This window comes from Pseudomonas guariconensis, assembly GCF_040822035.1.
Taxonomy (GTDB): domain Bacteria; phylum Pseudomonadota; class Gammaproteobacteria; order Pseudomonadales; family Pseudomonadaceae; genus Aquipseudomonas; species Aquipseudomonas guariconensis.
Genome location: NZ_CP162012.1, coordinates 5,096,518 through 5,151,980, shown reverse-complemented (window position 1 = coordinate 5,151,980; position 55,463 = coordinate 5,096,518). Strand labels below are relative to the sequence as shown.

The following is a 55,463-nucleotide window of genomic DNA, read 5'->3' as shown; positions in this document are numbered from 1 at the left end:
CTGGTGCGCCGCCAGCTCCGTGCTGCCCAGCACCCCCATGCACAGGGCGGCGAAGGCGAACAGGCCGACCTCTACCATGTAGGTGCCACCGATCGGCAGGCCCAGGCGCCACAGCTCACGCAAGGCGGGCAGGGATGGGCGCGACAGGCCCTTGCGCAGCGGGTAGGCGGCGTAGGCCTTGTGCCAGCGAATGTACAGGGCAAGCGCAATGGCCATGCCCATCGACACCACCGCCGTGACCAGGCCGATGCCCATCAGGCCCAGCTTGGGCAGGCCGAACATGCCTTCGATCAGCGCATGGTTGAACACATAGTTGAGCACCGTGCCCACCAGGCTGATGACCATCACCGGCGTCGAACGGCCCAGGGCGCTGGTGAAGCCACGCAGGGCCATGAAGGTCAGGTAGCCGGGCAGGGCCAGCGGCAGCAGCGTGAGGAATTCCATCGCCGAGGCGACGTTCTCCGGCTGTTGGCCAAACAGCAGCAGGGCCGGCTCCAGGTTCCACAGCACCAGCGCGGCCACCAGGGCCAGGCCCCAGGCCAGCCATAGGCCGTTCTGCGCCAGACGGGTCGCGCCGGGAACGTCCCCGGCGCCCTGGCGGATGGCGACCAAGGTGCCGACCGCAGCAATCACGCCCAAGCAGAAGATCGACACGAACGAATAACTGGCGGCCCCCAGTCCACCCCCGGCCAGGGCCTGTGGGCTGATGCGGGCCATCATCAGGGTGTCGGTCAGTACCATCAGCATGTGCGCCAACTGCGAGGCGATCAGCGGGCCGGCCAGGCGCAGCAGAGCCTTGAGTTCGGTGGTGGGCGCGACGTGCATTGGGATGTCCTTTTTCCTGAATCTGTTGAGCGAGCCGTTGATTCTGAGGCTTCGGTCAACTTTGCACAAAAGGATAAATGCGATCGTTGGCATGAGTCGGACTCATGCATATATGATCCTGTGCATTCCATTCTCGCCCCGCTGGGCAGGTGCCAGATGTCTCGTCAGCTTCCCCCGCTCTATGCGCTACGCGCATTCGAAGCCGCCGCTCGGCTGAGCTCGTTCACCCGCGCCGGTGAGGAACTGTCCATCACCCAGAGCGCGGTCAGCCGGCATATCCGCACCCTGGAGGATCACTTCGCCTGCCGCTTGTTCGTGCGCAACGGTCGCAGCCTGCAACTGACCGAGGCGGCGCGGGTGCTGTTGCCCGGCGTGCGTGAGGGCTTCAGTGCGCTGGAGCGGGCCTGCGACACCTTGCGCGGCGAAGACGACATCTTGCGCATGAAGGCCCCGTCGACCTTGACCATGCGCTGGCTGTTGTCGCGCCTGAGCCAGTTCCGTCACCTGCAGCCAGGCAACGAGGTGCAACTGACCAGCGCCTGGATGGACGTGGACCATGTGGACTTCAATCAGGAGCCGTTCGACTGTGCGGTGTTGCTCAGCGATGGGTTATTTCCCGCGGACTGGGAGGTGCGTCGGCTGTTCTCCGAGCTGCTGATCCCGGTGGGCGCGCCGGGCCTGCTCGATGATGGCCCATGGGACGAGCGACGCCTGGCCGGCATTGAGCTGTTGCACCCGACGCCGGACAAACGCGATTGGCGCGCCTGGCTGGAGCGCATGGGGCTCACCGACAAGGTCTCGCTCAAGGGCGGGCAGGTGTTCGATACCCTGGAGCTGGGCATGATCGCAGCTGCCCGTGGCTATGGCATCTCCATGGGCGATCTGCTGATGGTGGCCGAGGACGTGGCCCAGGGACGCCTGAGTCTGCCGTGGCCGACAGCGGTGCCCAGTGGCATGGATTACTACCTGGTGTGGCCACGAACGAGGCCTGGGGGAGAGCGTTTGCGCAGGTTGAGCGCCTTCTTGCAGGAAGAGGCGGCGGCGATGAACCTACCGGATGTGAGCATCCTTGAGACCCAATCGCGGGATCGCTCGAATTCCGATTGATCTGGCTGTTCGCGGGTAAACCCGCTCCTGGAGGGGCCTGGGAGCGGGTTTACCGGCTAATGGCTTACAGCGACTTGAGGTTCAGCGCCTGGGCACAAGCCTCGAGTGAGCGCTGCTCGCTCTGGGCATACAGCGCCAGTTCATCCTGTACCTTCATCTGCAGTGCCGCTTCGAATGCCTCGCGGTTGGCGTTGCTGCCGTACTCGGCCTGGGCATCGTCGCCCAGGTTGGACTGGAAGATCCCGGCGGCGCTGACCGGCAGGAAGTCTTCGTACACCAGCGCCTCGAAATGCACGTGGCCGGCATCGATCAGGCCTTGCAGGGTGGTCGGACGACCTTGCTGGTCGCGAGCGGCCAAGCCTTTTTCGGTGGCAAAGTAGCGGAAGTACGCCAGCCCCTGTTCGCGCATCTGCACCAGGTCGTCCGGGAATTCGGCGAACTGCGCCTTGAGCAGCGCCATGTAGCGTTCGGCGTTGGCTTCGGCCGGTGCGCCGCCCAGGGCCTCGCGGGTGGCGTCGAGCAAGCGGTCATAGAGCTGGCGACCCTTGGGGGTCAGCGCCGCACCGCGTTGTTCGATCTCGCCGAAACGCGCGGTGTGGCTGCCTTGTGCATCGCTGAACGCGACCTTTTCCTGCAGCGCCTTGAAGCTGGTCTGGCGCAGCAAGATCGGGTGTCGGCGGGTGGGCGGGCCTTCGACCACAGCCTTGGGCGGAATGCCTTTGGCTGGCATGCCCAGCTGGACGGCGTCGATGTCCAGGGTACGTGGGGTCAGGTGGTTGATGTGCGGGCCCTTGAAGGCCACGACATCGGCGATCAGGCGATGCTGGTCGTGCAATTGCTGGTACTGCTCGGCCGTGACAGTGGCGTCCTGGTGCCAGCGGAAGGTGTGCAGCGCTTCCTGCACGAACGTATCGGCATCGCTGGCGCTCAGGCCGCCGTCGCGCTCGCACTGGGCGATCAGCTCCAGCACCCGCGGGGTGAAGATCTTGCGCTTGGCCAGGATGCCCTGGGCCAGTTCGCGCAGCTGCGGGTTGTCGATCAGTTCCAGGCGCAGCAGCGAGGTGAACACGCGGAACGGGCTGATGTGCAGGGACTGCTCGTGTACTGCGCGAAACGCGGTGGAATGCACAGGCACGCCGGCGCTGCTCAGGTCGTAGTAGCCGACCGGCTCCATGCCCATGACCGCGAACAGGCGGGCGATGGTCGCGAGCTCCTCGGCGGTACCGACGCGGATGGCGCCGTGGCGCTCTTGATCGAGGCGCTCGATTTCACCGGTCCAGCGCAGGGCTTCGGCGATCTTGGGCTGCTGGGTCATGACCTGCTGGTTGATTTCGCTCACCAGCTCCAGCAGCGTGCCGTACAGAGGCACTTCCTGTTTGTACATGAGGGACATTGCGGCAGAGAACTGCGCGCGGATGCTGTCGGGGCTGACGAAATCGTGGGCGGGCATCGCTAGCTTCCTGGGGGTGAGTGAGTACCCTTACATGAAAGCTGGGAATGCACTTTCCCCACAAGCGAAAAAAAGTGCAGGTGTCATTCCTTTTTGGATCGACCTTCTGGTCCCACCTATCAGCCTTGCAGCTGGTCTTTGATCCACTCCACCAACGCCCGCACCTTCGGCACCTCCGCGGCATGTTCGGCGAACGCCAGGTAATGCGCGCCGTTGCTCTTCATCGCATGGTTCCAGGCCATCACCAGGCTGCCCTCGGCCAGTTCCTTGGCCACCAGGTAGCGGGGCACCAGCGCCACGCCGCAACCGGCTTGTGCCGCGCTCAGCGCCATATAGAAGGTGTCGAAGCGTGGCCCGTGGTAGCTGTTGTCGGTATGCAGCCCTTGCTCCAGGAACCACTCGTGCCAGGCCTCCGGGCGCGAGGTGCTTTGCAACAACACAAGCTGCGCCACCGCACTGGCGTCCTTGAGCTCACGGCCTTGCAACAGCTCCGGCGCGCACACCGGCACCACCTCTTCGCCGAACAGCTCCACGCAGGTGGCGCCTGGCCAGGTGCCCTGGCCATAGAAGAACACTGCATCCGCCGAGCCCTGAAGCAGGGCGAAAGGCTCCATTTCGTTGCGGATGTCCAAATGAATGTTCGGGTAGCGCTTGCCGAAGCCCTTGAGGTGCGGAATCAACCAGCGCACGCCAAAGCTTGGTTGTGTGGCTACCTTCAATACTTCGGTCTGCTCGCCATAGGTCAGGACGTAGCGGCTGGACATGTCCACCTGGGTGAGAATCTTGTTGACTTCGGCCAGGTACAGCGAGCCGGCTGGTGTGAGTTGCAAACGTCGGCGGATACGCAGGAACAGATGATGCCGGAGCATCTCTTCGAGCTGCGCGACCTGCTTGCTGACCGCGCTCTGGGTCAGGTGCAGCTCTTCGGCCGCGCGGGTGAAGCTCAAGTGGCGAGCAGCAGCCTCGAAGCACTGCAAGGCGGTCATCGAGGGTACCAGGCGTTTGGACATAGCGGTCTCTACGGCAGGAGGATCATTACCTGACGGAATGATATGCGGAATAAAGGTCGTTTGTTGCGCTAGTGTCATCGGATTAATACTGATCCACATCAGGTTTTCAACCCTTCACCCCCTGTAGGAGAAGCACATGGTCGCTGGATTGCTCGAGCGCCTTGGCGTTGCCGCCGAGGCTTACACCCAGGGTGACTACCCTGTTCACACCCCGATCGACGGTAGCCAGATCGCCTCGGTGAAACTGCTCGGCAAAGCCGAGACCACTGCCCGCATCGACCAGGCCCACAAAGCTTTCGAAGCCTGGCGCAGCGTGCCGGCCCCGCGCCGTGGCGAGCTGGTGCGTCTGTTCGGTGAAGTGCTGCGTGCACACAAGGCCGAGCTGGGCGAACTGGTGTCCATCGAGGCCGGCAAGATCACCCAGGAAGGCCTGGGTGAAGTGCAGGAAATGATCGATATCTGCGACTTCGCCGTTGGCCTGTCGCGTCAGCTGTACGGCCTGACTATCGCTTCCGAGCGTCCAGGCCACCACATGCGCGAGACCTGGCACCCGCTGGGCGTGGTCGGCGTCATCAGCGCCTTCAACTTCCCCGTAGCGGTCTGGGCCTGGAACACCGCGCTGGCGCTGGTCTGCGGCAACGCCGTGGTGTGGAAACCGTCCGAGAAGACCCCGCTGACCGCCCTGGCCTGCCAGGCACTGTTCGAGAAGGCCCTGAAAGCCTTTGGCGATGCACCGGAAGGCCTGAGCCAGCTGGTGATCGGTGGTCGCGAAGCCGGCGAAGCCTTGGTGGATGATCCACGCGTACCGCTGGTCAGCGCCACCGGCAGCACCCGCATGGGCCGCGAAGTGGGCCCGCGTGTAGCCGCCCGATTTGGCCGCAGCATCCTCGAGCTGGGTGGCAACAACGCCATGATCCTGGCCCCGAGCGCCGATCTCGACCTGGCCGTGCGCGGCATCCTGTTCGCCGCGGTCGGTACTGCGGGCCAGCGCTGCACCACCCTGCGTCGCCTGATCGTGCACCGCTCCATCAAGGACGAAGTGGTTGCCCGCGTCAAAGCCGCCTACGGCAAGGTGCGCATCGGTGACCCACGCAAGGACAACCTGGTCGGCCCGCTGATCGACAAGCCATCCTTCGACGCCATGCAAGGCGCGCTGGCCAAGGCCCGCGACGAAGGTGGCCAGGTGTTCGGCGGCGAGCGCCAGCTGGCCAGCGAATACCCCAACGCCTACTACGTTTCGCCGGCCATCGTCGAGATGCCGGGCCAGAGCGAGGTGGTGCGCCACGAGACCTTCGCCCCGATCCTGTATGTGCTGGCCTATGACGACTTCGAAGAGGCCCTGCGCCTGAATAACGAAGTACCGCAAGGCTTGTCGTCGTGCATCTTCACCACCGACCTGCGTGAGGCCGAGCGCTTCCAGAGCGCCTCGGGCAGCGACTGCGGTATCGCCAACGTCAACATCGGCACCAGCGGCGCGGAAATCGGCGGCGCGTTCGGTGGCGAGAAGGAAACCGGCGGTGGTCGTGAGTCCGGTTCCGATGCCTGGAAAGGCTACATGCGTCGTCAGACCAACACCGTGAACTACTCGCGCGAGCTGCCGCTGGCGCAGGGGATCGTGTTCGACTGATGATCGCAGGCCGGGGGCCTTGCCCCCGGTTCGCGGGTGGACCCGCTCCCACAGGTACAACAGGGTTTTTGACCTGTGATGTAGCTGTGGGAGCGGGTCCAGCCGCGAAAGGGCCGCGCAGCGGCCCCAACAAGAACAACACTGCTGGAGCCGGGCCATGTCCGAATTGCGTCAAGAATGTCTGTGGGAGTTCGTCACCAAGCCGACCGTCGCCGCCCAGGCGCTGGCGGGTGAGCACAAGGCCGATGTCTGCGTGATCGGCGGCGGCATCACCGGGCTGTCCGCAGCGATCCACCTGCTCGAACAGGGTAAGTCGGTGATCCTGCTGGAGGCCTGGAAGATCGGCCATGGTGGCTCTGGACGCAACGTCGGTCTGGTCAATGCCGGCACTTGGATCCGTCCCGACGATGTCGAGGCGACCCTCGGCCTGGAGCAGGGCAGCCGCCTGAACAAAGTGCTCGGCGCAGCGCCTGCCGAAGTGTTCGCGATGATCGAGCGCCTCGGCATCGACTGCCAGGCCCAGCACAAAGGCACCCTGCACATGGCACACAACGCCACTGGCATTGCCGACCTCGAGGCGCGTCACGCCCAGTGGAGTCGTCGCGGCGCGGATGTCGAGCTGCTGACCGGGGCCCGCTGCCAGGAATACTGCGGCACCGACAAGATTTCCGCCGCGCTGCTCGACCGCCGCGCCGGCACCATCAACCCGATGGCCTACACCCAGGGCTTGGCTGCCGCCGTGGCACGCCTGGGCGGACGGGTATTCCAGCAATCTTCGGTCGAAGGCCTTGAGCGCGACGGCGATGGCTGGCGAGTGAACACCGCTCGCGGCTCGGTGCGCGCCGACAAGGTGGTGATCTCCACCGGTGCCTACACCGAAGGCGAGTGGAGCAACCTGCAGAAGCACTTCTTCCGTGGCTACTACTACCAGGTGGCTTCCAAGCCGCTGGAGGGCGCCGCGGCCGACAAGGTCCTGCCTCATGGCCAGGGCTCCTGGGACACCCGCACCGTGCTCAGCAGCATTCGCCGCGACGACCAAGGCCGTCTGCTGCTCGGCAGCCTCGGCCGAGTGGACAACAAGCCGGCTTGGTTCGTGCGCAGCTGGGCAGACCGCATCCAGAGCCATTACTACCCGGAGCTGGGCAAGGTCGAGTGGGAGATGCACTGGACCGGTTGCATCGACTTCACGCCGGATCACTTGATGCGCCTGTTCGAGCCGGCCCCTGGGCTGGTGGCGGTGACTGGCTACAACGGCCGGGGCAACACGACCGGGACGGTGATTGGCCGTGCGTTCGCCGAGTTCCTGCTCAAGGATGACCCGAACAGCCTGCCGATCCCGTTCTCGCCAATGAAGCCGGTCAGCGCGCCTTCGCTGCGCACGGCCTTCTATGAGTCGGGCTTCTCGCTGTATCACGCGGGGCAATGCCTGCGGGTGGTGCTCTGACCGCGTCGGCTTGTGCGCGGGCAAACCCGCTTCCACAGGGCAGCGCTGGCCTTGTAGGACTAGGTCTACCCGCGAAAGGCGCCTGGACGCATCACTTGTGCAGCCAGCTGAGGAAGCCGCCTTTCTTCACCACGGGCGGTTTCTGCATCAGCAAGGACTCCCGGTTCTGACGACGGAAACGCTGCAGTTTGGTCAGAGCGGTCTGTACCTCGCCCCGCTGGGCCAGGCAGTTGCGCACCTGCTCCTTGTCGATGCGATAGAGCAGGCAGCCTGTCAGGGTCCGAAATTCGGCCAGCGACTCCTCCTCGTCGATCAGGCCTTCGATTCCCAGCACCTCGCCAGGCCCCATGCGCCCGGCTTCGATCAGGCGTTCGCCATCGCGAATTGACGCCGACACCACGCCGCTGCCGATCACCAGCACGTAGTCGGAGTGTTCCCCCACGCCCAGGATCACCTGGTCCGCCAGGTATTCCACCGCGGTCATGCGCTGGCTCAAGGCGTCGCGTTCATCGCTGGTCAAGGAGCGGAACACCCGCACGTCATCCAGCAGCTCGCGCTGGCGACTGCGTGGGGGCAGGGCGAGGTCCACGTTCCACATCACCCCGTTGGCCTCCAGATGACGATGGGCCAGGTCGAACAGTTGGTTGCGCACCTCGACCTTGCGCTCCATGGTCGCCACGAACCCGCTGGCCTCGTACTCCACCGACTCTAGCGTTGAGGCTTTCACGGTGACCTTGGGCGGCGGTGTCGTGAGTAGCGCGCTGGTGCCCTGCAGGGCTTTTTCCAGCGCATCGAATACCCGCTTGGGGCGCACCTTGGCCGGCACCACCACGCTGATCGACACCCCATGCACGTCCGCCGGACGGCTGAAATTGAGCAGCTTGGCCTTGGCCACCACCGAGTTGGGCACCACCGCCAGGCTGCCATTGCCGGTGAGCAGGCGCGTGGCCCGCCAGTCGATGTCCAGCACCTTGCCCTCGGTACCGTCGATGGAGATCGCATCACCAATCTGATAAGGCCGCGTAGTGTTGAGCACGATGCCTGAGAACACGTCCGCCAAGGTGCTCTGCAATGCAAGGCCGATGACGATGGCCATGACGCCTGAGGTTGCCAGCAGACCCTTGACCGGCAGTTGCATCACGTAGGCCGCTGCCGCGATCACCGCTGCCACGAAGATCAGTGCCCCGAGCACGTCTTGCAATAACCGCCCGCCATGACCGCCCCGGGCGATCAGCACCAGGCCGAACACCACTGTCACGGTACGGGCAAAGAACAGCCACCAGGCGATCTCCAGCGCGGTGGCCATCAGGTTGCGGGGCACGTCGTCCACCCAGGGCGCCGGTTGCAACGGGCTCATGCCCGCCGCCAACAGGACCCAGCTGAACAACAGGAAAATAACCAGCCGAGCGCCGATACGGCAGGCCCGGCGCTGGACCGGGATCAATTGCCATAACACCAGGTCGAGCAGCAGCAGGGCGGCGCCGAGCAACAGCGGGGAGGACTGAATGAACGCCAGCATGGAAGTCTCGCGACAGAGAAAGGCTGTGGGTAGTAAAGAGCAGGTTGGGCGGGCAGGCAATGGAGCCGGGGCCGCACAGCGGCAAAAGGCTCGCAAAGGGTGTCGCTTCGATCATCGTTCCGAAAATAGAACGCTAGAGCCAGTTTTCGCTATCTAGTGCTTCAAAGGTGATGTTTTTAATCTGTGCCCATGCAGTCAAGGCAACACCCCAACTCACTCACTGAAGGAACACAGACCATGAGCAAATTCACCTACAACCGCCTGGACAAGAACAACGCTGCCGTACTGCTGGTCGACCACCAGGCAGGCCTGCTCTCGCTGGTACGGGACATCGAGCCTGACCGCTTCAAGAACAACGTGCTGGCCCTGGCGGACCTGGCCAAGTACTTCAACCTGCCGACCATCCTCACCACCAGCTTCGAGCAAGGCCCCAACGGCCCGCTGGTCCCGGAGCTCAAGGCGCAGTTCCCGGACGCCCCCTACATCGCGCGTCCAGGCCAGATCAACGCTTGGGACAACGAAGACTTCGTCAAGGCGGTGAAGGCCACCGGCAAGAAGCAACTGATCATCGCGGGTGTGGTGACCGAAGTGTGCGTGGCCTTCCCGGCGCTGTCGGCCTTGGAAGAAGAGTTCGAAGTGTTCGTGGTCACCGATGCCTCCGGGACCTTCAACGAGATGACCCGCGACGCCGCCTGGCGCCGGATGGAAGCGGCCGGTGCGCAACTGATGACCTGGTTCGGCGTGGCCTGTGAGCTGCACCGCGACTGGCGCAACGACATCGAGGGCCTGGGTACCCTGTTCTCCAACCACATCCCGGACTACCGCAACCTGATGACCAGCTACAGCACGCTGACTGCTGGCAAGTAACCCACTTCACCAGGCGCCGGATCCCGGCGTCTGGCCTCATCTTGTCCAGGGGAAGGCCGATGAACAACCGTACCGTGGTGACGCTGGTCATCCAGCACAAAGTGCGCACCGATGCGCTGGCGCGTTATGAAGCCTGGTTGCGGCACACCGTCAGCGTGGCCCGCCAGCAGCCGGGTCATCTGGATGTGAATGTGATCCGTCCTGACGACGGTGGCCGTCAGTTCACCACCGTGGTGCGCTTCGCCGAGGCCGACCAGCTGCAGGCCTGGGTCGACTCTCCCGAGCGCCAGGCGCTGATCAACGAGGTGCTGCCGCTGCTGGAGGAGGGCGACCAGACCCAGGTCCATGACGATCCGGAGTTCTGGTTCACCCCGCCCACCACCGGTGCATCCCAACCGCCGCGCTGGAAGCAGGCGCTGCTGACTTACCTGGTGATCTGCCCCATGACCTTGGTCATCCCGCAACTGCTGTCGCCGCTTTTCGCGCGCTTTCCGCAGTTGGGCGGCGCGATCACCGGCAACTTGATCGTCAACCTGTTCGTCATCCTGCCCGTGGTGTTCTACATCATGCCGTGGGTAACCCGTCGCTGCGCCGACTGGCTGCGCGGCTGAACCACGCCTCTAGCTCGACACTTTCAAGGAGATACCGATATGACCACCCTCGTTACCCGCGATGGCACTTCGATCTATTACAAGGACTGGGGCAGCGGCAAGCCTGTGCTGTTCAGCCACGGCTGGCCACTGGACGCCGACATGTGGGATTCGCAGATGGAGTTCCTGGCCAGCCGCGGCTACCGCGCCATCGCCTTCGACCGCCGTGGTTTCGGGCGTTCGAGCCAGCCCTGGGATGGCTACGACTACGACACCTTCGCCGATGACATCGCCCAGTTGATCGAACACCTCGATCTGCGTGACGTGACCCTGGTCGGCTTCTCGATGGGGGGCGGTGATGTCAGCCGTTACATCGCCCGTCACGGCAGCGAGCGGGTGGCCGGGCTGGTGTTGCTGGGGGCGGTGACCCCGGTGTTCGGCAAGCGTGACGACAACCCCGAGGGGGTCGACCTGTCGGTGTTCGAAAGCATCCGTGCCGGTCTGCGTGCCGACCGTGCGCAGTTCATCGCCGATTTCGCCACACCGTTCTATGGCCTGAACCATGGGCAGCAGGTCTCCCAAGGGGTGCAGACCCAGACCTTGAACATCGCCCTGATGGCCTCGATCAAGGGCACCCTGGACTGCGTGACAGCCTTCTCCGAGACCGACTTCCGTCCGGACATGGCGAAGATCGATGTACCGACGTTGGTCATCCATGGCGACGACGACCAGATCGTGCCGTTCGAGACCACCGGCAAGCAGGCGGCGGCGTTGATCCGCGGGGCTGAGCTGAAGGTGTATGCCGGGGCACCGCATGGGTTTGCAGTGACCCATGCCCAGCAGCTGAACGAAGATCTGCTGGCGTTTCTTCAGAAGTGATCGTGGCAGGCTTTCACGGGTGAGCCCGCGAATCGAGCTCGCCAGGCAGCACAAATGGTGAACAGGGCTACCCTTTCACAACCCACCGCACTGCACTTATCGGCATGCCCCGCAGCGGCTCCGGCCGCTGCCGCCCCAGACGGAGAAGACCATGTCCAAGGATCGCAACGACAAGACCCGTCGCCAGTTCCTCGCCACCAGTACCGTCCTCGGTGCCGCCGGCGCGCTCTGGTCCGCATTGCCTTTCGCCGGCCAAGCCGGTTCCGCTTACGCAACAAGCCAAGGAGGTTCCATGTCCGCCGACCTGATTCTGTTCAACGGCAAACTGCATACTGTTGACCGCGAGAAGCCCACCGCGACCGCCGTCGCCATCAAGGACGGCCGCTTCATTGCCGTGGGCAGCGACGCCGAGGCCATGGCCCACAAAGGCAACACCACGCAGATCATCGACCTCAAGCAACGCACGGTGATCCCCGGTCTGAACGACTCGCACCTGCACCTGATCCGCGGTGGCCTGAACTACAACCTGGAACTGCGCTGGGAAGGCGTGCCATCAGTTGCCGATGCCCTGCGCATGCTCAAGGACCAGGCCGCACGCACCCCCACGCCCCAATGGGTGCGAGTGGTCGGTGGCTGGAACGAATTCCAGTTCGCCGAAAAGCGCATGCCGACGCTGGAAGAAATCAACCAGGCCGCGCCGGACACGCCGGTGTTCCTGCTGCACCTTTACGACCGCGCGCTGCTCAACCGTGCCGCCCTCAACGCCGTGGGCTACACCAAGGAGACGCCCAACCCACCAGGCGGCGAGATCCAGCGTGACAAGTTCGGCAACCCGACCGGCATGCTCATTGCGCGTCCCAACGCGATGATCCTCTACGCCACCTTGGCCAAGGGGCCGAAGCTGCCGCTGGAGTATCAGGTCAACTCCACGCGCCAGTTCATGCGTGAGCTCAACCGCCTGGGCCTGACCAGCGCTATCGATGCCGGTGGTGGCTACCAGAACTACCCGGACGACTACCAGGTGATCCAGGAACTGGCCGACAACAACCAGTTGACCGTGCGGATTGCCTACAACCTGTTCACCCAGAAGCCTAAGGAGGAGCTGGCCGATTTCAAGAACTGGACCTCCAGCGTCAAGCTGCATGGCGGCAACGACTTCTTCCGCCATAACGGCGCCGGCGAGATGCTGGTGTTCTCCGCCGCCGACTTCGAGGACTTCCTCGAGCCGCGCCCGGATCTACCGCAGACCATGGAGCAGGAACTGGAGCCGGTGGTGCGCCATCTGGTTGAGCAGCGCTGGCCGTTCCGCCTGCACGCCACCTACAACGAATCGATCTCGCGCATGCTCGACGTGTTCGAGAAGGTGAATCGCGATATCCCGTTCAATGGCTTGCCATGGTTCTTCGACCATGCTGAGACCATCACCCCGCAGAACATCGAGCGAGTGCGTGCGCTGGGCGGTGGCATCGCCATCCAGGACCGCATGGCCTTCCAGGGGGAATACTTCGTCGACCGCTACGGCGCCAAGGCTGCCGAGCAGACGCCACCGATCAAGCGCATGCTCGACATGGGCGTGCCGGTGGGCGCCGGTACCGACGCGACACGGGTGTCCAGCTACAACCCGTGGACCTCGCTGTACTGGTTGGTCAGCGGCAAGACCGTGGGTGGCATGGCGTTGTATCCGCAGGGACTGAGCCGCGAGACTGCGCTGCAACTGTTCACCCAGGGCAGCGCCTGGTTCTCCAGCGAGCAGGGAAAGAAAGGTCAGATCAAGGTGGGGCAGTTGGCGGACCTGGCGGCACTGTCACTGGACTTCTTCAGTGTCGATGAAGAGGCGATCAAGGGCATCGAGTCGGTGCTGACCATTGTCGATGGCAAGGTGGTCTATGGCGCAGCGGAGTTCGACAAGCTCGGACCGCCCCAGGTGCCGGTGCTGCCGGAGTGGTCGCCGGTGACCAAGGTTCCGGGGCATTGGCGGGTGGGTACACCGTCCTTGGCGGCGGTGGCACATCAATGTGTCGGGCCGTGCGGCGTACATGCGCACAGCCATGAGAAAGCGCGTCATTCGACCGTGCCGGTGAATGACTTCCAGGGCTTCTGGGGAGCGTTGGGCTGTTCCTGCTTCGCCTTCTGAAAGCCACCAGGCTGGCGCCGGCCCCCACAGCATTCAACAGGCTCTTGTGGGGGCTGGCGACCGCGTGCCAGGGCTGCAAAGCGTCACCCGCCAACTCACGCCATATCGCTGACCGCGAACTCCTCGGCCAGATGATCGATCAACGCCCGCACTGACGGTAGCAACCCCCGCCGGGACGGGAAGATCGCATGGACGATCCCGCAGCGCGGGTGCCAACCCGGCAGCATTTCCACCAACCTGCCTGCCGCCAGGTCTTCGCGCACCGCTACCCGTGGCAAATGCGCGATTCCCACACCTGCCACCACAAAGTGACGCAAGGCGAACAGGTCGTCGGTGACTACCTTGGGCTTATGTGCGATCACCAGCTTCTGCGCCATGCTTTCGTCCTGGAACAATTCCCACTGGTACTCACGCTGCGAACTGCCCCAATGCAGGCTGGGCAGTTGGCCCAGCATCTGCGGCTCGAAGTTTTCCGGCAGTTGTTCGAGAAACGACGGCTGCCCCACCAGGCACTGAGTACTATTGCTCAGCACCTTCATCACCATGTCGGTATTCTCCAGCGGCGGGAAGCGCACCCGCAGTGCGATGTCGAAGCCTTCGTGAAGCAGGTCGACCCGGCGGTTGGTGCTCTCGATGAACAACTCCACCTGCGGGTACTTGGCCATGTAGCGCGTCAGCATCGGCCCCACCCAGGCATTGAGCAAGGTCGTGGGGCAACTGATGCGTACCAGGCCGCGGGGCTCGCTGCGGTTGCGCTCGATGATTTCGGCGGCCCCCTCGGCCTCCACCCGCATGGCCAGGCAGCGCTGGTAATAGGCTTGGCCGACTTCCGTCAGCGAGCAGTGCCGGCTGGTGCGATGCAGCAGACGCACGCCCAGGCGCTCTTCCAGTTCGGCGATGCGCCGGCTGAGCTTGGATTTGGGCATGTCCAGGGCCCGGCCGGCCGGCGCGAAACCGCCGTGCTCGACTACCTGGGTGAAGTAGTAGAGGGAGTTGAGGTCTTCCATGGGCATTCTCGAAACGCAGGCGAGGGATTTCGCAGTCTACCGTAGCGAGTCTGTTTTGAGCGGCGAAGGCCCATGAATGAGTAGGGGCCGCTGTGCGGCCCATGCAGGATCAGTCCATCTTCGCAGGCATAGCGGTGCGCTGAGGCTATGGCCTACGGCGCATCCGACTCGAACAGCCGCTCCAGCTCCTTGCGCGCTTCCTGGGCGGTCTGCATCACCTTGGCCCGGTCGTCGCGCACGCGGCCTTGGGCTTCGAGTACTTGCTCGTCGTGTTCGGTGAAGCGTTGGATTCGGTCTGCGGCCTGCTCGCCCGACAAGCCCAGTCCGAGCAGGGTGCGGCGGCTCATCTCAAGGCTGGAATAGAACGTCTCACGGATCGGCTCGGCGCCCACGTCCATCAGCTTGTGCACATGCTGGCGGTTGCGCGCCCGGGCGATCACCTTCAGGTGCGGATACAGGCGCTTGACCCGCTCGGCGGTGCGGGTGGTCACTTCCGGATCATCCGTGGTGATGATGACGTACTCGGCTTCGCCAACCTTGGCCGCATGCAAGACCTCCGGGCGCTGCGGGTCGCCGTAGAACACCGGAGCCTGTTCGAAGGTGCGAGTCATCTCGATGGTGTCCACCGAGGTGTCCAGGGCAATGAAGGGGATTTTCTGCGCCCGCAGGATGCGCGAGACGATCTGACCCATGCGGCCCATGCCGACGATCACCACCCGTGGTGTGTCGGCCTGGATGCTCTTGTAGTGCTCCGGCACCTCGCGAGCCGGTTGCGGGCGCTTGAGCAGGCGTGCGCAGGCCAGCAGCAACAGCGGGGTGATGGCCATCGACAGAGTGATGGTCATCAGCAGCATGTCGTGGGTACGGGCATCGAACAGGCCCTGGTCCTTGCCCAGCTTGAACACTACGAAGGCGAATTCGCCACCTGCCGCCAGCACCACGCCAAGGCGCAGGGCGCTGGCGGTGTTCAAGCCGCCGGCCAGGCGCCCGACCAGCATCAGCAACGGCAGTTTCACTGCCACCAGCAGCAGGGTCAGGCCGAGCAGTACCAGCGGCATCTCCAGCAGCAACCCGAGGTTGGCGCCCATGCCCACACTGATGAAGAACAACCCCAGCAACAGACCTTTGAACGGCTCGATCTGTGACTCCAGCTCGTGACGGTACTCCGAGTCCGCCAGCAGCAGACCGGCGAGGAAGGCGCCCAAGGCCATGGAAATGCCGGCCTGCTCCATGAGCCAGGCGGTGCCGATCACCACCAGCAACGCAGTCGCGGTGGACACCTCCGGCAGGCCGGTACGGGCCACGGTGCGGAATACCGGGCGCAGCAGGTAGCGGCCGCCGACGATGACGATGGCGATGCTGGCGAATACCTGCAGACCATGCTGCAGGCTGTCGCCATGGCTGGTGTCCGGGCCGCTGGCGGCCAGCAGTGGCACCAGGGCGATCAAGGGGATGGCGGCGATGTCCTGGAACAGCAGGATGGCGAAGGCCAGGCGACCGTGAGGGGCATTGAGCTGTTTGCTTTCGGCCAGGCTCTGCAAGCCGAATGCGGTGGACGACAAGGCCAGGCCCAAGCCCAGCACCATGGCGCTGGGCAGCGGCTGGCCGAAGCCGAACAGGGCGATGGCGCCAATGACCGCACCGGTCATCAGCACCTGGGCCAGACCCACGCCGAACACCGCCTTGCGCATCAGCCACAGCCGCCGTGGCGAGAGCTCCAGGCCAATGATGAACAGCAGCAGGACCACGCCCAGCTCGGAGATGTGCGCGACGCTCTCGGTGTCGCGAATCAGTCCCAGTGCCTGGGGCCCGATGGCCACACCAGCGAGCAGATAGCCGATCACCGCCCCCAGTTGCAGGCGCTTGGCCAGGGGTACGGCAACGACGGCGGCAAGCAGGAAAATCACCGCCGTTTGCAGCAGGCTGGCTTCGTGGGGCATGGCTCGGACTCCTTGAGCGACGAGAGGGTTAGGCAATGGATAGCAGAGGCGGGCATTTTCGTCTTGAGCAGCAAACAGGACAATCCCGTCGCTTCGGGAAGCATCGTTCCGGAATCGATACCTTTGGGCAGCGGATTATCCACGAACCGGGTGCTGTCTGATGATCAGGTGCTTGGTCGATACTGGAGCGCTTCGGCCAAGTGCGCACGCCCAATGCATTCTCTCTGTTCAAGGTCTGCCAAAGTACGGGCTACCTTGAGCAGGCGATGGGCCGCCCGCAGGGACAAAGTCAGGCGCTCGCAGGCATTTTCCAACCAGGCCTGGTCGACCGCTTCCAGCGCACAGTGGCGACGCAGGCCGTTGAGGTCGAGAAAGGCATTGGCGCAGCCCTGGCGCCGCTGCTGTAACTCACGTGCCTCGGCCACCAGGCGGGCGACGCTGGCGCTGGACTCGCCGCAAGGCTGGTGGGTCAGTACGGTGCTTTCCCTGGCCACGGTCTGGTGCAGATCGATCCGGTCGAGCAGCGGGCCGGACAGCTTGTTGCGATAACGCTGGATTTGCTCGGTGCTGCACCGGCAACGCCCGGTGGGATCACCCAGGTAACCGCAAGGGCAGGGGTTCATGGCCGCTACCAGCTGAAAGCGTGCAGGAAAGCGTATGCGATCCTTGGCACGGGCCACCACGATTTCCCCTGACTCCAGCGGCTCGCGGAGCACTTCGAGCACGCGTCGCTCGAACTCCGGCAGTTCGTCCAGAAACAACACGCCATGATGCGCCAGGGTGATCTCGCCCGGTTGAGGTCGACTGCCACCGCCCACCAGGGCCGGGCCTGACGCCGAGTGATGAGGATGACGGAAGGGGCGCTGGGGCCAGCAGTCCAGCGGCTTATGACCGCTGACCGATTGGATTGCCGCCACTTCCAGAGCCTCGTGCTCATCCAGCGGCGGGAGCAACCCGGGCAGGCGGCTGGCGAGTAGGGTCTTGCCCGTGCCGGGCGGTCCGGTGAAAAGCAGGTTATGGTACAATACACCCAAATCGATAAGGATTAGCCCATGCAGCCTAAAGCCTACAGCTATGTCAGATTCTCCACTCCTGAACAGGCGAGGGGCGACAGTAAACGTAGGCAATATGAGGCAGTTATCGAATACGCGACTAATCATGGGCTTGATTTGGTAACCGACGCCGAATATAGATTCTTAGATGCTGGCGTTAGTGCTTATAAGGGTAGTAATGCGACAGGTGCAGCCGCCAGCCTTAAACGTTTCTATGATTATGTTCAGGAAGGCAAGATTGCTGCTGGCTCCTATCTTCTTGTGGAATCGTTGGATCGATTAAGTCGAGAGCAGCTTGATCTGGCGGTACCTAGATTTCTAGAGCTGCTAAGTCTGGGGATTAATGTTGTAACTCTAAGTGACGGAAGTGTTTATCGAAAAAACCCAGATATGGTTAAACTTATCGTTTCGATAATCCATATGGGTCGTGCGCATTTAGAATCTAAGATCAAGGGTGAGCGGGTTTCGAAGGCTTGGCGTAATAAGCAACAGCAAGCGCGAAACAGTAAAATTCCGCTTGGAGGTGCATGCCCACAATGGCTTCAATATGAGGGCGGGGTCTATAACGCCATAGAGCATCGTGTCGATGTGGTGAAGCGTATCTTCGAACTGACGATTGAAGGCGCAGGGCAACGGAAAATTGCTAAAATCCTAAACTCCGAGAATGTTCCAGTATTCGGCACTGAAGGACGTAATAAGTCTGGGCTGTGGGGTAGCAGCTCCGTTTCGAAGATTTTACAAAATCGTTCCGTTCTCGGTGAGTATCAGCCATATGTACAAGAGGAAGGCATTCGGGTAATTGCGGGTGATCCTGTGATAAATTATTACCCTGCTATTATTGATGAGTCAGTCTTTTATGCTGCTCTGAGTAGCAGGAAAACAAGGAATGTATCTAAGTCAACAAAGCAAACAGCCAACTTCAATGTTTGGTCGAAGTTGGCGGTGTGTGCCTATTGCAAATCAGCAATGCATTTGGTCAATAAGGGGGCATCGCCGAAAGGAGGGAAGTATCTTCGATGCTTTAGGTCCGCGAAAGGTGGCTGTGATGCAAAGCAAATTCGACTTGACTTGTCAGAAAGTGTATTCAAAGAGATTTTAGCTAAGCTCGAATCTATCTCGTTGGTAAGGGACAACTCACGAGCGTTGCGTCAGAATATATCGGAAATTGAGGGGAGGATTACAGCCGGAGAGACGTTGCTTGAAGAATATTCGGTAATATTCAAGCAAGCGCCTTCGATGATGGTCGCCAGTGCGACGGCCGAGAAGGAGAAAGAGCTATCTGAGTTGAGGGAAAAACGAGAAGCGTTACTAGCTGAACTGTCTTCTGAAATGATTTACAGCAAGGTTGACTTTTTCAGTAGGCTTGATCTTGTGAGCTACAGTGGAAGGCGCGCAGCCAATCTGCACTTGCATAGATTGAAAACAGTAGTGCGTATGAAGATTGAGCTTAAGGAAGTCTTTTTCACAGTACTCATAGATGGCATGCCCAAATTTGCTTTCGTCGTATCTGAGGCAGGTGAGATTCAGTTCGTACCACTAAACGTCGCTAGCCTGCGAAGCGCACTTCGCCAAGGGGACTTGGATGTAACTAAGTTTCCTGTAGCCCCCCGGCGTATGCTTAGCGCAGCCCTGTCTAACGGTGAACATTCAGAGTACCAAGATCAGATTGATGCGGAGCATGAGGTCTTTAAGGTAAAGACCACTCCTGAACTCATTGCCTCACTCAGGGCTTCGTTGAAGCTTTAGGGAGTAGGGCATGAGGGTTACAATGTTTCTTGCTTGATACGATAGATCGTTGCTACACCACAATCAGCGAGCTTTGCCAACTGCTCTGCGTTCATGGTTGGATGTTGCGCCATCAAAGCTTTTACCGTTTCGCGAAGCTTCAGGTTTTTACTTTTACCTTTCGGCTTCCAAGTAGGCTCTTGCACACGCTTGTTGGCCAAGCCTTGATTAATTCGCTCCACTCGTTTTGCTTGATCTAGCCTCGCCATAGTCGACATTAGGTCGATCAGCATGTCATTGATTACACGCATAATTTCACCTGGGATGCTATCGCTTGCCATTTCCCAGCTTGTTGGCATGTCGGCCACGATCAGACGAAGCCCTTTAGCTTTAATCGTAGATTTCAACGAATCCCAATCTTCCATGGACAACCTTGAGAGTCTATCGACAGATTCACATAGCAGTATTTCTCCAGGCTTGGCGGCCTCGAGCAATCTCATTAGCTCGGGGCGATTGAGTTTTGTCCCACTGATATTTTCAGAATAGACATCAACCACGCGCAACGACTTTTGCTGGGCAAAAATCTCCAAGTCTGCTCTCGCCCGGTTGGCATCTTGATCTTTCGTTGAAGCCCGTAGATATAGGTGTGTGTTCATTTTTTATCCTTTGTCTTTCAGGTGGATAGATTAGTGATAAATCTATCATATGTCTATCTGTGAATGTTATCTGATAGATAATTTGAAGGCTCTTCTTTGCTACCAGAGAAGTAGACTCTATTGATAGAGCTTACAGAGTGACTGGCTAGACCTTTATGGAGGCTTAAAGTGATCCGAGTATTTTGCTGAGCATATGAAGCGGCATTTGTCTGCCAGCAAAGCCGCGATAGTACGCCCAGCTTACTAAAGGTGAACCTGAAATCAGTCCGAATCTAATAAGAAGTAAGAAAAGATCCCTTCATTACTCTAGTGACAAGCCGAGTCATCTTTGGCTCGCTCGCATGAGATTTCATAAGCAGTTCGGCTGATTGGTGCTTACGGACCAACTATCGAGTTTTCTTTTTTTTTGTAAAATTTAAAATATCGGAAAGTGCCTTTGTATCTTCTATAGTATAAATGATATCGGTGATTTGGTGACGAATCTTAGACTTTACTAGTTTCTTCTCTTCAGAGAAGAAATCCCGGACTGACACATCTAACGCATTCGCTATGCTCTCGAGGGCGTCAATCCCTGGAGCATACGCCCCTCTTTCAAAGCGACTAACAGTTAAAGGTTCATAACCGCATTGCTCTGCCAGTTGCGCCTGAGTGAGGCCTTTAGCGGTCCGCAAAGCTTTGATCCGTGCCCCAAGGGCTGTTAGGGAGGTAGCGGTCATTTCGGTCACTCGCAAATGAACGCATGCTTGCATCCTAGCTCAAACCCAAGAAGATCATATTATGACTATGTGGAGGCCATATAGTGATCATGATATGATCTATTTTGTGCTGCCTCTGGCTAGCATCACATAGCAACCTACCAATGGATCTGAAAGGCGAATAAGTCGATGAAGCAATTGACAGCTGTAATTAGCACTGCGTTTTTGCTGCAAGTAGCAAACGTGGAAGCGAAGATCTGGGAAACAACAGGGGATGTCGACATTGGGATTTCCCGTGATGTTCTCCAATCCACGATTGTATGCAGCAACGCAGACGTGCAACTTAGGCTGATGGAGCTTGTAGCTGAGGGGCGCCGCGATCAAGGGGTGAAGCACCTTGAAAATCGCACGAAGGCAGGTGAGTGCGTGTATGTTCCAACTCAATCGATAACTGTACTGGGTGTAAAAATGGCGAAAATTTCTGGGGCGGAACGCAAGGTTCCCTCGGTTTACGTACTGGTCAAGGTCGCGGGACCAAATTTTCGCGGGTATGTTGGACCGTCAGCTTTACTCAATCGAGGTTTTGACATTATCAAAGACGTTCAGAAGGTTAATAAAAGTTTAGGCGCTCCCCTGGTACAATAATTCCGGCGCCTCGCTTTCTTTCCTTTTGATAGGAAGGGATGAAAAAGAAAAGCGACGGTAAGATTCGCCGGTGTTAAAGTGCTTGTCTCGGGTTTTCGCAAGATAGCTGAGATGGTAGAAACACTGTGATAACGCACAATTATCTCCACGATTTAATACGTGGTATCCACAAAACTGAATGGAGCCTCCTGTAAGCTGTTTCCAGCGCTTTTCTAGGAGCCCCCATAGTCCGGTATTGCCTTTGCTGGAAATCGTTCCTAAAACGCGCTGGAGGCTTTGTATGCCTATGAAAAGATGGAAGTGCGACCTGCCTGTTTTTCCATTTTCTTTTACCCAGCCATGAATAAACTTTTTATGGCAGTTCCAAGATGTTGAACCTAGATCCATCTTGATGAGCCTAAGGTATCTACTAAGTGATAAATTTTCTAACTTATGATCAAGAGATTTCTCCGCTGGAAAATGCAGGTCTATTCTAACTATTGTAATTCGTGCGTAATGGCTTTGGAGGGCGCGTACTTGATCAAGTATGCGGCGTAGTAAGGCTGGGTATACACCATGGTTTCTGGCTTTGCAGCTGTTGATTTTGAATCCGTCATAGGACTCTATATAGGCGGGCTTCATTAGCATTTGATTGTATTTCTGTACTCATATAAAAATAAATTGTATGCCTTATGCATTTATGGCTTCTTCTGCGTCGATGCTGATCCCTATGTTGGATGACAGATACAGATACAGATATTAATAAAATGCAGATGACTTTTGTTGTGCGAATGCGCGAAGCTTAAGGGATAGCAGGCATTCAGATTACGACAAAAGAGGTTGTCGAAAGCTGATTATAAGGGGGAGGGTGGGCCATCTAAACATTCAGAGGCTCCGAAAGATGATGGCACGTGGTTATGCATTCGTGCCTGCAAGAGGGGGCTTAAGAAACGCTCTCGGCTAGAGTGGCGCGAGCGGAAAGTGCCTTAGACCGGAATTTTGGGTCTAGATATGAGGCTTCATTGAGAACGCCAGCAAGCTTTTCCATGAGCTTGACTTCACTAAACCCATAGCTTTCTATCCGACCATTGATAGCCGCTTCAAGACGCCGGACAGTTAACAGTCGGGCATGTGGAACTGTTATTCTACCATTAATTATTACTGTGCCTGTAATGTGCTTAGGCTGGTTCTCTTTGAAGATTCGAGTCTTCTTGGTGTTGATGCTATGACCGTGGCGGCGAACGATAGATATAACTTCACGCTCTAGCGAAGTCGGAATCGCATCTCCGGAGAAGGTCAGATCATCGACATAGCAAGTAAATGTCAGATCGTGTCTTTTTGCTAGAAGAGCAAGGCTATCGAACATAGATTGCATGCTATACAAGGCCAATAGAGGACTTAATGGGCTTCCTGTTGGTATGCAATTTTTATGAGTTGATAGTTTGGTTAAGTGGCCTGCTACATCTCGGACACATTTCAGATTATTTAAGTAAAACGAGTATACGTGATGAGCTTTTACCGAGCTGTAGAAATCACTCAGATCAAAAGTTGCAACGGTTTTTGCATTCACGTGGGCTTGGGCGTTCGATCTATAAGAGCGCTTCTTTACACCGGCATGCGCATAGTCTGGGTACTCTATGCGTTGAAGTAGTTTTAAGATGCGCTCATGTACTACGCGCAATGCTTTGTTCGGTGTTTGAACAAGTCGGGCTTTCTTTCGCTTTTGGGAGAAAGGATTGTATTCTTCAAGCAAGGTGAACTCGCGATAGTTCTCATCACTGTTTAAGAGATTAGATATTTCGAGTTCTGTGCGAGAAAGAGTTTCAGCTAATTTTTTAGGTGAGGTTAGTTTGTATAAGGCTGACTGATTTATAGCATATAGCTTAAAAGACTTTCGCTTTTTTACCGAGCTTTGCTGACGTCTCATTGCGGCTTTGATTCCATTCAAGTATTGAGACAATCCGTTTTGCTACATGCAATCTTATCTTGTCGGTAGGTTTTGGATTGTCCAAATTTTCCGAGAAGAAAAGTATTGATGATAGTGGGATTTCGAATGCTTCACTATATCTAGTAAGGATTTCGATTGTAGGTTGCTTCTTTCCACTCTCTATTTCAGATAGATAAGAGTTGGATATCCCTAAACGCGCAGAAAGTTCTGACTGGTTTACGTCATAGAAAGTTCTGATTATTTTCAGGGCTTTATTAAGCATGATTAGCACCTGTGATGTGTGTGACTACAGTGGGGGTAGACTTATTCAGGCATGGAATCGAAGAAAGCTTGGACTTTCGGCCAGTATTTATCAACCAATGCGAACAGATTCACGAAGAATCGAACACCTTGGAAGCATGCCCAAAAGACCTTTACAACGCTCCACTTCTTCTTCTTAGCTGGACTAGCCAGACATTGCTCTGCGGTATTACTACTATCACTCTTTTGCATATTTAATGCTCCTGTTTGGTTATGACACATGCGAAATGCAAGTGTCTCTCGCGCATAACCACACAAGAAAAGTGAAACGGGTTGAGCAATGCTTTTCCCCCCCCTGAAACACCGGCTTCGTCGCTCTCGACGAAGCCGCCTATGTATCGATGGATGCCTGTGACGAGCACCGGCCCCCTCTCGAGTTACAAGGGGTAGAGCCTTACGGCCCCGCAGTACATGACACCGAGATGCCGTTGTACCTACAGCAAGCGAGATTAAGTCACCGACCGCCCAAGTAATATCCTCGAATCGCCTATTGCTCGTCAACAGTTTTTTCGCAAATAGCGAAAATATTTCGCGAGACAATAAAAATACCATATAAAACAATGGGTTACATGCTTGCTTTGAATTTTGATGAAGACGGTGTTTTGTAGCCAGAAGTTAGCAGATTGTGTGCACCGGCCGCAGCCACCAGCAGCGCACGCTTGGCGGCAGTCTGGCCCTGGACCTCGCTGAGGTCCGGGTAGGGCCGCTCCCGCAGCAGCAGGCCGTTGGCTGCAAAGGGTGATAGGGGCGACTGGCCGTTGAGGTGGGCCACCAGCTCGAGCAGATGGCCCACCGCGTAGACCACCAAGCCATTCGCCAGGCTCGCTTCCTCGGCGTTCTCCCTGGGTACCACCAGGGCTCGCCCAGCCTCTCGCGCGGCCAGTGCAGCAGGCAGCACGCCTTGCACTGGGCGCAATCCACCCGACAGCGCCAGCTCGCCGATGCACTCGATTTCGCTCAGGGGCGCCACCGGAACCTGGCCATTGGCGGCCAGGATGCCCAAGGCGATGGCCAGATCGTAACGCCCGCCGTCCTTGGGCAGATCGGCCGGGGCGAGGTTCTGGGTGATGCGTCGGGCGGGGTAGTCCAGGCCGGAGTTGACGATGGCGCTGCGCACGCGGTCCTTGCTCTCCTTGACCGTGGCTTCGGGCAGACCGACCAGGGTCAGGGTGGGCAGGCCGTTGGCCAGATGGGTTTCGACACTGACAGCAGGCGCCAGCACGCCGACCTGGGCGCGGCTGTGGACGAGGGCGAGGGACATGGACACTCCGTGGTCGCTTGGGGAAAACCGCTTCCTGCGGTTGGGCAAGCATAGAGCGCCTGGGGAAGGGCGATTGCGAAAGAGTGCGTCGGGGTTTTGCAGGGAGTGACCGACGGCCTGTAGGGACAGCGGTGTTCATGAGAACACCGCAGAACAGGCATCGGCGAAAGCGGGCGGCTGTTATTGCTCAGCGGACGGAGCGATCCGCGCTTCCAGCTCGGCCACCTGCTTTTCCAGGGCTTCCAGGCGTGCGCGAGTGCGCGCCAGGACTACCATCTGGCTGTCGAATTCATCCCGGCTGACCAGGTCCAGTTTACTGAAGGCGCCCTGCATGAGGACCTTGAACTGGCTCTCCAGTTCGGCGCGTGGCTGTGCGGTGTCGCCGCTGAACAGGCGAGAGGCCTGGTCGCTCAGGGCGTCGAGAAAGGCTTTGGGCGCGAGCATGTTGGGCTGTCCGCTTGAATCGTTGAGAGGTGCGCAGTGTAGCACGCACCTGGATGGCGTTTGCCCTGCACATTTTTTGCGCAGTCTGCAGCGGTTCGACGCACCGAAGTTGTGCGTGTTTTCTCTGCTGGCGATTGGCCAAAGCCTGCCTCTGAGCGTAATCGACTGTTTTTGCTCGGGTTATCCGAAGTGGCAAGGTTTCTGCAAAGACCATTTCGAGCCATGCACTGATGCAGTTCTTGTGACCAGGCAGTGCGAGGCTGGAACCAACGGCCCCTCGACTTTGGCGAGAGGGCTCCGACGACGGGTTACAAAGCCAACCGCTGCGCTTAGACTTGAGACGGGTTTGTTTTCCTGGGGCAAGTCCACCAAATCGGGAGAAGTTTCATGAAGCTAGTCACTGCCATCATCAAGCCGTTCAAGCTGGACGACGTGCGCGAGTCGCTGTCGGAAATCGGCGTGCAGGGCATCACCGTGACCGAAGTAAAAGGCTTCGGTCGGCAGAAAGGCCATACCGAGTTGTACCGCGGTGCCGAGTACGTGGTCGATTTCCTGCCCAAGGTGAAGATTGACGTCGCGATCGACGACAAGGACCTTGACCGTGTCATCGAAGCCATCACCAAGGCCGCCAACACCGGCAAGATCGGTGACGGCAAGATCTTCGTGGTCAATCTGGAGCAGGCCATCCGCATCCGTACCGGCGAAACCGATACCGACGCGATCTAAGTAACACCGCCTCACAAACCCAACGCCCCAGGAGAAAACAACATGACTCTGCGTAAGATCGCAGGGCTAGGAGCCCTATTGTCCCTCGTAATGCCCGGCCTGGCCTTGGCAGAGGAAGCTGCCCCGGCGTTGAATTCCGGCGATACCGCCTGGATGCTCACTGCCACGGCGCTGGTGCTGTTCATGACCATTCCGGGTCTGGCCTTGTTCTATGGCGGCATGGTCCGCTCCAAGAACGTGCTGTCGGTGATGATGCAATGCTTCGCCATTACCGGGCTGATGAGCATTCTGTGGGTGGTCTACGGCTACAGCCTGGCATTCGATACCACCGGTATGGAAAAGGGCGTGGTCAATCTCTATTCCTTCGTCGGCGGCTTCTCGAAGGCGTTTCTGAGCGGCGTCACGCCTCAGAACCTGACCTCGGCCACCGCGCTGTTCCCCGAGGCAGTCTTCATCACGTTCCAGATGACTTTCGCCATCATCACCCCGGCGCTGATCGTCGGCGCCTTCGCCGAACGCATGAAGTTCTCGGCCATGCTGGTGTTCATGGGCGTCTGGTTCACCCTGGTCTATGCGCCGATCGCGCACATGGTCTGGAGCGGTGATGGCGCGCTGATGTGGGATTGGGGCGTACTCGACTTCGCCGGTGGCACCGTGGTGCACATCAATGCCGGTATCGCCGGCCTGGTCTGCTGCCTGGTGTTGGGCAAGCGCAAAGGCTACCCGACCACCCCGATGGCCCCGCACAACCTGGGCTATACGCTGATGGGCGCGGCCATGCTGTGGATCGGCTGGTTCGGTTTCAACGCAGGTTCCGCCGCCGCGGCCAACGGCACCGCCGGCATGGCGATGCTGGTCACCCAGATCGCCACCGCCGCCGCAGCGCTGGGCTGGATGTTTGCCGAGTGGATCGGCCACGGCAAACCCAGCGCCTTGGGCATCGCCTCCGGTGTGGTCGCAGGCCTTGTGGCCATCACCCCGGCGGCAGGCACCGTGGGGCCGATGGGCGCGCTGATCATCGGCCTGGCTTCAGGCGTGATCTGCTACTTCTGCGCCACCAGCCTCAAGCGCAAGCTGGGCTATGACGACTCCCTGGACGCCTTCGGTGTGCACGGCATCGGCGGTATCGTCGGCGCCATTCTCACCGGTGTGTTCGCGGCGCCTGCCCTGGGCGGCTTCGGCGCGGTCACCGACATCGCCGCGCAGGTCTGGGTGCAGACCAAGGGCGTGCTGTTCACCGTGGTCTACACCGCCATCGTCACCTACGTGATCCTCAAGGTGCTGGACGTGTTGATGGGGCTGCGGGTCAACGAAGAAGAAGAGTCGGTCGGCCTCGATCTGGCTCAACACAACGAGCGCGGCTACAACCTGTAACCGCGACGCGCTGGAAAACTTGCCCGGTTCGCCGGGCATTTTTTTGCCTGGAATTCGCTGTTTAGCGAAGAGCAAACGGTTTACCCGGCACGTTCGTGACACAGGCCTAAAACTTACAACGCGCTGGGCGTTCAGGGAGCTTTGCTTTTTCAACGAGCGCGCTAGAATGCGCGCCGAAGGGTGTTCGATGAGCTGTCCACACACTTCTCCACCCTTTGCTAGGCTTGCCAGTAGCGCATGGCCAGCAGGTGCTGCCGGCGCTTTTTTCCGGCCGATGGCTCGATGATTTTTCAGGTTCTGCCAGGAGCAGAGCCTGTTGGGCGACAGTCTCCACATCAGGAGAGAGACGTCCGGGCAGTGGCCAACCCACGGCCAGTTGAATTTTCACTGGTGGCTGCCGGTCTACGGCTCCACTGGTCTATAACTAACCTGCTTTTCGCAAGTCATGAGGTAGAACATGAGCGACGACGATCTGGAAAATGACGACCTCGAAGTAGGCGATGAAGACGAGGCCGATGAGGGCCTTGAAGCTGCGGCCGACGACGGCGCGGAAGACGCTGGCGAAGACGACAGCCCCGCACCGGTAGCCAAGGGTAAATCCAAGGCGGCGGTCTCGGTGGACGAGATGCCAAGCATGGAAGCCAAGCAGAAGGAGCGCGATGCGCTGGCCAAGGCCATGGAAGAGTTCCTTGCGCGTGGTGGCAAGGTTCAGGAGGTCGAAGCCAACGTGGTCGCCGATCCACCCAAAAAGCCGGACAACAAGTACGGCAGCCGCCCTATCTGAGTGGCTGAACGCAAAAAAGCCCGCCGTCGCTGCGGGCTTTTTTGTGGGCGCGGGTTTTGTCGGGCTGTGCGGTAAACCGCCCCTTTCAGCGCCAGCGCGACAGAACGTCCGGCAACTGCGACAGCCGCTGGATTTCTGCATCCGGTGCCCGTTCGCCCACCCACGCCTTGCCTTGGGGATTGAACCACACCGCCCGCAGCCCGGCGCGCTGGGCGCCCGCGACATCGTCAGCGGGATGGTCGCCAATGTGCACTGCAGCACCGGCCTGGACCTCGCCCCGACGCAGGGCTTCCATGAACGGTGCCGGGTCCGGCTTGCCGATGCCCAGGTCCTCGGCGCACAAGGCAAACCTGAAGTAGTCCGCCAGCCCCAGACGACGCACGTCGGCGTTGCCGTTGGTGACCACGCCGAGCATGTACTGGTGGCGCAGGATTTCCAGCACAGGTTGCACTTCGGGGAACACCTCCACCTGATGGCGTGCGTGCAGGAACACCTCGAAGCCTTCGTTGGCCAGCTCCAAGGCTTGTTTCTCGCTATAGCCGACCTCTTCCAGCGCATGGAACAGCACACGGCGGCGCAGGGCGCTGATGCGGTGCTTGAGACCGGGTTCGGCCTGCACCAGGCGCTCGCGGATGGCGAACAGGTGCTCGACCGGCACGCCGCCCAGGATCGGGGCATTGGCCGCGAGCCAGTCGCGCAGGACGATTTCGGCGCTGGCGATTACCGGTGCGGTGTCCCACAGGGTGTCATCCAGGTCGAAGGTAATCAGCTTGATGCTCATGAGTCTGTGCCTTTGCTGCGTTTGGCCCGAGGATGGGCGCTGTCGTACACCGCGGCCAGGTGCTGGAAGTCCAGGTGGGTGTAGATCTGCGTGGTGCCGATGTCGGCGTGGCCAAGCATTTCCTGCACTGCGCGCAGGTCCTGGGAAGACTCCAGCAGGTGGCTGGCGAAAGAGTGGCGAAGCATGTGGGGATGCAGGTGCTGGCCCAGCTCGCGCTCGCCCGCGGCCTTGACCCGCATCTGGATCGCCCGTTGGCCGAGGCGGGTGCCTTGGCGGGTCAGGAACACTGCGTTGTCCCGAGGTGCGCTGATGCCGCGCAGCTTCAGCCACTGCTGCAGGGCCTCGCGGGCCTTGCGTCCGACCGGCAACACACGGGCCTTGTTGCCCTTGCCTTGTACCTGAACCAGCCCGGCGGTCAGATCCAGCTGGTCCAGGTCAAGGTTGGTCAGCTCAGACAGGCGTAGCCCGGAGGAGTAGAAAAGCTCGAGAATCGCCTGGTCGCGACGGGCAATGAAGTCATCGTCCACGCCGCCGTCGAGCAGCTGCAAGGCTCGATCGGTGTCCAGGACCTTGGGCAGTCGGCGCTCGCCCTTGGGCGCGGCCAGGCCATTGGCCGGGTTGTGCTGACACAGATCTTCGCGGTTCAGGTATCGGTACAGCCCGCGCACTGCCGAAAGCAGGCGTGCCAGGCTTCGAGCGGACTGGCCATGCTGGTGCAGGCGCGCCACCATCTGGCGCAACTGCTGGACCTGCAGGGCATTCCAGTCGGTGATGCCTTGGGCGGCGCAGAATTCGATGACCTTCTGCAGGTCGCGACGGTAAGCCAGTTGGGTATGTTCGGACATCTGGCGCTCATTGCGCAGATGATCGCAATAAGCCTCCAACTGGCGTTCCATCAGCGCACCGGTCGCAGGGTCTGGGTGAAGCGCGGGACGACGCGGCCGAGCACTTCGGCGATATAACTCAGGAACAGGGTGCCGACGCTGCTCTTGTAGTGCTGCGGGTCGCGGCTGCCGATCGCCAGTACGCCGTGCAGCCCTTGGTAGTCGAGCGCGGCGACCGCGCTGGAGCCGACTTCCTTGCGCTGCTCCTCGCCGAACAGGAACGCCAGCTCATGCTCGCGCAGGTTGCCGCTGACAGTCTTGCCGCTGCCCAGCAGCGCGCCGATGGCCTGTTGGGCTTCGCCGTTGCTGGCCCAGCGGCCGACAGGGGCTGCACTTTCGCCGAACAGGATCAGGCTGACGAAAGGCACCTGGAATTCCTGGCGCAGGCTGTCCTCCACGGCCATGACCACTTCCTCGAGGCTGCCCGCGTCGAGCAGGTCGAGGATCAGGCGACGGGTCTTGTCGAACAGCCGGTCGTTGTCCCGGGCCACATCCATCAATTGCGAGAGGCGATGACGCATCTCGATGTTGCGATCGCGCAGCAACTTCAGCTGACGCTCCACCAGCGACACGCTGTCGCCACGCTGGTGGGGGATGCGCTGCTCTACCAGCAGCTCATCGTGTTCGGCGAAGAAGGTCGGGTGGGCGCGCAGGTAGGCGACCACGGCCTCGGCATCGAGGCTGGGGGCCTGCTCGGGTACAACCTGGGGCTGATCGGTCATGGCGGTTACTCGATTAGAGACGAACCTGTCCTTCATACACGCGTACGGCTGGGCCAGTCATCAGTACGGGCTTGCCGGGGCCGGCCCACTCGATGTTCAGGCGGCCGCCCGGCAGGTCGATGCTCACCGGCGAATCCATCCAGCCTTGGCTGATGGCGGCTACCGCGGCCGCACAGGCCCCGGTACCGCACGCCTGGGTTTCGCCGGCGCCACGCTCCCAGACCCGCAGGTTGGCGTGGTGGCGGTCGACGACCTGGATGAAGCCGGCATTGACCCGCTGCGGGAAGCGCGGATGGTGTTCGATTTTCGGGCCCAGCTCATGCACCGGGGCCGTTCTCACGTCGTCGACACGCAGCACTGAGTGGGGATTGCCCATGGACACGGCGGCGATCGAATGGACCTGGCCGTCGACTTCCAGTGGATAGCTCAGGGCCTGTTCATCGGCGATGAAGGGTATCTCGGCCGGGGCGAAGCGCGGCGGGCCCATGTCGACACACACCTGGCCGTCGTTGCGCACGTCCAGCTCGATGATGCCGCCTTTGGTTTCCACGCGGATGCGCTTCTTGGCGGTCAAGCGCTTGTCCAGCACGAAGCGGGCGAAACAGCGCGCACCGTTGCCGCACTGCTCGACCTCGGAACCGTCGGCATTGAAGATCCGATAGCGGAAGTCCACGTCCGGGTTGTTCGGCGCCTCGACGATCAGCAGCTGGTCGAAGCCGACGCCGGTGTTGCGGTCACCCCACTGCTTGGCATGCTTGGGCTGGATGTGCGCGTGCTGGCTGACCAGGTCCAGGACCATGAAGTCGTTGCCCAGCCCGTGCATCTTGGTGAAACGCAGCAGCATGGTTTCACTCCGGCAGCAGGCTTTCGCCGGCGAACAGTTCGGCAATGGTTTCCCGGCGACGGACTTCGAAAGCCTCGTTGCCATCGACCAGCACTTCGGCGCAGCGGCCACGGGTGTTGTAGTTCGAGCTCATGACAAAACCATAGGCGCCGGCGGACTGAACGGCCAGCAGATCGCCTTCGGCCAGGTTCAGTACGCGGTCCTTGGCCAGGAAGTCGCCGGTTTCGCAGATCGGACCGACCAGGTCATAGGTGCGGCCTTCGCCGGCACGCGGCTTGACCGCGCTGACGCCCATCCAGGCCTGGTACAGGGCCGGGCGGATCAGGTCGTTCATCGCTCCATCGATGATGGCGAAGTCCTTGTGTTCGGTGTGCTTGAGGTACTCGACGCGGGTCAGCAGGACACCGGCATTGGCGACGATGTAACGGCCCGGCTCGAACACCAGGGCCAGGTCACGTTCGCCGACGCGCTCGCGGATGGCCTGGATGTAGTCCGATACCAGCGGTGGCTCTTCGTCGCGGTAGCGAACGCCGACACCACCGCCCAGGTCCAGGTGACGCAGGTGGATACCGCACTCGGCCAGGCGGTCGACCAACACCAGCAGGCGGTCCAGGGCATCGAGGAAGGGCTCGACGGTGGTCAGCTGCGAGCCGATGTGGCAGTCCACGCCCACCACTTCCAGGTTGGGCAGTTGCGCGGCGCGCACGTAAATGGCTTCGGCGTCGGCGATGGCGATGCCGAACTTGTTTTCCTTGAGACCTGTGGAGATGTACGGGTGGGTGCCGGCATCGACATCCGGGTTCACGCGTAGCGAGACCGGGGCGACCTTGCCCATCTCGGCCGCCACCACTTGCAGGCGCTCGAGCTCTTCGGTGGATTCGACGTTGAAGCAGTGCACGCCGACTTCCAGCGCGCGACGCATGTCGTCACGGGTTTTGCCGACACCGGAGAACACCACCCGATCGGCGCGTCCGCCAGCGGCTAGCACACGCTCCAATTCACCGCCGGAAACGATGTCGAAGCCTGCACCCAGGCGCGCCAGGACGTTCAGCACGCCCAGGTTGGAGTTGGCCTTGACCGCGAAGCAGACCAAGTGCTCGGTGCCTTGCAGGGCATCGGTGTAGCTGCGGTACTGGGCCTCGATGTGGGCGCGCGAGTACACGTAGGTCGGGGTGCCGAAACGTTCGGCGATGGCCGACAGGGCCACGCCTTCCGCGAACAGCTCGCCGTCGCGGTAGTTGAAAGCGTCCATTGGATTTCCTTAGTACTGCGCGGGCTGCGACTCTGGCTGGGCGGGTTCGGCAGGCTCGAGCGTCTCGGCCGGCTGGACCGCTTGATGCTGGTGCGATTTACGGGCGTCCTTGCCGTCCTTGCCGTCTTCCGGCAGGTACAGAGGGCCTTTCTGACCGCAGGCCGAAACGAGGCAGGCAACCGCGACCAGCGCCGCGAGGGAGGAAATCAGGCGCTTCATTGGCGAATCCTTTGAAATATGCAGTATTGCGCCCGAGTATACCGAGCGCCTGCCGGATTGCCTATGCAAGGACCGGTCCGCCTGGCGGCCCGATCAAGCTTCACTGACAAGGACGTACGGTTCGACGCAGGCTCAGCTTTTTTTCCGCCGCTTGCAGCTTCCCGCTCGAAGCTTGAAGCTTATAGCGCGAAGCTTATAGCTTGATGCTTTGCATTCCCGGCAAGTCGCCCGTATCTTGCCCGGCTTGCCGTAAGCAGCCAATTTCGAGGTACCTGCAATGAGTTTGAGCGAAGCGCGTTTCCACGATCTGGTCGACGCGACCCAACAGGCCCTGGAAGACCTGTTCGATGAGAGCGGCCTGGACGTGGACATGGAGAACTCCGCCGGGGTGCTCACCATCAAGTTCGACAGCGGCAGCCAGCTGATCTTCAGCCGCCAGGAGCCGCTGCGCCAGCTTTGGCTGGCCGACCGTTCCGGGGGATTCCACTTCGACTACGACGAAGAGAGCGGCAAGTGGGTCTGCGAGAAGAGCGAAGAGCTGCTGGGCGAGATGCTCGAGCGTATCGTCTGGGAGCGAGCCGGCGAGAAGCTGGACTTCGACGAGATCTGAATGAGCGACCAACCTCGGCCACCCAAGCCGCTTTACAGTAACGTCAGCCCGGCGGTGCCGTCGCCTTGCATCAGCGTGTGTCGGCTCGACGAGCGCCGGGTCTGTACCGGGTGTTTCCGTCATGTCGAGCACATCCGCGAATGGCGTTCGGCCGACGACGAACGGCGCCGGCAGATCTGCCGTGAAGCCCAGGCCCTGCGAGGGCAGCACATCGGCCATTGACGGTCCGGGCTTGAGTATTTGTCCGGCTGTGGTAGTGTCGGGCTTGCGTCGATGACGTCAAAAGCATTCACAAACCCCGCCCTTGGGCGGGGTTTTGCTTTATCTGCCTGTTAAAAAGGAGTCTGACTGGATCATGAGCACCAAGCCTTCCCTCATCCTCACCCGATTGGACGTACAGCGTCTCGAGCGCCTGATCGACAGCCTCGACGAAAGTACGCCGGGTGTGCTCGCCCTTCAGGACGAGCTGGACCGCGCCGATCAGGTGGTCGGTCACGAGGACGTCCCGGCCGGTGTGGTGACCATGAACTCGCGTGTGCACTGCCGCGAGGAAGCCAGTGGCAAGGATTATCACCTGACCCTGGTCTACCCGAAGGATGCCGGCCCCGAAGGCAACGTCTCGATCCTGGCGCCGATCGGTTGTGCGTTGCTGGGGCTGTCGGTCGGGGACCAGATCGACTGGCCAGCCCCGGGCGGCAAGACGCTCAAGCTCAAGCTGCTGGCCGTTGAGTACCAGCCGGAAGCTGCGGGCGACTACGACCTCTGAGACACACAGATGGGCTCACCGTCTTGCATTGTCTGATCGGGTACTTTCGCGGGTAGACCCGCTCTCGCAAGGATCTACGTCGGCCCTGTGGGAGCGGGGTCCACCCGCGATACTACGCAAGTGCCACCGCCAGGCTCTTGGCCCGGTCCGCGCCCTGGAGGCATCAAGGCTCCAAGGTCGCCTGCAACTGCTCCAGGCCATCGTTGAGCGCCCGCTCCAACTCGGTTTTGTAGCGCAGATAAAGCGCGGTGGAGCCTTGGTCGTCACCTAGCAGTTCGGACAAGTCCAGGTCGGTGATGTAGCACCGATAGCTGCCCGCGCCACGGCGTTGCCCCAGGATCTGCCGAGCGACCACGGCGTACAGCTGGTCGCCATGCTCCAGCTCGGAGAACTCCTGTTGGTTGCAATAGAGCGTGATGTGCATCTCGTCTGCCGCCCCGGCCTGCAGGATCGCCTGAACCTCGTAGTAGGGCTGGCCGATGCCTTCGCGCGGTGACGGCCGTGGCTCGAGGCTGCGCGCCTTGCCAGGGCCTGATGGCAGCAACTGGTAGTAAAGGATTTCCAGCGACGCCTGCTGCAGGCTGTCCAGCGGCAGCTGCGCATCGTGTCGCACCACGACCGAGCGCAGGAAGCGTTGCAGCGGCAGCAACAAGTGTGCCTCGTCCTGCAACGGTAGGCGTTGATGCCACAGGGCGTTGTATTCATCCAGCACGTACAGGTCGGCCCACCCCTCCAGCAGGCGATAGAACACCTGCAGGCAATCGCGGCGGCCCTGTTCCAGCACCAGCGGCAGGTCATGGTCCTGCAAGGCGTTGGCATCCAGGTGCAGAGGGCTGTACTGGCCGCGCTCCTCGCCCAGGCAACCCAGTACCGCGTCATGATCGGGCAGGGTGGTCAGGGTGACTTGTCCAGGTTGCAGTTCCAGTACATGGGTGTGCTGCGCCACCTGCAGCAGGTAGCGATGGTTGAGCCTCTGCTCGAGCAGCAATTGAGCGGTGTCGAAGATTTCCTCGACCCGCAGGGCGATGGCCTGGGCGCGATTGCGACAGAAGCAGCGCACCCGTAGCCGGGGGCGTTGATTGCGCTGGCCGAGGCTGTTGAGGAAGTCGCGCAGGCAGCGCACCAGCGCGTGTTCGCCGTCGTAGCGCTGGACCAGCACCTCGTTCCAACTGTTGAGGGTGACCTGATCGAGCGTCAGGACGAGGTTTTCGCGCACCCCGGCGTAGCTCAGCGAGTCGGTGCGTTCGGTGGTCATCAGGATGTTCAGATCGCGATGATGACGCAGCGGATCGACGCCGACGTTGACCAGCAGCAGGACCTCATCGGCCACGCTCGGTTGCAGCAGGCGGACTTCGCTGACCGTCCCCAGTGGCAGCGGGATGCTCTGTTGCAAGCTGCCCAGCAGATTGAACAGCTCAAAGTCGGTCAGGTCGCTGTCGCCGGGGTGCAAGGCCAGGCGCGTGGTGTTGTCGATCACGCCATTGCGATGGGCCCAGGTGAGCAGCTCTAGCAGCTCGCGGCAACGCTTCAGTGGGCTGAAGTGCTCCCATTCGTGTACGCCCAGGTTGCCGTTGTACAGGCCCCAATGGGTGGTGCCCGGCTCCTTGCGGTTGGGCGACTGGACCAGGGTCAGGGTGTCTTCGGCCAGGTCCGGCGCGATACCCGGGTTGATCACCTCGATCTTGCCGGCCCGGCGCTCGAAGGCCGCATATAGCCGTCGACCCAGCACATTGAGGTCGCGTTGGTCGGCACGACTGCTGGCGCTCTGGTCGCGGGCGAACTGGGTGAGGAAGCGATAGCTGTGGTTGAGCTCGGCTACCAGCTCACGGCGTTCCGCGGCTACCTGGCGTACCTTCCATTGGCTACGGGTATCGAGCATGGCCAGTTGGCGTTCGTCCCAGCCCCACTCATTGGTCAGACGCGCGAGCAACTGGCGTTGCCAGCCGCTGGCGCGGGAGCGGCCGAGCTCGCTGAGTTTCTTGTTCACTTTCAGGTACAGGCTACGACGTACCAGCTCCAGGCGGGTGGACTCACCCCGTTGTTGCAGGTACTGCTCGATGCGCCGGTAGACCATCACGTAGGGGTCCAGCGCGTCAAGGTCCAGCTGGTTGGCGAACACCGCCTGCTTGTATTCCAGGCTCAGGCAGCGCACATCGGGGTGTTCGCTGGCATAGACCTCGGTGAGCAACAGTTTGAGCAATGACTTGTAGGGCGAGTCGATCCCCTTGAACAACTGCCACAAGCCGGCGCCGACGAATTCGCCGGGCGGGATATGCGCCAGGTGACCGAGGTCCAGGTCGTCCTCGGCGCGGATGAACCGTTTGGACAGCAGGGTCTGGGTGTAGGCCCGGTAGTTGTGTTCCTCGTACACGGGCACCAGCCACCACAGTGGTGTGCGCCCGGCCAGCCAGATCGCGGTGCGGTAGAACTCATCGAGCAGCAGGTAATGCTGGGTAGTCCCGCAGTCGTCGGAGCTGAGCTCTCCATTGCGCTCGCCCTGGACGAACCCCTGGGGCTCGATGAGGAAGAAATGCGCCTCGGCGCCCTGGCTGGCGGCCCAGGTTTCCAGAAGCTGGCATTTGCGCCGCAGTTCGGCCAGTTCGTCATCCTGTAACCCTGGGGCGTGACATACCCACAGGTCCATGTCGCTCTGCTCGGCCTGGGCCAGCGTGCCCAGGCTGCCCATCAGAAAAAGCCCGTGGATCGCCTGCGGCGCCGTGCCGTGGCGGGGTTTGTAGGTGAAGGAGCGGGCCAGGCGCTGGGCTTCGGCCAGCAGATCGGGGCCAGGCTCGAAGCCCGAGACACCCGCTGGCGTCGTGCCCGAGACATAACCTGGGAGCACGGGGTGGTTGACGTGAAACAGCAGGGGCAGTGCGGTCAGCACCTGTTGCTGGCGGGTGGAGAGCCCTTCCCGCGCACGCTCCAGGCGGCCTTGGTTCAGGTGCAGAAAGCGCGCACGCAGTTTCGCCAGTTCCTTGCGGTCGATGCCTTGCTCGAGGTCGGGGCGGATTTCGTGGGGGCTGTTCATTGCACACTCAAGGACACGGCCAGGGGAAGCACCGGCGAGTTTAGCCTGAGTGATGGGGTCGGATAAGCAAAAAAACGGGTTTTTTGGCGTCATTTCCCCGTCATTGCAGGCCGCATTCACAACCAAACCCGTCCCGACAGACATGTCGGGCGGATTGGGCTGTACGTAACGGCGGCGAAAGACTCAGGCTGGCTGCGCGGCCTTGAGGATGGTCAGCACTTGCTGAACGCTCTGGGCGGCATCCAGCCCCAGGCTGGTCAGGTAGCCACCATCGGGCTGGTCGGTGAGTTGCTTGTCGTACAGGCGGCGGGCTGCGGCCACCAGGGCAGGGGCAGCGTTGCTGTGGACCTTGATGCCTTCCTGGTGGGAATCCAGGTTGAACAGGGCGAGGACTTCCAGTTCAGCGATCAGTTCGGGGGTAAAGGACATGGGGACTCCTGACTTCCAGACAAGGACGGAGGCACCGTGATCGGTGCCTGATCCTGGAGTGTAGTCAGGCTTCGTCGTCGTCGCCTTGATCTGCTTCAGGTGGCAGCTCGGGCAAGGCGCGCAAGGCGTTCTCGTACCACTCGCCATTGAAGGGGCGGTCCTCGTCGAGCATGGCGTCGATCTCGATGGCCAGGACATGGGCCATGAGGTTGAGGATGTCCTCGCGTTCGTAGCCGACCAGGGTCAGTTTGTTGAATGTGGCCTTGGCTGCCGGCGGCTCGCCGCTTTCGATCTGGTTCTCGATGGCCTGGGTCAGGGTTGCCTCTACGAAGGCTTCCTCTTCGTTGTTGTCGATGTCGCTGGGCTCGCTCATGGCAGTGCTCCTGGAGTGGGATGCACAGTTTGCCATGCTTGCGCGGGCCATGCCTGGCCATCGATAGGGTCGATGATGCTGGTCAGAGCCTGGGGATGAGTCTATAAAAGCCGGGCCATCCCCACACGGCCTGGAGGCTGTAACAATGCTCAAGCTTCACGGATTCGCGGTCAGCAACTACTACAACATGGTCAAACTGGCCTTGCTGGAGAAAGGCCTGCCATTCGAAGAGGTGCTGTTCGTTCCCAATCAGACCCCGCAAGCCCTGGCGATCAGTCCCCGCGGCAAGGTACCGGTGCTCGAGACCGAGCACGGTTTTCTCAGCGAAACCACAGTGATCCTCGATTACATCGAGCAGACCCAGAGCGGTAAGCCGCTGTTGCCGGCAGATGCCTTCGCACAGGCCAAGGTGCGGGAGCTGGTCAAGGAAATCGAACTGTATATCGAGCTTCCGGCGCGGACCTGTTATTCCGAGGCTTTCTTCGGTATGGCCGTCGAGCCGCTGATCAAGGAGCGCGCCCGCACCGAGCTGCTGGCCGGTTTTGCCACGCTCAAGCGCAACGGCAAGTTTGCCCCTTACGTGGCAGGCGAAACGTTGACGCTGGCCGATCTGATGTTCTGCTTCTCGGTGGACCTGGCCTGCGCAGTGGGCAAGAAGGTGCTGAACGTCGATTTCCTGGCCGAATTCCCCGAGGCCAAGGCATTGCTGGAGGTGCTGGGGGCGAACCCGCACATGGCGAAGATCGTGGCGGACAAGGAGGCGGCGATGCCGGCTTTCCTGGAGATGGTTCGCAGCAAGCGCTGAGAGAAGTAGCGGCCGTATGCGGCCAAGAGGAGCGGGTTCATCACCCATCGTGCTGCAAGGCACCGGCTTTGCCGGTGTTCGCGGCGGTTCGGCACCTCGATGAACCCGCTCCCACTGAAATCACTAAAACGCTGGGGGCGTGAGTTCATCGAGGCGCCGAACTGCCGCGACTGAGGGCAAACCCTCGCGAAGCGGCTTAACGCGAAGCCAGCAGCGCCTTGCCGCGGGCCACGGCTGCACGTACTTGGGCCGGTGCGGTGCCGCCAATGTGGTTGCGCGCATTGACCGAGCCTTCCAGGGTCAGCACGGCGAAGACATCCTGCTCGATTTGATCGCTGAACTGGCGCAGTTCGTCCAGGCTCATCTCGGCCAGATCCTTGCCGGTGTCGACGCCATACTTCACCGCGTGACCGACGATCTCGTGGCAGTCACGGAACGGCAGGCCACGACGGACCAGGTAATCGGCGAGGTCCGTGGCAGTGGAGAAGCCGCGCAGGGCCGCTTCACGCATGATGGCGTGCTTGGGCTTGATCGCAGGAATCATGTCGGCGAAGGCGCGCAGGGAGTCGCGCAGGGTATCGGCGGCGTCGAACAGGGGCTCCTTGTCTTCCTGGTTGTCCTTGTTGTAGGCCAGCGGCTGGCCTTTCATCAGGGTCAGCAGGCCGGTCAGGGCGCCGAACACGCGGCCGCTCTTGCCACGCACCAGCTCCGGGACGTCCGGGTTCTTCTTTTGCGGCATGATCGAGCTGCCGGTGCAGAAGCGGTCGGGCAGGTCGATGAACTGGAACTGCGCGCTGGTCCACAGCACCAGCTCTTCGGAGAAGCGCGACAGGTGCATCATCGCCAGGCTCGCCGCGGCGCAGAATTCGATGGCGAAGTCGCGGTCCGAGACGCCATCCAGCGAATTGCCGGCGACGGCCTCGAAGCCCAGCAGCTTGCAGGTCAGCTCACGGTCGATCGGGTAGGTGGTGCCGGCCAGCGCGGCGCTGCCCAGCGGCATACGGTTGGTGCGCTTGCGGCAGTCGACCAGGCGCTCGTAGTCGCGGCTGAGCATCTCGAACCAGGCCAGCAGGTGATGACCGAAAGTCACCGGCTGCGCGGTCTGCAGGTGGGTGAAGCCGGGCATGATGGTCTCGGCTTCGCGCTCGGCCTGCTCCAGCAGGCCCTGCTGCAGGCGGGTGATCTCGGCCAGGATCAGGTCGATCTCGTCGCGCAGCCACAGGCGGATGTCGGTAGCCACCTGGTCGTTGCGGCTGCGGCCGGTGTGCAGCTTCTTGCCGGTGATGCCGATGCGGTCGGTCAGGCGGGCCTCGATGTTCATGTGCACGTCTTCCAGGTCGACGCGCCAGTCGAAGCTGCCCGCTTCGATCTCGCCCTGGATGGTCTTCAGGCCGTCGATGATGGCATCGCGCTCGGCGTCGGTGAGTACGCCGACCTGCGCCAGCATGGTGGCGTGGGCGATCGAACCCATGATGTCGTGGCGGTAGAGGCGCTTGTCGAAATCGACCGAGGCGGTGAAACGGGCGACGAAGGCGTCGACGGGCTCACTGAAGCGGCCGCCCCAGGACTGATTGGTCTTGTCGGTGCTCATGGATTCACTCGTTGAAGGCGTGAACGAAAAAGTGGCGCCGATCATAACAGGGTTGGAGCGCGCGCCGCAGGGCGCTGGTCGAGAGAAATCTCGCAAAGCCCGGGGTGAATCGGTGTGTGGGGATATTCAACGATTGAACGGCAGTGTTCCACGGACCGTCTACAGTTGGACAGAGGACTGGCGGCGAATCTGCCGGGCCAGTGAATCTTTGGCCGTCGCATCGGTCTAGAGCGTGACCGCGTGTCGGTCGCCCTACACCTTGTCTACGCTATACCCATGCGAGACTCACTCAGGAATCCAGCGTAATTATGAATGTCCTGATCGTTGATGACGAACCCCTGGCCCGTGAACGCCTGACCCGGATGCTTGGCGAGCTGGAGGGCTACACCGTGCTGGAGCCCAGTGCCACCAACGGCGAGGAGGCCCTGGCCTTGATCGACAGCCTCAAGCCTGATGTGGTGCTGTTGGACATCGGCATGCCTGGTCTGGATGGCCTTCAGGTGGCCGCCCGGCTGTGCGAGCGCGAAGCGCCACCGGCGGTGGTGTTCTGTACCGGTGACGACGAGTACGGAAGCCAGGCTTTCCGGGAAAGCACCCTCAGCCATGTGACCAAACCCATCCAGCCTCAGGCCCTGCGCGAAGCCTTGCGCAAGGCCGACAAACCCAACCGCGCCCAGCTCGCCGCGCTCACCCGCCCGGCCAATGAAGGCGGCGGCCCGCGCAGTCATATCAGTGCGCGGACCCGCAAGGGTATCGAGCTGATTCCCTTGCCCCAGGTGATCTATTTCATTGCCGACCACAAGTACGTGACCTTGCGCCACGAGGCCGGGGAGGTCTTGCTGGACGAGCCGCTCAAAGCCCTGGAGGACGAGTTCGGCGAGCGCTTCGTGCGCATCCACCGCAACGCCCTAGTCGCCCGGGAGCGTATCGAACGCCTGCAACGCACGCCGCTTGGGCACTTCCAGCTGTTCCTCAAAGGGCTCGACGGCGATGCGCTGACAGTCAGTCGCCGCCACGTGGCGGGTGTGCGCAAGATGATGCAGACGCTCTGAACCGGCGGATGTCGGCCAGGGAAGGCCGGGTGATGACCTGAATCTGCTAGGTGCGCTGGCGGAGCTGTTATCATCGGCGGCATTTCTACTGGATCGGGGCGTTCCATGTCCACTCGTGAAATCCGCATTGCCACCCGTAAAAGTGCCCTGGCCCTGTGGCAGGCCGAATATGTCAAAGCCCGCCTGGAAGAGGCCCATCCTGGCCTGGTCGTGACCCTGGTGCCCATGGTCAGCCGCGGTGACAAGCTGCTCGACTCGCCATTGTCGAAGATCGGCGGCAAGGGCCTGTTCGTCAAGGAACTGGAAACCGCCCTGCTCGAGCACGAGGCCGATATCGCCGTGCATTCGATGAAGGACGTGCCCATGGACTTCCCTGAAGGCTTGGGCCTGTACTGCATCTGCGAGCGCGAAGATCCACGCGATGCGTTCGTATCCAATACCTTCGCCAGCCTCGATGCGCTGCCGGCCGGCAGTATCGTCGGTACCTCCAGCCTGCGCCGCCAGGCTCAGTTGCTCGCGCGACGCCCGGACCTGCAGATCCGCTTCCTGCGCGGCAACGTCAATACCCGCCTGGCCAAGCTCGATGCTGGCGAGTACGACGCCATCATCCTCGCCGCGGCTGGCTTGATCCGCCTTGGTTTCGAAGACCGCATCAGTTCCACCATCAGCGTCGACGAGAGCCTGCCCGCCGGTGGCCAGGGCGCGGTGGGCATCGAATGCCGCAGTGCGGACCAGGCGATCCACGCCTTGCTGGCGCCGCTTCATCACACCGACACCGCCGATCGCGTGGTGGCCGAGCGGGCGCTGAACAAACGCCTGAACGGCGGTTGCCAGGTGCCGATCGCCTGCTACGCGGTACTTGAAGGCGAGCAACTGTGGCTGCGTGGCCTGGTCGGCCAGCCCAGCGGCGGCACGTTGCTGGTGGCCGAAGCCCGCGGCCCGCGTGGCCAGGCCGAGGCTTTGGGTGTGCAGGTCGCTGAAGATCTGCTTGGCCAGGGGGCCGAGGCCATCCTCAAGGAGGTCTACGGCGAGGCTGGGCACCCGTGAGCCCTTGGCGCCTGCTGCTGACCCGCCCCGAAGAGGAGTGCCAGGCGCTGGCGCAAAGCCTCGCGCAGGCAGGGATCGCCAGCAGCAGCCTGCCTTTGCTGGCCATCGAACCGGTTGCGCTGCAGGCCGGGCAGCGCCAATACCTGGCGGACTTGCACGGTTACCAGGTGATCATCGTGGTCAGCAAGCCAGCCGCGCGCCTGTTACTCGAGCAGTTGGGCCAGGCCGGCCTGCAGCCGCCGCGAGAAGGTTGGTTCACTGTGGGGGCGGCCACGGCGCAAGTGCTGCAGGCGCAGGGCTTGAAAGTTGACTTTTCGGCGCAAGGTGACGACAGCGAGGCCTTGCTCGCGCTACCGCACCTGCGCGAGGCTATGAACCGGGCCGCCACCCCTCGCGTTTTGATCGTGAGGGGCGTCGGAGGTCGCGAACTGCTGGCCGGGCGTCTCGCAGAGCAAGGTGCTAGTGTCGATTATCTGGAACTGTATCGACGCAACCTGCCGGTGTATCCGGCTGGCACCCTGCTGCGCCGCATCGAGGCGGAACGCCTGAATGGCCTGGTGGTCAGCAGTGGGCAGGGGCTGGAGCACCTGCTGCAGCTGGCGGGGGCCGACTGGCCACGCCTGGCGCGCCTGCCATTGTTCGTGCCGAGCCCGCGGGTAGCCGAACAAGCCAGGGCGTTGGGCGCCCAACAGATAGTGGATTGCCGTGGCGCCAATGCCGCGGCCTTGATGGCAGCCGTGCAGCGAACTACTGCACCTGCCGACTAAGGCGCTAAGCTCAATGCGACGCGCCCCCATGCAAAGGATGGATACGTGAGCGAAACTGTCTTGTCCAACAACGAACAACCCACGGCGTCCGATACGCCGGAATCCACCTCCGCCACGCCTGCCAAGCGCTCTGGCAACGGCCTGGCACTGTTGGCCCTGCTGCTCGGCGCGGCAGGGGTCGCCGTCGGTGGCTGGGGTGTCTGGCAGGTCCGTCAGCTGCAAGGCAGCGAGCAGGGCCAGGGCCAGCATCTGCAGGCCCTGAACGAGCGCACCGAGGCGTTGCAACAACGCGAGCAGCAGATCAGCGCGCAACTGGCCACCCTGCCGGCGGCCAGCGAGCTGGAGGACCGCCGTCGTCTGGTGGCACAGTTGCAGGGCGACCAGCAACGCCTCAACCAGCGTCTGGAAACCATTCTGGGCGAGAGCCGCAAGGAATGGCGCCTGGCCGAGGCCGAGCACCTGCTGCGCCTGGCGACACTGCGTCTTTCTGCGCTGCAGGACATCGCCAGCGCCAAGGCCCTGGTCGAAGGGGCGGACGAGATTCTTCGCGAGCAAAGCGACCCTGGGGCATTCGCTGCCCGAGAACAACTGGCGCGCAGCCTGGCCACCCTGAACAGCACCGAGCAGCCGGACCGCACCGGTCTGTTCCTCAAGCTGGCAGCCCAGCGCGAGCTGGTCCAGCAGCTCAGTGCACAATCGCCTGAGTTCGAAACCAAGGCCGATGCCCTGGGCGCCCTGACGGCCGATGGCGATGGCGCCAGCCGCCTCTCCCAATGGTGGGCGGAGATTTCCAAGTACTTCCAGATCGAGTTCAACGCCGACGAGAACGTGCGGCCGCTGTTGTCCGGACAATCGCTCAACCAGCTGCGTCTGGCGCTGAGTCTGACCATCGAGCAGGCACAATGGGCGGCGCTCAACGGCCAAGCGAAGGTCTATACACAGGCCTTGGACGATGCCCGCAGCGTATTGCTGGCCAATTTCAACGCCGACAACCCGCAGAGCAAGGCCATGCTCGCCAGCCTCAACGAACTGGCCGAACAGCCGGTCTCGGTGGTCACTCCTGACCTGTCCGAGAGCCTGGCCGCGGTGCAGGCGTACATCCAGCGTCGCCACCTGCCAGCGGAAGCCGAAGGGGGCAAGCCATGAAGCGCGTCTACCTGCTGGCGGTGCTGGCGATCGTGATAGCCGCGGCACTGGGCATCGCAGTCGCCAAGCACAGTGGCTATGTATTGGTCGCCTACGGTGGGTTCCGCTACCAGTCCGGACTGTGGGCGGCCTTAGCAGCGCTGGTCGCCATTGTCGTGGTGCTCTGGCTGGTGCGTTACTTGATCGGTCTGGTGCTGACTTCGAGCGGTGTGGTCAACCCCTGGTCGCGGCGCAACCGCAGCCGTCGTACACGCATCGCTATCGAGCAGGGGCAACTGGACCTTGCCGAAGGCCGTTGGGCGAGTGCCCAGCGCCACCTGCACCGCGCTGCCGAGGCCGAGCGCCAGCCATTGCTTTACTACCTTGGCGCGGCCCGAGCCGCCAATGAGCTGGGGCGTGTCGAAGACAGCGACAGTCTGCTCGAGCGCGCCCTGGAGCGTCAGCCCCAGGCCGAGTTGGCCATCGCCCTGACCCATGCGCAATTGCAGATGGATCGCGGCGACATTGGCGGTGCCCATGAAACCCTGCTGGCCATGCAGGAGCGTCACCCTCACAACAACCAGGTGCTGCGCCTGTTGTACCGCCTGCATCTGGAGCAAGGTGACTGGTCGGCGTTGATCCGTCTGCTGCCGGAGCTGCGCAAAGGCAAAGTGCTGCCGGCCAAGGAACTCGCCGAGCTGGAGCAACGCGCCTGGGGTCAGAACCTCGGCCTGGCGGCGACCCGCGGCGAAGATGCCCAAGCTGCCCGCCAAGCCTTGGAGCGGGCCTGGCAACAGCTTACGGCGGCGCAGCGCCAGGAGGCGCAATTGGTATCGGCCTACGCTGAGCAGCTGCGCCAGCTCGGTGCCCAGGGCGAAGCCGAACAGGTGCTGCGCACGGCGCTCAAGCGTCAATACGAAAGCCACCTGGCCCGTCTGTATGGGCTGGTGCGCGGCGACGATCCGGCCCGACAGCTGCAAACGGCCGAAGGCTGGCTCAAGGACCACCCGCAGGACCCAAGCCTGCTGCTCACCCTGGGCCGTCTGAGCCTGCAGAACCGACTGTGGGGCAAGGCCCGGGACTACCTCGAAAGCAGCCTGCGTATGGAGCGCAATCCGGAAGCCTGTGCTGAGCTGGCCCGGCTGTTGGCCGGGCTGGGTGAGACCGAACGCAGTAATCAGTTATTCCAGGAGGGGCTGGGCCTGCTGGACGAGCGACTCTTGGCTTTGCCACTGCCCGAGGGCGTGCGAGCCTGACCGAACCAGGTACCCACGCCGAGCCGTGGGTACCTGGCGCTGTAACTTCTCCTGTTAGGTTGGCGGCATTTACGCTAACTCTCTTCGGAAATCTCCTACTCGAAGTTGCAGACTTTCCTTTTTCAATCAGGGAGTTGTCTCTCCTGTAGCGCCTTGAAACAAAGCGCCTCTTTCCACTACCGTTCCGGGCTACTTCATTTTGATCCGGGACCTTCTCGCTCATGCTGCCGGCCCGCTTGCGCACCTTTTTTCTGATTGGCGGTTTCGCCTCGGCGGCGGTCCTGCTTGCCTCGTTCTGTCTCGAAAACACCCTTGGCCTGGTGCCGTGCTCCCTGTGTTTCAGTCAGCGATTGCTGCTTGGGTTGTACGCATGGGTGTGTATGTGTGCGGTGTTGCATTCGCCGGGCATGGTCGGCAAGCGCAACTATGCGGTGCTGGCGCTGGGTTGTTCGTTGAGTGGGGCGCTGCTGGCATCCAGGCATGTCTGGTTGCAAGGGGCGGGGCTGACGGTCGATGCCTGCCAGATGCCGTTCGCGTGGATGCTGGAGCAGTCGTGGGAGCAGGCGTTGAAGATGCTGGTACTGGGTGGCCCCGACTGCACCTCGCTGACCTGGAGCTTCGTTGACCTGACCTTGCCCGAGTGGAGTCTGCTGGCGTTCCTGTCTTTGTCGGCCCTTCCGCTGAGCTGGTTGCTGGGCTACCGCATGCGCCAACTCGGCAAAGGTTGATCCACGACAAATGTCATGGGATCGCACGACCAGCGGTGTCCTGCCAGGGTATTAAACGCTTGTATGAACTTTGTCCACTGCGTACCTTGAAGCCCAGCACGTGCGGGAATAATCTCGCAGCACGCTTACCGAAAACACAACTGCTCGATGCCGTCCTGCTGATGTCACCTTTGTGCCGCGGTATTAGCGCACGAGGTGCAGCGGCATCTACCCAGAAGGGAAGAGATCGCCATGCTCGATAGTTGTCAGAACGCTCAGGAACGCTGGGGTGGGGTTCACAAGCTGATCGACCGTTGGCTCCAGGAACGAGCGGAGCTGGTCCAGGCCTTTCGCGCCTTGCGCGACGCCAAACCGGCCTTCGCCGACAAAGACAAAAACCGTGATTTTTGCGCGGTGCTCGTCGACTACGTTTCGGCGTGGCATTTCGAAGTGAGTGAGCAACTGGTCACCGAGGCCAAGGCGTTCGGTGACGAGGGTGCGCTGCAGCTCGCCGAGCAGATCAACCCGCGAATCAACGACATCACCCAGATTGCACTGGCCTTTAACGACCATTGCGAAAAGGGCGAGTGCAAGGACCCCGAGCGCTTCTCCAAGAAATTGGGCGAACTCGGCAGCCTGTTGCACGAGCGCTTCGAACTCGAGGACTGCCTGATCGAGGTACTGCACAACGCGCACAAGGAAGAGGGCGCGGTGCAGGCCTGAGGGCAGGCGTCAGTCGGCCACCGCCAGCAGTTCGATTTCAAAGACCAAGGGGGTGTAGGGCGCGATCAGGTCGCCCGCACCTTCGGCTCCATAGGCTTGTGCCGACGGGATCACCAGGCGCCACTTCGCCCCTGCCTTCATGTGCGGCAATGCCACTTGCCAGCCTTCGATCACCGAGTCCAGGTTGAACCATTGGGGCTGCTGGTTCTGGTCGAACACCGAGCCGTCCGGCAGCTTTCCTACGTAGCGTACCTGGACCTTGCCACCGGCTTTGGGTGAGTTGCCCGTACCGCTTGCCAGCTCGCTGTAAAGAATGCCTTCTGGCAGCTCGTGGACACCTGCCCGCGCCCGCTCGTTGGCCAGGAAGCGTTTCTCCGCTGCCAGGCTTTTATCAATCTGGGCCTGTTCGGCGGCCGCGCTGGCTTGTTCTTCGTGTTGCTGGAGAATGGCTTGCATGCGCGGCTTGTCGAGCTTCAGTGGCTGGCCCTGGTAGGCCTGGCGCAGGCCCTCGACCAAAGCGTCGAGCTCAAGGCCGGGCACTTCGTCACGCAGGCGTTCACCCAGGCTGGCGCCAAGGCTGTACGCCAGGTCGTGGTTGGAGGGGGATGCTTCAGGGTTGGCCCAGGCCAAAGGCGCTGTCAGGCACAGGCCGAGAATAAGATAACGAGGCACGGTCAACTCCTGCTGCGATGAGCGCAAAGTATGCCAGCCTTGTTGGCCAAAGATGTGTAAATATCAGCAACACTTTATTGGGCAACTACACTTGCACCGAGCTGCAAGATGACAACTTTGCCCAGGCATGCAACGCGGCGTTCATAATACTGTCCACATGCCCTAGCGGCGGTAGCAGCAGAAGCATAGTATGAGCCGCAATCTCGTCAGCCAGGAGGTAAACCATGTCGGCCAAGAAGAAGCCAGTCAGTACGCCGTTGCACCTGCTCCAGCAACTTTCGGGTAGTCTGCTCGAACATTTGGAAGATGCCTGCTCGCAAGCGCTGGCGGATGCCGAGAAACTGCTGGCCAAGTTGGAAAAACAGCGCGGCAAAGCCCAGGAAAAACTGCACAACGCACGCCTGAAGTTGCAGGACGCCGCCAAGGCCGGTAAAGCCAAGGCTCAGAACAAGGCACATAAAGTGTCCGCTGAACTTGAGGAGTTGCTCGACTCGCTCAAGGAGCGTCAGGCGCAAACTCGCACTTATATTCAACAACTTAAACGTGACGCTCAGGAAAGCCTGAAACTTGCCCAGGGTGTTGGCAAAGTGCGCGAGGCTGCCAGCAAGGCGCTCGACCAGCGCGCGTCGGCCGCTAAGGCACCTGCCAAGCCGGCAGTGACTAAAGCCGTTGCCCGTCCGGCTGCCAAGGCGACTGCAAAACCAGCCGCAAAACCGACCGCCAAAACCGCCGCTGCCAGGACCGCAGCCGCCAAGCCCGCTGCCAAGGCGCCGGTGAAAGCCGCTGCCAAGCCTGCGGCCAAGGCCCCGGTGAAAGCCGCTGCCAAGACTGCGGCCAAGGCACCGGCGAAAGCCGCTGCCAAGCCTGCGGCCAAGGCCCCAGCCAAAGCCGCCGCCAAGCCGGCTGCCGCCCGTACCGCGGCTGCAAAACCTGCCGCAAAACCTGCCGCTGCCAAGGCCACCGCCAAGCCGGCTACGACCAAGACCGCCGCCGCCAAGCCCGCTGCCAAAGCCGCCGCCAAGCCGACTGCCGCCAAACCTGCCGTCGCCAAGCCTGCAGCCAAGCCCGCCGCAGCCAAACCGGCCGCAGCCAAGGCGACTACCGCCAAACCAGCCGCAACCAAGACCACGGCTGCCAAGCCTGCTGCGCGTAAGGCCCCGGCCAAACCAGCTGCGGCCAAGCCTGCCGCCAGCAAGCCAGCAGAAGCCAAGCCTGCCGCACCGGTGACCAGCAGCCCTGCGCCAGCGACCAACTCGGCAGCGCCTGCCGCCGCGTCGCCAGCACCGGCCAGCACCCCGGCTCAGTCGGCGCCGTCGGCCTCCTGACGCCCATTGGCCACGGCGCGCAGCTGATTCAGCGCGTCGTGGCCACGGGCTTGCTCGGGCACCAGCCATTGCAGCCAATCGCCTGGCGGGCCGCTCGGGTCCGCAGGCCATTGCCCCGCACACGCCTGCAAACGCGCCAGCAACATGTGCTCCGCTTCCAGCTCCAATCCTTTCACCTGCTCGCGCAGTGACGCCAACTGCGCATCGCCTTGCGCCGCTTCGCGCCATTGTTGGCGCAGCACGCGCAGGGGAGCTATGACCTGTTGCTGCCATGGGCCGGCAATGGCTTGTAGCGCAGCCGCGCGCATCGCATCGGGTGCGACACGGCGGGCCTGTAGCCAAGTCCCGCAAAGCAGCAGACAGACATCCGCGCCTGCCCCTTGCAGTGCAAGGCAGGCCGCTTCGACCCCGGGCTGGCGATACAGCGCCAGGGCGTGATTCCACAATTCGTTCTGCATGTTCGGACTCGCCAGTGGTCAAGGTGGCCTGTGTGCCCAGAAGGGAAGCTGATAGACTCCGCGACCATCATGATCAGACTATCGAATCTCACTTTACAGCGTGGTCCGCAGCGCTTGCTAGAAGGCGCCGAGATGACCCTGCACGCCGGTCACAAGGCCGGCCTGATCGGCGCCAACGGTGCCGGAAAATCCAGCCTGTTCGCCTTGCTGCGCGGTGAGCTATCGCCCGATGCAGGCGACTGCCAACTGCCTGGCGACTGGCGCATCGCCCACATGCGCCAGGAGGTCGACACCCTCGATCGCCTGGCGGTGGACTATGTGCTCGACGGCGACGTACGCCTGCGCAAGATCCAGGCTGACCTGGCTGTCGCCGAGGCAGCCCACGATGGCACTGCCGTAGCGCGTCTGCACAGTGAGCTCGACAGCGCCGACGGTTACACCGCCGATGCCCGCGCGCGCAAGCTGCTGGCAGGTCTGGGCTTCACCACCGAGCAGATGGACCGACGCGTCGGCGACTTCTCCGGCGGTTGGCGGATGCGCCTGAACCTGGCACAGGCCCTGATGTGTCCATCCGATCTGCTGCTGCTCGACGAGCCCACCAACCACTTGGACCTGGACGCCATCCTCTGGCTGGAGGACTGGCTCAAGGGCTATCCCGGCACGCTGCTGCTGATTTCCCACGACCGCGACTTCCTGGATGCGGTGGTCGACCATGTGCTGCATGTCGAGCAGCGCAAGCTCAACCTCTACAAAGGTGGCTACAGCGCCTTCGAACGCACCCGTGCCGAGCGTCTGGCACAGCAGCAACAGGCCTATGAGAAGCAGCAGGCCCGCCGCGCGCACATGGAAAAGTACATCGCGCGCTTCCGCGCCCAGGCCACCAAGGCCCGTCAGGCGCAGAGCCGGATCAAGGCCCTGGAGCGCATGGAGGAGCTGTCTGCCGCCCATGTGGACTCGCCGTTCGACTTCGTTTTCCGCGAGTCGGAGAAAATCTCCAACCCGCTGCTGGACCTTTCCGAAGGCCGTCTGGGCTATGGCGACAAGGCCATCCTGGAGAAGGTCAAGCTGCAGCTGGCGCCCGGTGCACGCATCGGCCTGCTGGGCCCTAACGGCGCCGGCAAGTCGACCCTGATCAAGAACCTCGCTGGTGAGCTCGAACCCATCGCCGGGCGCCTGGTGCGGGGTGAGAACCTGGCGGTGGGCTACTTCGCCCAGCACCAGCTCGACTCCCTGGACGACAAGGCCAGCCCCCTACTGCACTTGCAGCGCATTGCGCCGGCCGAACGTGAGCAGACCCTGCGTGACTTCCTCGGTGGGTTCGATTTCCACGGCAACCGCGTCGACGAGCCGGTGGTGAACTTCTCCGGCGGCGAAAAGGCGCGCCTGGCCCTGGCGTTGATCGCCTGGGAGCGTCCGAACCTGCTGTTGCTCGATGAGCCGACCAACCACCTGGACTTGGAGATGCGCCTGGCCCTGACCATGGCCCTGCAGGAGTTCAGCGGCGCGGTGGTGGTGGTTTCCCACGACCGACACCTGCTCAAGAGCACCACCAACGACTTCCTGCTGGTGGCCGATGGCAAGGTCGAAGCCTTCGACGGTGACCTGGACGACTATAGCCGGTGGTTGATCGACTATCGCCAACGCAGTGCGCCGGTCAGCAATGCCCCGGCCAACCCGGATAAGACCGACAAGAAGGCCCAGCGTCAGGCCGCCGCCGCGTTGCGTCAGCAACTGGCACCGCACAAGCGCGCCGCCGAGAAGCTCGAGGCCGAGCTGAACCAAGTGCATGGGCAATTGGCCGAGATCGAGACGGCGTTGGTCGATGGTGGTCTGTACGAGGCGTCCCGCAAGGACGAACTGCGTGACTTGTTGGCGCGTCAGACCAAGCTCAAGCAGCGCGAGGGCGAGCTGGAAGAAGCCTGGATGCAAGCGCTGGAAACCCTCGAGGCCATGCAAGCCGAGCTGGAGGCGTTGTCCTGATGGAGGAACTGCGCTCGCTGCTGCCAGGGCAATGGATGGACGCGTTCTGGCTTGGGCTGCAGATCCTGCTGATCCTGATCGCCGCGTTCATCTTGCAGCGTGTGATCGCTCGTGGGCTGAGTCGGCTGGGTAACCGCTATCCGCTGCCACCCGAGCTGCTGGTGCCGGTGCGTGGCGGTCTGCGCTGGCTGATCATGGGCAGTGCGCTGTTGTTCGTGCTCGAGCGTCTGGGCGTTTCGGCCACGGTGCTGTGGACGGCGCTGTCAGGCTTCGTCGCGGTGGCGGCGGTGGCGTTCTTCGCCATCTGGAGCGTGCTCTCCAACCTGCTGTGCGCGGTGCTGATCTTCACCGTCGGACCGTTCCGTATCGGTGATGTGGTAGAGCTGGTGGACACCCTCGACAAGCCGGGGGTCAAGGGCCGGGTGATTGCCATCAACCTGTTGTACACCACGCTGATGGAAACGCCCGAGGCGGGCGGGGCGCTGGTGCAGGTGCCGAACAGTCAGTTCTTCCAGAAAGCCGTGCGCCGGTGGCGTGGGACCGAAGTGGCTACGGTGTCGAAGGGCGAGCCGGTCGAAGCGGATTGACGCGTTGGACCGTGTTGGTGTCTTCGTGGGGATGACAGAAGCCACGAAAAATCGCTGGTGATTTTTTCACCAACCCCTTAGCTTTACGTTTTGCAACATATGTCAGAGCGAGGTGTGCGATGTCGATGGAAACCTGGTTGGCCTTCTTTGCCGCGTGCTGGGTAATCAGCCTGTCGCCGGGTGCCGGGGCCATCGCCTCGATGTCCAGCGGGCTGCAGTACGGGTTCTGGCGTGGCTACTGGAATGCCCTGGGCCTGCAACTGGGCCTGATCGTGCAGATCGCCGTGATCGCCGCCGGTGTGGGCGCCATCCTTGCCGCCTCGGCCACCGCCTTCCAGCTCATCAAATGGTTCGGCGTCGCTTACCTTGTGTACCTGGCCTACAAACAGTGGCGCGCCTTGCCCATGGACATGAATGACACCTCGGGCGTGCGGCCTATCGGCAAGCCGATGAGCCTGGTGTTCCGCGGTTTCCTGGTCAACGTCAGCAACCCCAAGGCACTGGTGTTCATGCTCGCGGTGTTGCCGCAGTTCATCAATCCGCATGCGCCGCTGGTACCCCAGTACCTGGCCATCACCGCCACTATGATCACCGTGGACATGCTGGTCATGGCCGGCTACACCGGCCTGGCGGCCCGCGTACTGCGGTTGCTGCGCACGCCCAAGCAGCAAAAGCGCATGAACCGCACGTTTGCCGGCCTGTTCATCGGTGCGGCGGCGTTTCTGGCGACCTTGCGCCGCGCGCCGGTCTGAACCGTTCGCAGCCCCCACAGGCTTGGCTTCGAGCCGGTGGGGGCTGCAGTGAGGATCAACGGGGCTTATCGACCAACCCCTTGAGCAAGTCCACCGGCAGCGGAAACACGATGGTCGAGCTCTTGTCCCCGGCAATCGCCCCCAGCGTCTGCATGTAGCGCAACTGCATCGCCCCTGGCTCCTTGCTCAACATCTGCGCCGCCTGCATCAGCTTCTCCGAGGCCTGCAGTTCACCTTCGGCGTGGATCACTTTGGCCCGCCGTTCACGCTCGGCTTCGGCCTGACGGGCGATGGCCCGAACCATCGATTCATTGAGGTCAACGTGCTTGATCTCGACGTTGGCCACCTTGATGCCCCACGCATCGGTCTGCGCGTCGAGCACTTGGCGTATGTCCAAGTTGAGCTGCTCACGCTCGGCCAGCAGTTCGTCCAGCTCATGCTTGCCGAGTACCGCGCGCAGGGTGGTCTGGGCCAGCTGGCTGGTGGCGCTGAGAAAGTCTTCCACCTGGATGATCGCCTTCTGCGGGTCGAGCACGCGAAAGTACAACACGGCATTGACCTTGACCGAGACGTTGTCGCGGGTGATCACGTCCTGGGGCGGCACGTCGAGTACCACGGTGCGCAGATCGACCCGCACCATCTGCTGGATCCCCGGGATCAGGATGATCAAGCCCGGCCCTTTGACCTGCCAGAAGCGCCCCAGTTGGAACACCACGCCCCGCTCGTACTCGCGCAGGATGCGCAGGGCCGACAGCAACAGCAGGCCGATGACCGCCAGCAAGGCGCCAAAACCGAATTGAACGAACATCTTCACTCTCCTTGCGCGCAGGGCGCGGTGGCACTGACCTCCAGCATCACGCCATGGCGGGCCGTCACGCGCACATGTTGGCCAGGCTGCAGTGGGGTCGCGCACTGGACTTGCCATTGTTCGCCCTGGGCCTGCACAGAGCCGCAGAACGGATTGTCTGCCACCACCTGGGTCACCGTGACCAAGCTGCCCACCAGCCCGGCATCGCCACTGACCAAGGCGCGTCGCCTGGCCTTGATGGCCATGCCCAAGACGCCGCCGAGCAACAGTGCCGAGACCGCCGCCAAGGCGACGATCAGCCCCAGGGGAATGCCGAAGCCCGGCGCGTCGGTGTCCATGAGAATCACCGCGCCGACCACGAACGCGACGATGCCGCCGAAGCCGACCACACCGAAGCTCGGCAAGAACGCCTCGGCGACCATGAAGGTCACGCCCAGTAGGATCAGCGCTACCCCCGCATAGCTCACCGGCAGCAACTGCATGGCGTACAGGGCCAGCAACAGGCAGATGCCACCGATCACACCGCCGACGCCGGAGCCCGGGTTCATGAACTCGAACAGCAAGCCATAGATCCCGATCATGATCAGGATGAGCGCCACGCTGGGATTGGTGATCACTGCTAGCAGTCGGGTGCGCCAGTCCGGCAGGTGTTCGACGATGGCGGCGCCGGCGGTGTGTAACTGGCGCGGCTGGCCGGCAGCGATGAAGGTCTTGCCGTCCAGTTGCTTCAACAGGTCCGGGAGGTCATCGGCCAGTTGGTCGATGACTTTGATGCGCACCGCCTCGCTGGCCGACAGGCTGACCGCCTCGCGCACGGCCTTCTCTGCCCACTCGGCGTTGCGCCCGCGCAGCAGGGCCAGACCGCGAATGTACGCGGCGGCATCATTGACCTGCTTGCGCGCCAGGGTGTCGTCTTCGCGCAGCGCGTTGGGCTCAGGTTTGCCCGGCGGTGCCGCCCCGATCTGCACAGGCGTGGCGGCGCCCAGATTGGTGCTTGGCGCCATGGCGGCCACGTGGCTGGCATACAGGATATAGGTGCCGGCGCTGGCTGCCCGGGCCCCGCTGGGGGCGACGAAGCTGGCCACGGGCACGGGGCTTGCGAGAATCGCCTTGATGATCTGGCGCATGGCGCTGTCCAGCCCGCCCGGGGTGTCCAGGCGGATCACCACCAGTTGCGCGTTTTGTGCCTGTGCCTGTTCCAGGCCGCGTACCAGGTAGTCGGCAGTGGCTGGGCCGATGGCATCGTCGACATCCAGCAACCAGACGCTGGCACCGGACGCTGCAAAGCCACTCGGAACCATGCCGAGCACGAACATCAGCAGCAGCCAGCGCCAGCCGCGAGCGATCACCTGTCGTCACCTTGTCCGGGCCTGTCACCGAAGTTTAGTCGTACCCGCCGGACCTCGGCCTAAACTTCCTAGATGGGGGTAAACCGGAGGTGCATCATGCGTATGGCCAAAACCCTGCAGCAGCGCCTGGACAAGGCCAACTGCGACTACGACATCATTCCCCATCCTCACTCGGCCACGAGCCTGGAATCGGCGCGCACGGCCGGCGTACCTGCCGAGCGGGTCGCCAAGTCGGTGATGCTCGATGACCGGCATGGCAACTACATCATGGCCGTGCTACCGGCCAACCGCCATCTGGACATGAGCAAGGTGCGTATGTCCGGCGCCTGGCAACTGACCCGTGAAAGCGGCCTGCCGAGTCTGTTCGGCGACTGCGAGCGCGGCGCTGTGCCAGCCCTGGGCGATGCCTATGACATAAAAATGCTGCTCGACCCGAGCCTTACCCGCCAGGGTGATGTCTATCTGGAGGCGGGGGATCACGATCACCTGATCCACATGAGCATGGAGCAATACCTCAAGCTGGTTCCCCGCGCCGAAGTGCGCGAAATGTGCTGATGATCATC

54 protein-coding genes and 2 pseudogenes (1 of these 56 running past the window's edge) are annotated in these 55,463 nt (G+C 61.7%); 28 read left to right on the top strand and 28 right to left on the bottom strand.

The features are described from left to right. Positions 1–825: the 5' portion of a NorM family multidrug efflux MATE transporter gene (locus tag AB1N67_RS23955; protein WP_090344226.1), read on the bottom strand. 564 nt of this gene lie to the left of the window's left edge; 825 of the gene's 1,389 nt are visible here — the first part of the coding sequence; it begins with the start codon at positions 823–825; the stop codon falls past the left edge of the window. A 156-nt stretch (positions 826–981) separates the two neighbouring features. Here AB1N67_RS23955 and AB1N67_RS23950 point away from each other — a divergent pair, with 156 nt between their 5' ends. After that, positions 982–1,932: a LysR substrate-binding domain-containing protein gene (locus AB1N67_RS23950; RefSeq protein WP_052352480.1), complete on the top strand. Its 951-nt coding sequence runs from the start codon at positions 982–984 to the stop codon at positions 1,930–1,932. 64 nt (positions 1,933–1,996) lie between these two features. Here the strand turns inward: AB1N67_RS23950 and AB1N67_RS23945 are convergent, their stop codons facing one another. Both AB1N67_RS23945 and AB1N67_RS23940 read right to left on the bottom strand, forming a co-directional pair. Continuing rightward, positions 1,997–3,382 (bottom strand): VOC family protein, encoded by a 1,386-nt coding sequence (locus AB1N67_RS23945; protein WP_197852550.1) that lies wholly within the window; start codon positions 3,380–3,382, stop codon positions 1,997–1,999. A gap of 119 nt (positions 3,383–3,501) precedes the next feature. After that, positions 3,502–4,392, bottom strand: coding sequence for a LysR family transcriptional regulator (locus tag AB1N67_RS23940; protein WP_043213029.1), 891 nt, complete (start codon positions 4,390–4,392; stop codon positions 3,502–3,504). Between the two features lie 136 nt (positions 4,393–4,528). On the opposite strand from AB1N67_RS23940, the gene AB1N67_RS23935 reads away from it, so the two are divergent. Together AB1N67_RS23935 and AB1N67_RS23930 are read left to right on the top strand one after the other, a co-directional pair. Beyond that, positions 4,529–6,019, top strand: coding sequence for an aldehyde dehydrogenase family protein (locus AB1N67_RS23935; RefSeq protein WP_043213031.1), 1,491 nt, complete (start codon positions 4,529–4,531; stop codon positions 6,017–6,019). Between the two features lie 157 nt (positions 6,020–6,176). Then, positions 6,177–7,463 carry an NAD(P)/FAD-dependent oxidoreductase gene (locus AB1N67_RS23930; protein ID WP_367863442.1) on the top strand — a complete coding sequence of 429 codons (1,287 nt, stop codon included), beginning with the start codon at positions 6,177–6,179 and terminating at the stop codon, positions 7,461–7,463. Positions 7,464–7,554: 91 nt separating this feature from the next. Here the strand turns inward: AB1N67_RS23930 and AB1N67_RS23925 are convergent, their stop codons facing one another. Further along, positions 7,555–8,982: a mechanosensitive ion channel family protein gene (locus tag AB1N67_RS23925; RefSeq protein WP_253131342.1), complete on the bottom strand. Its 1,428-nt coding sequence runs from the start codon at positions 8,980–8,982 to the stop codon at positions 7,555–7,557. A gap of 237 nt (positions 8,983–9,219) precedes the next feature. On the opposite strand from AB1N67_RS23925, the gene ycaC reads away from it, so the two are divergent. From ycaC to AB1N67_RS23905, 4 genes are all read left to right on the top strand, one after another. Next, positions 9,220–9,849, top strand: a complete 630-nt coding sequence (gene ycaC / locus AB1N67_RS23920; protein ID WP_043213448.1) for an isochorismate family cysteine hydrolase YcaC — start codon at positions 9,220–9,222, stop codon at positions 9,847–9,849. Positions 9,850–9,908: 59 nt separating this feature from the next. Beyond that, positions 9,909–10,460 carry an antibiotic biosynthesis monooxygenase gene (locus AB1N67_RS23915; RefSeq protein WP_043213446.1) on the top strand — a complete coding sequence of 184 codons (552 nt, stop codon included), beginning with the start codon at positions 9,909–9,911 and terminating at the stop codon, positions 10,458–10,460. Between the two features lie 39 nt (positions 10,461–10,499). Continuing rightward, a complete protein-coding gene (locus tag AB1N67_RS23910) occupies positions 10,500–11,318 on the top strand; it encodes an alpha/beta fold hydrolase (protein ID WP_043213444.1) in 819 nt (272 codons plus the stop codon). A gap of 292 nt (positions 11,319–11,610) precedes the next feature. Then, positions 11,611–13,452, top strand: coding sequence for an amidohydrolase (locus AB1N67_RS23905; protein ID WP_167358081.1), 1,842 nt, complete (start codon positions 11,611–11,613; stop codon positions 13,450–13,452). A 95-nt stretch (positions 13,453–13,547) separates the two neighbouring features. Here AB1N67_RS23905 and AB1N67_RS23900 read toward each other — a convergent pair whose 3' ends face one another. The 3 genes and pseudogenes from AB1N67_RS23900 to AB1N67_RS23890 all read right to left on the bottom strand — a co-directional run. Beyond that, positions 13,548–14,459 carry a LysR substrate-binding domain-containing protein gene (locus AB1N67_RS23900; RefSeq protein WP_043213439.1) on the bottom strand — a complete coding sequence of 304 codons (912 nt, stop codon included), beginning with the start codon at positions 14,457–14,459 and terminating at the stop codon, positions 13,548–13,550. Positions 14,460–14,611: 152 nt separating this feature from the next. Then, positions 14,612–16,399 carry a monovalent cation:proton antiporter-2 (CPA2) family protein gene (locus AB1N67_RS23895; RefSeq protein ID WP_090344245.1) on the bottom strand — a complete coding sequence of 596 codons (1,788 nt, stop codon included), beginning with the start codon at positions 16,397–16,399 and terminating at the stop codon, positions 14,612–14,614. A gap of 164 nt (positions 16,400–16,563) precedes the next feature. Continuing rightward, positions 16,564–17,418, bottom strand: a pseudogene (locus AB1N67_RS23890) (YifB family Mg chelatase-like AAA ATPase); the annotation flags it as partial. A 33-nt stretch (positions 17,419–17,451) separates the two neighbouring features. Here AB1N67_RS23890 and AB1N67_RS23885 point away from each other — a divergent pair. Next, on the top strand, positions 17,452–19,197 hold the full coding sequence (locus AB1N67_RS23885) for a recombinase family protein (RefSeq protein WP_367863441.1): 1,746 nt from the start codon (positions 17,452–17,454) through the stop codon (positions 19,195–19,197). Between the two features lie 17 nt (positions 19,198–19,214). On the opposite strand, the gene AB1N67_RS23880 is transcribed toward AB1N67_RS23885, so the two are convergent. Then, positions 19,215–19,832 (bottom strand): recombinase family protein, encoded by a 618-nt coding sequence (locus AB1N67_RS23880; protein ID WP_367863440.1) that lies wholly within the window; start codon positions 19,830–19,832, stop codon positions 19,215–19,217. A gap of 386 nt (positions 19,833–20,218) precedes the next feature. After that, positions 20,219–20,548 carry a helix-turn-helix domain-containing protein gene (locus AB1N67_RS23875; protein ID WP_367863439.1) on the bottom strand — a complete coding sequence of 110 codons (330 nt, stop codon included), beginning with the start codon at positions 20,546–20,548 and terminating at the stop codon, positions 20,219–20,221. Between the two features lie 168 nt (positions 20,549–20,716). Here AB1N67_RS23875 and AB1N67_RS23870 point away from each other — a divergent pair, with 168 nt between their 5' ends. Further along, positions 20,717–21,172, top strand: a complete 456-nt coding sequence (locus AB1N67_RS23870; protein WP_367863438.1) for a hypothetical protein — start codon at positions 20,717–20,719, stop codon at positions 21,170–21,172. Here AB1N67_RS23870 and AB1N67_RS23865 read toward each other — a convergent pair. The 5 genes and pseudogenes from AB1N67_RS23865 to AB1N67_RS23845 all read right to left on the bottom strand — a co-directional run bounded on the left by AB1N67_RS23865 (position 21,149) and on the right by AB1N67_RS23845 (position 25,104). Further along, positions 21,149–21,793, bottom strand: a complete 645-nt coding sequence (locus AB1N67_RS23865; protein WP_367863883.1) for an inovirus-type Gp2 protein — start codon at positions 21,791–21,793, stop codon at positions 21,149–21,151. The two genes, AB1N67_RS23870 and AB1N67_RS23865, sit on opposite strands and share 24 nt — an antisense overlap. Positions 21,794–22,094: 301 nt before the next feature. Continuing rightward, on the bottom strand, positions 22,095–23,078 hold the full coding sequence (locus AB1N67_RS23860; protein WP_367863437.1) for a reverse transcriptase family protein: 984 nt from the start codon (positions 23,076–23,078) through the stop codon (positions 22,095–22,097). Continuing rightward, positions 23,035–23,361 (bottom strand): helix-turn-helix domain-containing protein, encoded by a 327-nt coding sequence (locus tag AB1N67_RS23855; RefSeq protein ID WP_367863436.1) that lies wholly within the window; start codon positions 23,359–23,361, stop codon positions 23,035–23,037. Before AB1N67_RS23855 ends, AB1N67_RS23860 begins: the two co-directional genes overlap by 44 nt. Positions 23,362–24,006: 645 nt before the next feature. Continuing rightward, positions 24,007–24,660 (bottom strand): annotated as a pseudogene (locus AB1N67_RS23850) (magnesium chelatase domain-containing protein); the annotation flags it as partial. 180 nt (positions 24,661–24,840) lie between these two features. Next, positions 24,841–25,104 (bottom strand): accessory factor UbiK family protein, encoded by a 264-nt coding sequence (locus AB1N67_RS23845; RefSeq protein ID WP_043213432.1) that lies wholly within the window; start codon positions 25,102–25,104, stop codon positions 24,841–24,843. Between the two features lie 387 nt (positions 25,105–25,491). Between AB1N67_RS23845 and glnK the strand changes: the two genes are divergently transcribed. The 3 genes from glnK (at position 25,492) to sutA (ending at position 27,988) form a co-directional block, all read left to right on the top strand. Further along, positions 25,492–25,830: a P-II family nitrogen regulator gene (gene glnK, locus AB1N67_RS23840; protein ID WP_002555808.1), complete on the top strand. Its 339-nt coding sequence runs from the start codon at positions 25,492–25,494 to the stop codon at positions 25,828–25,830. 42 nt (positions 25,831–25,872) lie between these two features. After that, positions 25,873–27,204 (top strand): ammonium transporter, encoded by a 1,332-nt coding sequence (locus AB1N67_RS23835; protein WP_043213430.1) that lies wholly within the window; start codon positions 25,873–25,875, stop codon positions 27,202–27,204. A gap of 457 nt (positions 27,205–27,661) precedes the next feature. Continuing rightward, positions 27,662–27,988 carry a transcriptional regulator SutA gene (sutA, locus tag AB1N67_RS23830; protein ID WP_043213429.1) on the top strand — a complete coding sequence of 109 codons (327 nt, stop codon included), beginning with the start codon at positions 27,662–27,664 and terminating at the stop codon, positions 27,986–27,988. A gap of 85 nt (positions 27,989–28,073) precedes the next feature. Here the strand turns inward: sutA and AB1N67_RS23825 are convergent, their stop codons facing one another. The 6 genes from AB1N67_RS23825 to AB1N67_RS23800 are packed head-to-tail and all read right to left on the bottom strand — an operon-like array spanning position 28,074 to position 32,690. Next, entirely contained in the window at positions 28,074–28,769 is a 696-nt protein-coding gene (locus AB1N67_RS23825; RefSeq protein ID WP_043213427.1) for an HAD family hydrolase, read from the bottom strand. Then, entirely contained in the window at positions 28,766–29,665 is a 900-nt protein-coding gene (xerC, locus tag AB1N67_RS23820; protein ID WP_043213418.1) for a tyrosine recombinase XerC, read from the bottom strand. The genes AB1N67_RS23825 and xerC overlap by 4 nt, the downstream gene beginning before the upstream one ends. Then, positions 29,665–30,375, bottom strand: a complete 711-nt coding sequence (locus AB1N67_RS23815; RefSeq protein WP_043213416.1) for a DUF484 family protein — start codon at positions 30,373–30,375, stop codon at positions 29,665–29,667. Before AB1N67_RS23815 ends, xerC begins: the two co-directional genes overlap by 1 nt. 13 nt (positions 30,376–30,388) lie before the next feature. Beyond that, on the bottom strand, positions 30,389–31,219 hold the full coding sequence (dapF, locus tag AB1N67_RS23810) for a diaminopimelate epimerase (RefSeq protein WP_070572093.1): 831 nt from the start codon (positions 31,217–31,219) through the stop codon (positions 30,389–30,391). A gap of 4 nt (positions 31,220–31,223) precedes the next feature. Then, the gene (lysA, locus tag AB1N67_RS23805; protein WP_070572091.1) at positions 31,224–32,471 is read right to left on the bottom strand and encodes a diaminopimelate decarboxylase; all 1,248 of its coding nucleotides are present in this window, start codon (positions 32,469–32,471) and stop codon (positions 31,224–31,226) included. A gap of 9 nt (positions 32,472–32,480) precedes the next feature. Then, entirely contained in the window at positions 32,481–32,690 is a 210-nt protein-coding gene (locus AB1N67_RS23800; protein WP_367863435.1) for a lipoprotein, read from the bottom strand. Between the two features lie 277 nt (positions 32,691–32,967). Between AB1N67_RS23800 and cyaY the strand changes: the two genes are divergently transcribed. The 3 genes from cyaY to rnk all read left to right on the top strand — a co-directional run bounded on the left by cyaY (position 32,968) and on the right by rnk (position 34,066). Beyond that, positions 32,968–33,300, top strand: coding sequence for an iron donor protein CyaY (gene cyaY / locus AB1N67_RS23795; RefSeq protein WP_043213409.1), 333 nt, complete (start codon positions 32,968–32,970; stop codon positions 33,298–33,300). After that, complete coding sequence (locus AB1N67_RS23790; RefSeq protein ID WP_043213407.1) at positions 33,301–33,522, top strand: DUF1289 domain-containing protein; 222 nt, start codon at positions 33,301–33,303, stop codon at positions 33,520–33,522. Between the two features lie 133 nt (positions 33,523–33,655). Continuing rightward, on the top strand, positions 33,656–34,066 hold the full coding sequence (gene rnk / locus AB1N67_RS23785) for a nucleoside diphosphate kinase regulator (protein ID WP_043213405.1): 411 nt from the start codon (positions 33,656–33,658) through the stop codon (positions 34,064–34,066). Positions 34,067–34,229: 163 nt separating this feature from the next. On the opposite strand, the gene AB1N67_RS23780 is transcribed toward rnk, so the two are convergent. The 3 genes from AB1N67_RS23780 to AB1N67_RS23770 all read right to left on the bottom strand — a co-directional run bounded on the left by AB1N67_RS23780 (position 34,230) and on the right by AB1N67_RS23770 (position 37,896). Beyond that, positions 34,230–37,094: a class I adenylate cyclase gene (locus AB1N67_RS23780; RefSeq protein WP_332771011.1), complete on the bottom strand. Its 2,865-nt coding sequence runs from the start codon at positions 37,092–37,094 to the stop codon at positions 34,230–34,232. A gap of 183 nt (positions 37,095–37,277) precedes the next feature. Then, entirely contained in the window at positions 37,278–37,523 is a 246-nt protein-coding gene (locus AB1N67_RS23775) for a TIGR02647 family protein (protein ID WP_043213401.1), read from the bottom strand. A 64-nt stretch (positions 37,524–37,587) separates the two neighbouring features. Then, the gene (locus AB1N67_RS23770) at positions 37,588–37,896 is read right to left on the bottom strand and encodes a hypothetical protein (RefSeq protein ID WP_043213398.1); all 309 of its coding nucleotides are present in this window, start codon (positions 37,894–37,896) and stop codon (positions 37,588–37,590) included. A gap of 145 nt (positions 37,897–38,041) precedes the next feature. Here AB1N67_RS23770 and AB1N67_RS23765 point away from each other — a divergent pair, with 145 nt between their 5' ends. Continuing rightward, positions 38,042–38,701, top strand: a complete 660-nt coding sequence (locus AB1N67_RS23765; protein ID WP_317847720.1) for a glutathione S-transferase — start codon at positions 38,042–38,044, stop codon at positions 38,699–38,701. Positions 38,702–38,897: 196 nt separating this feature from the next. Here the strand turns inward: AB1N67_RS23765 and argH are convergent, their stop codons facing one another. Then, complete coding sequence (argH, locus tag AB1N67_RS23760; protein ID WP_070572082.1) at positions 38,898–40,292, bottom strand: argininosuccinate lyase; 1,395 nt, start codon at positions 40,290–40,292, stop codon at positions 38,898–38,900. 308 nt (positions 40,293–40,600) lie between these two features. Here argH and AB1N67_RS23755 point away from each other — a divergent pair, with 308 nt between their 5' ends. The 7 genes from AB1N67_RS23755 (at position 40,601) to AB1N67_RS23725 (ending at position 46,969) form a co-directional block, all read left to right on the top strand. Next, on the top strand, positions 40,601–41,344 hold the full coding sequence (locus tag AB1N67_RS23755) for a LytTR family DNA-binding domain-containing protein (RefSeq protein ID WP_043213393.1): 744 nt from the start codon (positions 40,601–40,603) through the stop codon (positions 41,342–41,344). 105 nt (positions 41,345–41,449) lie between these two features. Next, positions 41,450–42,391, top strand: coding sequence for a hydroxymethylbilane synthase (gene hemC / locus AB1N67_RS23750; RefSeq protein ID WP_043213392.1), 942 nt, complete (start codon positions 41,450–41,452; stop codon positions 42,389–42,391). Then, positions 42,388–43,158, top strand: a complete 771-nt coding sequence (locus AB1N67_RS23745) for a uroporphyrinogen-III synthase (protein WP_367863434.1) — start codon at positions 42,388–42,390, stop codon at positions 43,156–43,158. Before hemC ends, AB1N67_RS23745 begins: the two co-directional genes overlap by 4 nt. Before the next feature lie 45 nt (positions 43,159–43,203). Next, positions 43,204–44,304, top strand: coding sequence for a uroporphyrinogen-III C-methyltransferase (locus AB1N67_RS23740; RefSeq protein WP_043213388.1), 1,101 nt, complete (start codon positions 43,204–43,206; stop codon positions 44,302–44,304). Then, positions 44,301–45,539 (top strand): heme biosynthesis HemY N-terminal domain-containing protein, encoded by a 1,239-nt coding sequence (locus tag AB1N67_RS23735; RefSeq protein ID WP_043213386.1) that lies wholly within the window; start codon positions 44,301–44,303, stop codon positions 45,537–45,539. The genes AB1N67_RS23740 and AB1N67_RS23735 overlap by 4 nt, the downstream gene beginning before the upstream one ends. 221 nt (positions 45,540–45,760) lie before the next feature. After that, positions 45,761–46,267, top strand: coding sequence for a disulfide bond formation protein B (locus AB1N67_RS23730; RefSeq protein ID WP_043213384.1), 507 nt, complete (start codon positions 45,761–45,763; stop codon positions 46,265–46,267). Positions 46,268–46,498: 231 nt separating this feature from the next. Further along, on the top strand, positions 46,499–46,969 hold the full coding sequence (locus AB1N67_RS23725; RefSeq protein WP_043213381.1) for an Rsd/AlgQ family anti-sigma factor: 471 nt from the start codon (positions 46,499–46,501) through the stop codon (positions 46,967–46,969). A 9-nt stretch (positions 46,970–46,978) separates the two neighbouring features. Here the strand turns inward: AB1N67_RS23725 and AB1N67_RS23720 are convergent, their stop codons facing one another. Further along, positions 46,979–47,641 (bottom strand): FKBP-type peptidyl-prolyl cis-trans isomerase, encoded by a 663-nt coding sequence (locus tag AB1N67_RS23720; RefSeq protein WP_043213379.1) that lies wholly within the window; start codon positions 47,639–47,641, stop codon positions 46,979–46,981. 224 nt (positions 47,642–47,865) lie between these two features. Here AB1N67_RS23720 and AB1N67_RS23715 point away from each other — a divergent pair, with 224 nt between their 5' ends. Beyond that, positions 47,866–48,966 (top strand): AlgP family protein, encoded by a 1,101-nt coding sequence (locus AB1N67_RS23715; RefSeq protein ID WP_367863433.1) that lies wholly within the window; start codon positions 47,866–47,868, stop codon positions 48,964–48,966. Here AB1N67_RS23715 and AB1N67_RS23710 read toward each other — a convergent pair. Further along, positions 48,942–49,424, bottom strand: coding sequence for a TIGR02444 family protein (locus tag AB1N67_RS23710; protein WP_336201948.1), 483 nt, complete (start codon positions 49,422–49,424; stop codon positions 48,942–48,944). The two genes, AB1N67_RS23715 and AB1N67_RS23710, sit on opposite strands and share 25 nt — an antisense overlap. A 69-nt stretch (positions 49,425–49,493) precedes the next feature. Here AB1N67_RS23710 and AB1N67_RS23705 point away from each other — a divergent pair, with 69 nt between their 5' ends. From AB1N67_RS23705 to AB1N67_RS23695, 3 genes are all read left to right on the top strand, one after another. Next, positions 49,494–51,404, top strand: coding sequence for an ATP-binding cassette domain-containing protein (locus tag AB1N67_RS23705; protein ID WP_367863432.1), 1,911 nt, complete (start codon positions 49,494–49,496; stop codon positions 51,402–51,404). After that, positions 51,404–51,991 (top strand): mechanosensitive ion channel family protein, encoded by a 588-nt coding sequence (locus AB1N67_RS23700; RefSeq protein WP_070572070.1) that lies wholly within the window; start codon positions 51,404–51,406, stop codon positions 51,989–51,991. The genes AB1N67_RS23705 and AB1N67_RS23700 overlap by 1 nt, the downstream gene beginning before the upstream one ends. Positions 51,992–52,110: 119 nt before the next feature. Next, on the top strand, positions 52,111–52,743 hold the full coding sequence (locus AB1N67_RS23695; protein ID WP_090344276.1) for a LysE family transporter: 633 nt from the start codon (positions 52,111–52,113) through the stop codon (positions 52,741–52,743). A gap of 55 nt (positions 52,744–52,798) precedes the next feature. Here AB1N67_RS23695 and AB1N67_RS23690 read toward each other — a convergent pair whose 3' ends face one another. After that, on the bottom strand, positions 52,799–53,551 hold the full coding sequence (locus AB1N67_RS23690) for a slipin family protein (RefSeq protein WP_043208196.1): 753 nt from the start codon (positions 53,549–53,551) through the stop codon (positions 52,799–52,801). Positions 53,552–53,553: 2 nt separating this feature from the next. Next, positions 53,554–54,900, bottom strand: a complete 1,347-nt coding sequence (locus AB1N67_RS23685) for a nodulation protein NfeD (RefSeq protein ID WP_367863431.1) — start codon at positions 54,898–54,900, stop codon at positions 53,554–53,556. 96 nt (positions 54,901–54,996) lie between these two features. On the opposite strand from AB1N67_RS23685, the gene AB1N67_RS23680 reads away from it, so the two are divergent. Continuing rightward, positions 54,997–55,455 carry an aminoacyl-tRNA deacylase gene (locus tag AB1N67_RS23680; RefSeq protein ID WP_367863430.1) on the top strand — a complete coding sequence of 153 codons (459 nt, stop codon included), beginning with the start codon at positions 54,997–54,999 and terminating at the stop codon, positions 55,453–55,455. The last annotated feature ends 8 nt before the right edge of the window (positions 55,456–55,463 follow it).

Bases quoted from the DNA above. Each gene is read 5' to 3' on its own strand.
- lysA (WP_070572091.1), bottom strand. From the start codon at position 32,471: ATGGACGCTTTCAACTACCGCGACGGCGAGCTGTTCGCGGAAGGCGTG.
- AB1N67_RS23715 (WP_367863433.1), top strand. From the start codon at position 47,866: ATGTCGGCCAAGAAGAAGCCAGTCAGTACGCCGTTGCACCTGCTCCAG.
- AB1N67_RS23900 (WP_043213439.1), bottom strand. From the start codon at position 14,459: ATGGAAGACCTCAACTCCCTCTACTACTTCACCCAGGTAGTCGAGCAC.
- AB1N67_RS23825 (WP_043213427.1), bottom strand. From the start codon at position 28,769: ATGAGCATCAAGCTGATTACCTTCGACCTGGATGACACCCTGTGGGAC.
- AB1N67_RS23950 (WP_052352480.1), top strand. From the start codon at position 982: ATGTCTCGTCAGCTTCCCCCGCTCTATGCGCTACGCGCATTCGAAGCC.
- AB1N67_RS23935 (WP_043213031.1), top strand. From the start codon at position 4,529: ATGGTCGCTGGATTGCTCGAGCGCCTTGGCGTTGCCGCCGAGGCTTAC.
- AB1N67_RS23945 (WP_197852550.1), bottom strand. From the start codon at position 3,382: ATGCCCGCCCACGATTTCGTCAGCCCCGACAGCATCCGCGCGCAGTTC.
- AB1N67_RS23725 (WP_043213381.1), top strand. From the start codon at position 46,499: ATGCTCGATAGTTGTCAGAACGCTCAGGAACGCTGGGGTGGGGTTCAC.
- AB1N67_RS23940 (WP_043213029.1), bottom strand. From the start codon at position 4,392: ATGTCCAAACGCCTGGTACCCTCGATGACCGCCTTGCAGTGCTTCGAG.
- AB1N67_RS23710 (WP_336201948.1), bottom strand. From the start codon at position 49,424: ATGCAGAACGAATTGTGGAATCACGCCCTGGCGCTGTATCGCCAGCCC.
- AB1N67_RS23800 (WP_367863435.1), bottom strand. From the start codon at position 32,690: ATGAAGCGCCTGATTTCCTCCCTCGCGGCGCTGGTCGCGGTTGCCTGC.
- AB1N67_RS23765 (WP_317847720.1), top strand. From the start codon at position 38,042: ATGCTCAAGCTTCACGGATTCGCGGTCAGCAACTACTACAACATGGTC.
- AB1N67_RS23775 (WP_043213401.1), bottom strand. From the start codon at position 37,523: ATGTCCTTTACCCCCGAACTGATCGCTGAACTGGAAGTCCTCGCCCTG.
- AB1N67_RS23845 (WP_043213432.1), bottom strand. From the start codon at position 25,104: ATGCTCGCGCCCAAAGCCTTTCTCGACGCCCTGAGCGACCAGGCCTCT.
- glnK (WP_002555808.1), top strand. From the start codon at position 25,492: ATGAAGCTAGTCACTGCCATCATCAAGCCGTTCAAGCTGGACGACGTG.
- AB1N67_RS23860 (WP_367863437.1), bottom strand. From the start codon at position 23,078: ATGAGACGTCAGCAAAGCTCGGTAAAAAAGCGAAAGTCTTTTAAGCTA.
- AB1N67_RS23680 (WP_367863430.1), top strand. From the start codon at position 54,997: ATGCGTATGGCCAAAACCCTGCAGCAGCGCCTGGACAAGGCCAACTGC.
- ycaC (WP_043213448.1), top strand. From the start codon at position 9,220: ATGAGCAAATTCACCTACAACCGCCTGGACAAGAACAACGCTGCCGTA.
- AB1N67_RS23790 (WP_043213407.1), top strand. From the start codon at position 33,301: ATGAGCGACCAACCTCGGCCACCCAAGCCGCTTTACAGTAACGTCAGC.
- AB1N67_RS23690 (WP_043208196.1), bottom strand. From the start codon at position 53,551: ATGTTCGTTCAATTCGGTTTTGGCGCCTTGCTGGCGGTCATCGGCCTG.
- AB1N67_RS23700 (WP_070572070.1), top strand. From the start codon at position 51,404: ATGGAGGAACTGCGCTCGCTGCTGCCAGGGCAATGGATGGACGCGTTC.
- AB1N67_RS23895 (WP_090344245.1), bottom strand. From the start codon at position 16,399: ATGCCCCACGAAGCCAGCCTGCTGCAAACGGCGGTGATTTTCCTGCTT.
- AB1N67_RS23770 (WP_043213398.1), bottom strand. From the start codon at position 37,896: ATGAGCGAGCCCAGCGACATCGACAACAACGAAGAGGAAGCCTTCGTA.
- AB1N67_RS23865 (WP_367863883.1), bottom strand. From the start codon at position 21,793: ATGAAGCCCGCCTATATAGAGTCCTATGACGGATTCAAAATCAACAGC.
- AB1N67_RS23735 (WP_043213386.1), top strand. From the start codon at position 44,301: ATGAAGCGCGTCTACCTGCTGGCGGTGCTGGCGATCGTGATAGCCGCG.
- AB1N67_RS23870 (WP_367863438.1), top strand. From the start codon at position 20,717: ATGAAGCAATTGACAGCTGTAATTAGCACTGCGTTTTTGCTGCAAGTA.
- AB1N67_RS23915 (WP_043213446.1), top strand. From the start codon at position 9,909: ATGAACAACCGTACCGTGGTGACGCTGGTCATCCAGCACAAAGTGCGC.
- AB1N67_RS23905 (WP_167358081.1), top strand. From the start codon at position 11,611: ATGTCCGCCGACCTGATTCTGTTCAACGGCAAACTGCATACTGTTGAC.
- AB1N67_RS23875 (WP_367863439.1), bottom strand. From the start codon at position 20,548: ATGACCGCTACCTCCCTAACAGCCCTTGGGGCACGGATCAAAGCTTTG.
- AB1N67_RS23880 (WP_367863440.1), bottom strand. From the start codon at position 19,832: ATGAACACACACCTATATCTACGGGCTTCAACGAAAGATCAAGATGCC.
- AB1N67_RS23755 (WP_043213393.1), top strand. From the start codon at position 40,601: ATGAATGTCCTGATCGTTGATGACGAACCCCTGGCCCGTGAACGCCTG.
- AB1N67_RS23885 (WP_367863441.1), top strand. From the start codon at position 17,452: ATGCAGCCTAAAGCCTACAGCTATGTCAGATTCTCCACTCCTGAACAG.
- AB1N67_RS23705 (WP_367863432.1), top strand. From the start codon at position 49,494: ATGATCAGACTATCGAATCTCACTTTACAGCGTGGTCCGCAGCGCTTG.
- AB1N67_RS23855 (WP_367863436.1), bottom strand. From the start codon at position 23,361: ATGCTTAATAAAGCCCTGAAAATAATCAGAACTTTCTATGACGTAAAC.
- AB1N67_RS23695 (WP_090344276.1), top strand. From the start codon at position 52,111: ATGTCGATGGAAACCTGGTTGGCCTTCTTTGCCGCGTGCTGGGTAATC.
- xerC (WP_043213418.1), bottom strand. From the start codon at position 29,665: ATGGAACGCCAGTTGGAGGCTTATTGCGATCATCTGCGCAATGAGCGC.
- AB1N67_RS23930 (WP_367863442.1), top strand. From the start codon at position 6,177: ATGTCCGAATTGCGTCAAGAATGTCTGTGGGAGTTCGTCACCAAGCCG.
- AB1N67_RS23780 (WP_332771011.1), bottom strand. From the start codon at position 37,094: ATGAACAGCCCCCACGAAATCCGCCCCGACCTCGAGCAAGGCATCGAC.
- dapF (WP_070572093.1), bottom strand. From the start codon at position 31,219: ATGCTGCTGCGTTTCACCAAGATGCACGGGCTGGGCAACGACTTCATG.
- AB1N67_RS23815 (WP_043213416.1), bottom strand. From the start codon at position 30,375: ATGACCGATCAGCCCCAGGTTGTACCCGAGCAGGCCCCCAGCCTCGAT.
- AB1N67_RS23910 (WP_043213444.1), top strand. From the start codon at position 10,500: ATGACCACCCTCGTTACCCGCGATGGCACTTCGATCTATTACAAGGAC.
- AB1N67_RS23925 (WP_253131342.1), bottom strand. From the start codon at position 8,982: ATGCTGGCGTTCATTCAGTCCTCCCCGCTGTTGCTCGGCGCCGCCCTG.
- AB1N67_RS23730 (WP_043213384.1), top strand. From the start codon at position 45,761: ATGCTGCCGGCCCGCTTGCGCACCTTTTTTCTGATTGGCGGTTTCGCC.
- hemC (WP_043213392.1), top strand. From the start codon at position 41,450: ATGTCCACTCGTGAAATCCGCATTGCCACCCGTAAAAGTGCCCTGGCC.
- rnk (WP_043213405.1), top strand. From the start codon at position 33,656: ATGAGCACCAAGCCTTCCCTCATCCTCACCCGATTGGACGTACAGCGT.
- AB1N67_RS23835 (WP_043213430.1), top strand. From the start codon at position 25,873: ATGACTCTGCGTAAGATCGCAGGGCTAGGAGCCCTATTGTCCCTCGTA.
- argH (WP_070572082.1), bottom strand. From the start codon at position 40,292: ATGAGCACCGACAAGACCAATCAGTCCTGGGGCGGCCGCTTCAGTGAG.
- sutA (WP_043213429.1), top strand. From the start codon at position 27,662: ATGAGCGACGACGATCTGGAAAATGACGACCTCGAAGTAGGCGATGAA.
- cyaY (WP_043213409.1), top strand. From the start codon at position 32,968: ATGAGTTTGAGCGAAGCGCGTTTCCACGATCTGGTCGACGCGACCCAA.